This window comes from Rhizomicrobium sp. (assembly GCA_037200385.1).
In the GTDB taxonomy this organism is placed as follows: Bacteria; Pseudomonadota; Alphaproteobacteria; order Micropepsales; family Micropepsaceae; genus Rhizomicrobium.
The window spans coordinates 3115318-3172988 of the sequence record JBBCGL010000001.1 but is presented as its reverse complement, the minus strand read 5'-3'; the positions used below and the strand labels follow the sequence as shown (position 1 = coordinate 3172988).

Annotated in this window: 48 protein-coding genes and 1 tRNA gene (2 of these 49 only partly in view); 16 read left to right on the top strand and 33 right to left on the bottom strand. The window is 66.9% G+C overall.

From position 1 onward, the window contains the following. The 7 genes in view from WDM91_14965 to rpmH are tightly spaced (at most 44 nt apart) and all read right to left on the bottom strand, a layout consistent with a single transcriptional unit that may run on beyond the window. On the bottom strand, positions 1 to 316 hold the beginning of the coding sequence (locus tag WDM91_14965) for a DUF1036 domain-containing protein (protein MEI9995895.1). It extends 707 nt beyond the left edge of the window; 316 of the gene's 1023 nt are visible here — the first part of the coding sequence; its start codon is at positions 314 to 316; its stop codon lies off the left edge, out of view. Beyond that, complete coding sequence (gene argB, locus WDM91_14960; protein ID MEI9995894.1) at positions 313 to 1212, bottom strand: acetylglutamate kinase; 900 nt, start codon at positions 1210 to 1212, stop codon at positions 313 to 315. The genes WDM91_14965 and argB overlap by 4 nt, the downstream gene beginning before the upstream one ends. 41 nt (positions 1213 to 1253) lie before the next feature. Then, positions 1254 to 1898 carry a ribosome biogenesis GTP-binding protein YihA/YsxC gene (yihA, locus tag WDM91_14955; protein ID MEI9995893.1) on the bottom strand — a complete coding sequence of 215 codons (645 nt, stop codon included), beginning with the start codon at positions 1896 to 1898 and terminating at the stop codon, positions 1254 to 1256. Then, entirely contained in the window at positions 1895 to 3739 is a 1845-nt protein-coding gene (gene yidC / locus WDM91_14950; GenBank protein ID MEI9995892.1) for a membrane protein insertase YidC, read from the bottom strand. Before yidC ends, yihA begins: the two co-directional genes overlap by 4 nt. Positions 3740 to 3746: 7 nt before the next feature. Beyond that, complete coding sequence (gene yidD / locus WDM91_14945) at positions 3747 to 4007, bottom strand: membrane protein insertion efficiency factor YidD (protein MEI9995891.1); 261 nt, start codon at positions 4005 to 4007, stop codon at positions 3747 to 3749. Continuing rightward, a complete protein-coding gene (gene rnpA, locus WDM91_14940; protein ID MEI9995890.1) occupies positions 4004 to 4354 on the bottom strand; it encodes a ribonuclease P protein component in 351 nt (116 codons plus the stop codon). The genes yidD and rnpA overlap by 4 nt, the downstream gene beginning before the upstream one ends. A 44-nt stretch (positions 4355 to 4398) precedes the next feature. Further along, a complete protein-coding gene (gene rpmH, locus WDM91_14935) occupies positions 4399 to 4533 on the bottom strand; it encodes a 50S ribosomal protein L34 (protein MEI9995889.1) in 135 nt (44 codons plus the stop codon). 143 nt (positions 4534 to 4676) lie between these two features. Between rpmH and WDM91_14930 the strand changes: the two genes are divergently transcribed. Together WDM91_14930 and tam are read left to right on the top strand one after the other, a co-directional pair. Then, positions 4677 to 6113 carry a HAMP domain-containing sensor histidine kinase gene (locus WDM91_14930; GenBank protein MEI9995888.1) on the top strand — a complete coding sequence of 479 codons (1437 nt, stop codon included), beginning with the start codon at positions 4677 to 4679 and terminating at the stop codon, positions 6111 to 6113. Further along, positions 6114 to 6875: a trans-aconitate 2-methyltransferase gene (gene tam / locus WDM91_14925; GenBank protein ID MEI9995887.1), complete on the top strand. Its 762-nt coding sequence runs from the start codon at positions 6114 to 6116 to the stop codon at positions 6873 to 6875. It begins immediately after the preceding gene. A 31-nt stretch (positions 6876 to 6906) separates the two neighbouring features. Here tam and ggt read toward each other — a convergent pair whose 3' ends face one another. Next, positions 6907 to 8604 carry a gamma-glutamyltransferase gene (gene ggt, locus WDM91_14920; protein MEI9995886.1) on the bottom strand — a complete coding sequence of 566 codons (1698 nt, stop codon included), beginning with the start codon at positions 8602 to 8604 and terminating at the stop codon, positions 6907 to 6909. Positions 8605 to 8659: 55 nt separating this feature from the next. Here ggt and WDM91_14915 point away from each other — a divergent pair, with 55 nt between their 5' ends. Both WDM91_14915 and WDM91_14910 read left to right on the top strand, forming a co-directional pair. Next, positions 8660 to 9667 carry a P1 family peptidase gene (locus WDM91_14915; GenBank protein MEI9995885.1) on the top strand — a complete coding sequence of 336 codons (1008 nt, stop codon included), beginning with the start codon at positions 8660 to 8662 and terminating at the stop codon, positions 9665 to 9667. Between the two features lie 12 nt (positions 9668 to 9679). Next, complete coding sequence (locus tag WDM91_14910; protein MEI9995884.1) at positions 9680 to 10537, top strand: dienelactone hydrolase family protein; 858 nt, start codon at positions 9680 to 9682, stop codon at positions 10535 to 10537. 71 nt (positions 10538 to 10608) lie between these two features. Here WDM91_14910 and WDM91_14905 read toward each other — a convergent pair whose 3' ends face one another. Continuing rightward, positions 10609 to 11823, bottom strand: coding sequence for a hypothetical protein (locus WDM91_14905; GenBank protein ID MEI9995883.1), 1215 nt, complete (start codon positions 11821 to 11823; stop codon positions 10609 to 10611). A gap of 277 nt (positions 11824 to 12100) precedes the next feature. Here WDM91_14905 and WDM91_14900 point away from each other — a divergent pair. Further along, a tRNA-Arg gene (locus tag WDM91_14900) sits at positions 12101 to 12177 on the top strand. 69 nt (positions 12178 to 12246) lie between these two features. On the opposite strand, the gene WDM91_14895 is transcribed toward WDM91_14900, so the two are convergent. Genes WDM91_14895 through WDM91_14880 form a run of 4 tightly spaced genes read right to left on the bottom strand, consistent with a single transcriptional unit; the run spans position 12247 to position 18596 of the window. Then, on the bottom strand, positions 12247 to 13998 hold the full coding sequence (locus WDM91_14895; protein MEI9995882.1) for a glycosyl hydrolase family 28-related protein: 1752 nt from the start codon (positions 13996 to 13998) through the stop codon (positions 12247 to 12249). Positions 13999 to 14002: 4 nt separating this feature from the next. Continuing rightward, positions 14003 to 16339: a glycosyl hydrolase family 65 protein gene (locus WDM91_14890; GenBank protein MEI9995881.1), complete on the bottom strand. Its 2337-nt coding sequence runs from the start codon at positions 16337 to 16339 to the stop codon at positions 14003 to 14005. Further along, positions 16336 to 17829: an MFS transporter gene (locus WDM91_14885; GenBank protein MEI9995880.1), complete on the bottom strand. Its 1494-nt coding sequence runs from the start codon at positions 17827 to 17829 to the stop codon at positions 16336 to 16338. Before WDM91_14885 ends, WDM91_14890 begins: the two co-directional genes overlap by 4 nt. Continuing rightward, complete coding sequence (locus tag WDM91_14880; protein ID MEI9995879.1) at positions 17826 to 18596, bottom strand: beta-phosphoglucomutase family hydrolase; 771 nt, start codon at positions 18594 to 18596, stop codon at positions 17826 to 17828. Before WDM91_14880 ends, WDM91_14885 begins: the two co-directional genes overlap by 4 nt. 420 nt (positions 18597 to 19016) lie before the next feature. Here WDM91_14880 and WDM91_14875 point away from each other — a divergent pair, with 420 nt between their 5' ends. After that, positions 19017 to 22433 carry a TonB-dependent receptor gene (locus WDM91_14875; protein MEI9995878.1) on the top strand — a complete coding sequence of 1139 codons (3417 nt, stop codon included), beginning with the start codon at positions 19017 to 19019 and terminating at the stop codon, positions 22431 to 22433. A 177-nt stretch (positions 22434 to 22610) separates the two neighbouring features. Next, positions 22611 to 23678 (top strand): LacI family DNA-binding transcriptional regulator, encoded by a 1068-nt coding sequence (locus WDM91_14870; protein MEI9995877.1) that lies wholly within the window; start codon positions 22611 to 22613, stop codon positions 23676 to 23678. Positions 23679 to 23976: 298 nt separating this feature from the next. On the opposite strand, the gene cas2 is transcribed toward WDM91_14870, so the two are convergent. The 4 genes from cas2 to ribA all read right to left on the bottom strand — a co-directional run bounded on the left by cas2 (position 23977) and on the right by ribA (position 25729). Further along, positions 23977 to 24303, bottom strand: coding sequence for a CRISPR-associated endonuclease Cas2 (gene cas2 / locus WDM91_14865; protein ID MEI9995876.1), 327 nt, complete (start codon positions 24301 to 24303; stop codon positions 23977 to 23979). Next, entirely contained in the window at positions 24297 to 24839 is a 543-nt protein-coding gene (locus WDM91_14860) for a CRISPR-associated endonuclease Cas1 (GenBank protein ID MEI9995875.1), read from the bottom strand. Before WDM91_14860 ends, cas2 begins: the two co-directional genes overlap by 7 nt. Continuing rightward, positions 24839 to 25036, bottom strand: a complete 198-nt coding sequence (locus WDM91_14855; GenBank protein ID MEI9995874.1) for a hypothetical protein — start codon at positions 25034 to 25036, stop codon at positions 24839 to 24841. Before WDM91_14855 ends, WDM91_14860 begins: the two co-directional genes overlap by 1 nt. Positions 25037 to 25108: 72 nt before the next feature. Further along, on the bottom strand, positions 25109 to 25729 hold the full coding sequence (gene ribA, locus WDM91_14850; protein MEI9995873.1) for a GTP cyclohydrolase II RibA: 621 nt from the start codon (positions 25727 to 25729) through the stop codon (positions 25109 to 25111). Positions 25730 to 25846: 117 nt separating this feature from the next. On the opposite strand from ribA, the gene ribB reads away from it, so the two are divergent. Together ribB and ribC are read left to right on the top strand one after the other, a co-directional pair. Continuing rightward, the gene (ribB, locus tag WDM91_14845) at positions 25847 to 27319 is read left to right on the top strand and encodes a 3,4-dihydroxy-2-butanone-4-phosphate synthase (GenBank protein MEI9995872.1); all 1473 of its coding nucleotides are present in this window, start codon (positions 25847 to 25849) and stop codon (positions 27317 to 27319) included. 14 nt (positions 27320 to 27333) lie between these two features. Continuing rightward, on the top strand, positions 27334 to 27819 hold the full coding sequence (gene ribC / locus WDM91_14840; GenBank protein MEI9995871.1) for a riboflavin synthase: 486 nt from the start codon (positions 27334 to 27336) through the stop codon (positions 27817 to 27819). Between the two features lie 40 nt (positions 27820 to 27859). On the opposite strand, the gene WDM91_14835 is transcribed toward ribC, so the two are convergent. The 3 genes from WDM91_14835 to nhaA form a co-directional block, all read right to left on the bottom strand. Next, positions 27860 to 29218 carry an FAD-dependent monooxygenase gene (locus WDM91_14835; GenBank protein ID MEI9995870.1) on the bottom strand — a complete coding sequence of 453 codons (1359 nt, stop codon included), beginning with the start codon at positions 29216 to 29218 and terminating at the stop codon, positions 27860 to 27862. 68 nt (positions 29219 to 29286) lie between these two features. Next, positions 29287 to 30456, bottom strand: a complete 1170-nt coding sequence (locus tag WDM91_14830; GenBank protein ID MEI9995869.1) for a saccharopine dehydrogenase NADP-binding domain-containing protein — start codon at positions 30454 to 30456, stop codon at positions 29287 to 29289. Between the two features lie 24 nt (positions 30457 to 30480). Further along, positions 30481 to 32343: a Na+/H+ antiporter NhaA gene (gene nhaA, locus WDM91_14825; protein ID MEI9995868.1), complete on the bottom strand. Its 1863-nt coding sequence runs from the start codon at positions 32341 to 32343 to the stop codon at positions 30481 to 30483. A 403-nt stretch (positions 32344 to 32746) separates the two neighbouring features. Between nhaA and WDM91_14820 the strand changes: the two genes are divergently transcribed. After that, positions 32747 to 33079 carry a hypothetical protein gene (locus WDM91_14820; GenBank protein ID MEI9995867.1) on the top strand — a complete coding sequence of 111 codons (333 nt, stop codon included), beginning with the start codon at positions 32747 to 32749 and terminating at the stop codon, positions 33077 to 33079. Here the strand turns inward: WDM91_14820 and WDM91_14815 are convergent. Continuing rightward, entirely contained in the window at positions 33038 to 33976 is a 939-nt protein-coding gene (locus WDM91_14815; protein ID MEI9995866.1) for a LysR family transcriptional regulator, read from the bottom strand. The genes WDM91_14820 and WDM91_14815 overlap by 42 nt on opposite strands. Positions 33977 to 34081: 105 nt before the next feature. Here WDM91_14815 and WDM91_14810 point away from each other — a divergent pair, with 105 nt between their 5' ends. From WDM91_14810 to WDM91_14800, 3 genes are all read left to right on the top strand, one after another. Then, positions 34082 to 34780 (top strand): pirin family protein, encoded by a 699-nt coding sequence (locus WDM91_14810; GenBank protein ID MEI9995865.1) that lies wholly within the window; start codon positions 34082 to 34084, stop codon positions 34778 to 34780. A gap of 32 nt (positions 34781 to 34812) precedes the next feature. Next, on the top strand, positions 34813 to 35412 hold the full coding sequence (gene wrbA / locus WDM91_14805; protein ID MEI9995864.1) for an NAD(P)H:quinone oxidoreductase: 600 nt from the start codon (positions 34813 to 34815) through the stop codon (positions 35410 to 35412). 147 nt (positions 35413 to 35559) lie between these two features. Further along, a complete protein-coding gene (locus WDM91_14800; GenBank protein MEI9995863.1) occupies positions 35560 to 35778 on the top strand; it encodes a hypothetical protein in 219 nt (72 codons plus the stop codon). Positions 35779 to 36358: 580 nt separating this feature from the next. On the opposite strand, the gene WDM91_14795 is transcribed toward WDM91_14800, so the two are convergent. The 4 genes from WDM91_14795 to WDM91_14780 are packed head-to-tail and all read right to left on the bottom strand — an operon-like array spanning position 36359 to position 39814. Beyond that, a complete protein-coding gene (locus WDM91_14795) occupies positions 36359 to 37606 on the bottom strand; it encodes an acetyl-CoA C-acyltransferase (GenBank protein ID MEI9995862.1) in 1248 nt (415 codons plus the stop codon). 3 nt (positions 37607 to 37609) lie between these two features. Beyond that, entirely contained in the window at positions 37610 to 38104 is a 495-nt protein-coding gene (locus WDM91_14790) for a hypothetical protein (protein MEI9995861.1), read from the bottom strand. Between the two features lie 30 nt (positions 38105 to 38134). Then, on the bottom strand, positions 38135 to 39394 hold the full coding sequence (locus WDM91_14785; GenBank protein MEI9995860.1) for a cytochrome P450: 1260 nt from the start codon (positions 39392 to 39394) through the stop codon (positions 38135 to 38137). Between the two features lie 57 nt (positions 39395 to 39451). Continuing rightward, complete coding sequence (locus WDM91_14780; GenBank protein MEI9995859.1) at positions 39452 to 39814, bottom strand: YkgJ family cysteine cluster protein; 363 nt, start codon at positions 39812 to 39814, stop codon at positions 39452 to 39454. An 82-nt stretch (positions 39815 to 39896) separates the two neighbouring features. On the opposite strand from WDM91_14780, the gene WDM91_14775 reads away from it, so the two are divergent. Further along, positions 39897 to 40862 carry an alpha/beta hydrolase gene (locus tag WDM91_14775; protein MEI9995858.1) on the top strand — a complete coding sequence of 322 codons (966 nt, stop codon included), beginning with the start codon at positions 39897 to 39899 and terminating at the stop codon, positions 40860 to 40862. Here the strand turns inward: WDM91_14775 and WDM91_14770 are convergent. Further along, positions 40859 to 41917 (bottom strand): beta-N-acetylglucosaminidase domain-containing protein, encoded by a 1059-nt coding sequence (locus WDM91_14770; GenBank protein ID MEI9995857.1) that lies wholly within the window; start codon positions 41915 to 41917, stop codon positions 40859 to 40861. The genes WDM91_14775 and WDM91_14770 overlap by 4 nt on opposite strands. Beyond that, positions 41914 to 43290, bottom strand: coding sequence for a hypothetical protein (locus WDM91_14765; GenBank protein MEI9995856.1), 1377 nt, complete (start codon positions 43288 to 43290; stop codon positions 41914 to 41916). The genes WDM91_14770 and WDM91_14765 overlap by 4 nt, the downstream gene beginning before the upstream one ends. A gap of 148 nt (positions 43291 to 43438) precedes the next feature. On the opposite strand from WDM91_14765, the gene WDM91_14760 reads away from it, so the two are divergent. Then, positions 43439 to 46855, top strand: a complete 3417-nt coding sequence (locus WDM91_14760; protein MEI9995855.1) for a glycosyltransferase — start codon at positions 43439 to 43441, stop codon at positions 46853 to 46855. Here the strand turns inward: WDM91_14760 and WDM91_14755 are convergent. The 6 genes from WDM91_14755 to WDM91_14730 form a co-directional block, all read right to left on the bottom strand. Then, positions 46852 to 48249: a glycosyltransferase family 39 protein gene (locus tag WDM91_14755; protein ID MEI9995854.1), complete on the bottom strand. Its 1398-nt coding sequence runs from the start codon at positions 48247 to 48249 to the stop codon at positions 46852 to 46854. The two genes, WDM91_14760 and WDM91_14755, sit on opposite strands and share 4 nt — an antisense overlap. Beyond that, positions 48246 to 49787 carry a hypothetical protein gene (locus tag WDM91_14750; GenBank protein ID MEI9995853.1) on the bottom strand — a complete coding sequence of 514 codons (1542 nt, stop codon included), beginning with the start codon at positions 49785 to 49787 and terminating at the stop codon, positions 48246 to 48248. Before WDM91_14750 ends, WDM91_14755 begins: the two co-directional genes overlap by 4 nt. A 56-nt stretch (positions 49788 to 49843) precedes the next feature. Continuing rightward, entirely contained in the window at positions 49844 to 53218 is a 3375-nt protein-coding gene (locus tag WDM91_14745; GenBank protein MEI9995852.1) for an error-prone DNA polymerase, read from the bottom strand. After that, entirely contained in the window at positions 53215 to 54780 is a 1566-nt protein-coding gene (locus WDM91_14740; GenBank protein ID MEI9995851.1) for a hypothetical protein, read from the bottom strand. The genes WDM91_14745 and WDM91_14740 overlap by 4 nt, the downstream gene beginning before the upstream one ends. After that, the gene (locus tag WDM91_14735; protein MEI9995850.1) at positions 54668 to 55444 is read right to left on the bottom strand and encodes a hypothetical protein; all 777 of its coding nucleotides are present in this window, start codon (positions 55442 to 55444) and stop codon (positions 54668 to 54670) included. Before WDM91_14735 ends, WDM91_14740 begins: the two co-directional genes overlap by 113 nt. A gap of 80 nt (positions 55445 to 55524) precedes the next feature. Beyond that, positions 55525 to 56217: a TetR/AcrR family transcriptional regulator gene (locus tag WDM91_14730; protein ID MEI9995849.1), complete on the bottom strand. Its 693-nt coding sequence runs from the start codon at positions 56215 to 56217 to the stop codon at positions 55525 to 55527. A gap of 399 nt (positions 56218 to 56616) precedes the next feature. Here WDM91_14730 and WDM91_14725 point away from each other — a divergent pair, with 399 nt between their 5' ends. Beyond that, positions 56617 to 57671: the start of a TonB-dependent receptor gene (locus WDM91_14725; GenBank protein MEI9995848.1), read on the top strand. Its footprint extends 2227 nt past the window's final position; only the first 1055 of its 3282 coding nucleotides appear in the window; its start codon is at positions 56617 to 56619; the stop codon falls past the right edge of the window.

Below are 57671 nucleotides of genomic sequence, written 5' to 3'. Positions count from 1 at the left end.
AATTCGTATCCTTGACGCAAATCTGCACGTCGCCGCCCCAGGCGCGCGTCGGCCCGGAATGCGCCTGCGAGGAGCGGGCGTAGAGATAATAGGACGCGGCGGCGAGGTCTCCCGCCACCACGACCCGGCAGGCGCCCGGCGCGACCCGCGTCCAGCCCTGCGCGTTGACCCCGCCGCCGGTCGCCGCCCCGGTCGCCGCGTAGAGGACATAGGAGGTGCGATTGCACAGATTCATCGCGGCCTGTGCCGGACTCGCGAGCGTCGCGCAACCGAGCGCCAGCGTCACGACCGCAAGGAGACGCGAGAAAAGCCTCATTCGGCGGTGATCAGCGTGCCGGCGCCATGCTCGGTGAAGAGCTCGAGCAGAAGGACGTGCGGGATGCGGCCGTCCAGGATGACGGCGGCGCTGACGCCGCCTTCCACCGCGTCGATCGCGGTCTCGATCTTGGGGATCATGCCGCCCTTGATGGTGCCCGATTGGATCAGGGCGCGCGCCTCGGCGACGGTGAGACGCGGAATCAGCTTCTTCTCGCCGTCGAGCACGCCCTCGACGTCGGTGAGCAGGATCAGGCGCTCCGCCTTCATCGCGCCGGCGACCGCGCCCGCCACCGTGTCGGCATTGATGTTGTAGGTTTCGCCGTTCGCGCCGGCGCCGATCGGCGCGATCACCGGGATGATCTCCGAGCGCATCACGGTGTGCAGCACGTCGGGATTGACCTTCTCCGGCTCGCCGACGAAGCCGAGATCGACGCCGTTCTTCATCAGCTTGCGCGCCAGCACCAGCGTCGAATCCTTGCCCGACAGCCCGACGGCGCGGCCGCCCGCGGCGTTGATGCTCGAGACGATCTGCTTGTTGATCGAACCGGTCAGCACCATCTCGACGACGTCGATCGCCGCCTGGTCGGTGACCCTGAGGCCGTCGACGAAGGTGGAGGGGATCTGCAGCTTGGCCAGCATGGCGCCGATCTGCGGGCCGCCGCCATGCACCACGACGGGATCGATGCCGGTCTGCTTCATCAGCACGATGTCCTGGGCGAAATCCGCCGCGGTGCCGCCGCCGGCCATCGCATTGCCGCCGAACTTCACCACGATGGTCTTCTGGTCGTATTTCAGGATGTAGGGCAGGGCTTCGACCAGGACCCGCGCGGTCGAGCGCCAGCGCGCCATCACGCGCAGATTGCGGTCCTGCCCGAACTCGTCCGTAAGCGCCATAAACCCTGTCCAGCGAAAGCGAGGGCCTTATAGCCCATGCCTCAAGCCTCGGCCAACGCCGCAAGTTGCAACTTCACCGGATCGAGGCCCAGGCCGCGGAACGCCGACGTCGCATAGACCTCCGGGAACGCGGCGGTGTGCTTGCGCGCCGCGGCATCGGCCGCCCGCGCCGCGTCTTCCGCCTCCTCGGGCTTGAGCTTGTCGATCTTGGTCAGCACCAGCGCATAGGACACCGCCGCCTCGTCCAGCAGCGTCATGACCTGCTCGTCCAGGTCCAGCACGCCGCGCCTGGCGTCGATCAGCAGCGCGACGCGGCGCAGGCTCGCCCGGCCGCGCAGATAGGCGAAGATCAGCTTCTGCCATTCCGCCGTCATCGTCTTGGAGGCCTTGGCGTAACCATAGCCGGGCAGGTCCGCCAGCATCAGCGCGTCGCCGAGCTTGAAGAAATTGATCTCGCGCGTGCGGCCCGGCGTGTGGCTCACCCGCGCCAGCGTCTTGCGGTTGGTGAGCGCGTTGATCAGGCTCGACTTGCCGGCATTGGAGCGTCCGACGAAGGCGATCTCCGGCAGGCCCTGCGGCGGCAGGCTGTTGATGTCGCCGGTTCCCCACACGAAATCGCAGGCGCCGGCGAACAGCTTGCGGGCGGCGGCGAGCCGGGCGGTGGCTTCGGCTTCGTCGGAGGTCACGTTTCCTCGGGCGCCTTGGCGGGCGCCCTCAGATATTTCGTCACGCTCTCCAGCCGCAGGTTCTTGAACAGATGCACCTCGACGCCGTTGCGGCTCATGATGAACCATTGCTGCGCGATGCCCAGGATGTTGTTCCAGGTGTAGTAGATCACCAGCCCGGCGGGGAAGGTCGCGAACATGAAGGTGAACATGATCGGCATCAGCCCGAACATGCGCGCCTGGATCGGATCGGCCGGCGCCGGGTTCAGCTTGGTCTGCACCCATTGCGTCATGCCCATGAAGATCGGCCAGATGCCGATCGACAGGAAGACCGGGATGAACGCCGGCACGTGATAGGGCAGGAGCCCGAACAGATTGAGGATCGAGGTCGGATCGGGCGCCGACAGGTCGTGGATCCAGCCCCAGAACGGCGCCTGGCGCATCTCGATGGTGACGTACATCACCTTGTAGAGCGAGAAGAACACCGGGATGACGAGAAGCTGCGGCAGGCAGCCCGAGATCGGGTTCACCTTCTCGCGCTTGTAGAGCTCCATCACCGCCTGCTGCTGCTTCACCTGGTCGTCGGCGAAACGCTCCTTGATCTTCTCCTGCTCGGGCTGGATCTTCTTCATCTTCGCCATGGTCTTGGCCGAGGCGTTGGCGATCGGGAAGGTCACCAGCTTCACGCAGACCGTGAGCAGCAGGATGGCGAGGCCGAAATTGCCGAACAGCTTGTAGAAATAGTCCAGCACCCAGAACAGCGGCTGGGTGATCGGCCGGAACCAGCCCCAGTCCACCGCCATCACGAAATCGGTGATGCCCATCGTGTGCTCGTAGTGGCGCAGCGTGTCGACCACCTTGGCGCCGGCGAACAGGTGATGCGTGACGCTGGCCGTGCCGCCGCCCGCTGCGATGTTGCGCGCGCCGAGCCGGTAGTCGCCCTGATAGGCCTTGGTGCTGCCGGCGTCGGAAGCGCTGAACTTGCCGTCATAGGCCTCGCCCTGGGGCGGGATGATCGTCGCCATCCAGTATTTGTCCGTGATGCCCAGCCAGCCGCCGGTGGACGAGAAGGCGATCGGCTGCGCCCCCTCGTCCTTGAACTTGCTGTAGGTGGGGTCGACCACCGAATCCGACGCCAAGCCGACGAAGCCTTCGTGCAGCGTCGTCATGTAGCTGGCGCTGAGCGCGCTTTGCGGCGCGCCGATCCGCACCACCAGCGCGAAGGGATAGAGCGTCGCGGCGGCTGCGCCCTTGTTCTGCACGCTGTCGGTGACCGTGAACATGAACTGATCGTCGACCGCGATCTGCCGCGTGAAGATCAGGCCATGCCCATTGTCCCAGCGCAGCGTCACCGGCTTGCCCGGCGACAGCGTCGTGCCGCCGACCTGCGTCCACACCGTGGCGTCGTCCGGCAGCGCTTGGTTCACGCCTGCCGCGTTGCTCCAGCCGAAATCGACGAAATAGGGATAGGCGGCGCCCTTGGGCGCCAGCAGCACGATCTCGGGACTCTTGCGGTCCGAGGTCTCGCGATAGTGCTTCAGCCGCAGGTCGTCGAACCGCGCGCCTTTCAGCAGCAGCGAGCCGTCGACCGACGGCGTGTCGATCCTCACCCGCGCCCCGCCCTCGGCGAGCGCCTGGCTGCGGCTCAGATGCGCTGGCGCCCCGCCGGCGACCGCAGGCACGGTGCCGGGCGCCGCCGGCGCCGCCGCGGGATGCTGCTTCTGCGCTTTCACCAGGGCGGCTTGGTGCGCCTGCTCGGCCTTCATGGCGGGCTCGCCGATGAAAAGATACCAGCCGGCGAAGATCGCGAAGGACAGGATCGTGGCGATCAGGATATTGCGGTTGTTGCCGGTGTTGTTCATCGATGACCTATCGGGGCGGTACGGGATCGAAGCCCGACGAACCGCCGAGCCAGGAAATGGGATGGCAGCGCGCCAACCGGCGGATCGCAAGACCGAGGCCCTTCAGCGGCCCATGCACCTGGATCGCCTCGATGGCGTATTGCGAGCAGGTCGGCTGGAAGCGGCAGGCCGGCGGGAACAGCGGCGAGAGCACGGTGCGATAGACGCGGATCGGCGCGATCAGCGCCGCCGCGGCCCAGCCGCGCAGTGTCCTCGTCGTCCCGTTCAAGGGGCATCTCCCGGCCGGCCCAGCTTCAGATGGGCCGCGCGCAACGCTTCGCCAAGGTCGGCCGTCAGCTTTTCGAAGGGCCGCGTGGCGGTGCCTTGCCGCGCCACCAGTACATAGTCGGTGCCCGGCCGGCCGCAAAGGGGAAGCACCGCCGCGGCGGCGGCCCGCAGGCGGCGCTTGCAGCGGTTGCGCAGCACGGCATTGCCGACCTTGCGGCTGGCGGTGAAGCCGACCCGGACGGCCTGGCCGCCCGGATTGGCACAGATTTCGAGGGTCAGGCCGGGGGTGACCCGGCGGATGCCGCGCTGGGCGCGCAGGAATTCGCTGCGATTCTTGAGGCGGTCCATGGATCGCCCCTCAGGGGGCCGGGACGCTGCGGGCCGGGCGGCGTTCAGGCCGACAGCTTGGCGCGGCCATGGGCCCGGCGGCGGGCCAGGATCTTGCGGCCGCCCTTGGTGGCCATGCGGGCACGGAAGCCATGGCGCCGCTTGCGGACGATCTTGCTCGGCTGATAAGGGCGCTTCATGGGATTTCCCGCAGGCTTCTAAGGCGTCAAAAAGAGCGCGGGTTCTATGGCCTTAGCTAGTGGGCTGTCAACCGCGGCGGGCAGGACGGCCCTGGCGGCGCCCGCACTAGGATTTCCTTCTATCTTGGGGCTTTATGCCGCCCATGCCTGGCCGCCCCCGTGCCCGACTGGCCGCCGCCTATGGGCTTGTCGCCCATAGCCTCTCCGGCCGCCTCCTGCTGCTGACCATCCTCTATGTGATGGTGGCGGAGGTCCTGATCTTCGTGCCGTCGGTGGGCCGCTACCATCGTGAGCTGCTGGACAACCATATCGAATCCGCCGAACTCGCCGTCCTGCCCCTGACCGAGCCGGGCGGGGAACAGATATCGGCCGCGGTGCGGGAGCACCTGCTCAAGCGCGCCGGCGCCATGTCGGTCCTGCTCAAGAGCCCGGACAAGCGCGAATTCTTCCAGGTCGAGGGTGAGGCGTCCTGGATCGACGCCACCATCGACCTGACGAGAGCCGCGGCCGGCGCCGACATGCTGAGCGCGCTGGACTGCCTGTGGAGTGGCGGCGACCGGATCCTGCACGTCATCGCGCCGACCCGGGTCCGGGGCGCCGACAGCATTGGGATCATCCTCAAGGAGACGTCGATCCGCGCCGCCCTGGTCTCCTATGCCGACCGGGTGATGGTGACCGGCTTCATCGTCTCGCTGATCACCGGCCTGCTCGTTTTCGCCAGCCTCTACCTCGTCCTGGTGCGGCCGATGCGGCGGGTGACGGAGGCGATGGTCTCGTTCCACGCGAATCCGGAGGATCCGGCGCGCATCATCCAGGCAAGCGCCCGGCAGGACGAGATCGGCATCGCGGAGCGCGAGCTCGCCGCCATGCAGCGCGACCTCTATGGCTTCCTGCAGCAGAAGAGCCGTCTCGCGGCGCTCGGCCAGGCGGTGGCGCGCATCCAGCACGACCTGCGCAACATCCTCTCCAACGCCCGGCTCGCCTCGGACCGCCTGAGCGACAGCGAGGACCCGATCGTCAAGAAGCTCGCGCCGCGGCTCGTCGCGTCGATCGACCGCGCGGTGTCGCTCGCCACCAACACGTTGCGCTATGGCCGCGCCGACGAGCGGCCGCCGCAACGCAAATTCATCGACCTCGCCCCGCTGGTGGCCGAGGCCGCCGATGCCGCGATCGAAGCGCGCATCGCGCCGATCGAGATACGCCTCGAGAATGAGATAAGCGCGGCGCTGCAGGTCGATGCCGATGCGGAGCAGCTCTATCGCCTGGTTCTCAATCTCATCCGCAACGCGGTCGAGGCGCTGGTGGCGCGCGGTTGCGCCGGCCGCATCTGCCTCGCGGCGGAACGGCGCGGCCAGCGGGTGCGGATCGACATCGCCGATGACGGTCCGGGCATTCCCCAGGCCTTGCAGGTCCGCCTGTTCCAGCCCTTTGCGACGGCCGCGCGCGCCGGCGGCTCCGGCCTGGGGCTCGCCATCGCCCGCGACCTCGCCCGCGCCCATGGCGGCGACATCACGCTGGTCGCGACGGGCGACGGCGGCACGACATTCCGGGTGGAGATTCCGGACAGGGAGCTACTGTGAATGGTCTGGAATCCGAAAACCTATCTTGCCTTCGCCGATGAACGCACGCGCCCCGCGGCGGAGCTGCTCGCGCGCGTCCCGGACGAGAATCCGGCACGCGTCATCGATCTGGGCTGCGGCCCCGGCAATTCGACCGCCCTGCTGCGCGCCCGCTGGCGCGAGGCGGAGATCGAAGGCCTCGACTCCTCGGCCGACATGCTGGCCCAGGCCGCGACGTCCGGCGTCGCGGCGCGCTGGATCGCGGCCGATCTTGCCACGTGGCGGGCGGACGCGCCCTATGACGTGATCTTCTCCAACGCGACGTTCCAATGGCTGGGCGATCATGCCGCTTTGTTGCCGCGCCTGATGTCCGGCGTGAAACCCGGCGGCAGCTTCGCCTTTCAGGTGCCGCACAACATGGATGCGCCGAGCCACGCGCTGATGCGCGAGACGGCGGCGGGTGGCCCCTGGGCCGCCAAGCTCCGCAACGTCCGCGAGGTCGCGGTGCAGATGCCGGCCGATTACTATGCGATCCTCAAGCCCCACGCGGTCTGCGTCGACATCTGGGAGACGGACTATCTCCACGTCCTTCAGGGGGACGATGCGGTCTATCACTGGGTCAGCGGCACCGGCTTGCGGCCCTTCGTGCAGGCGCTCGATGCGGAAGAGCGCGAGGCGTTCATCGCGGCGTACAAGGACCGCCTGCGCAAGGCTTATCCAAAGCGCGAAGACGGCACGACGCTCTTCCCCTTCAAGCGATTGTTCGCGGTGGCGCGGCGCTAGAACAGCGGTGGATGTGCGCGGGAAGGCGCGCCTAATCCCCCAGCGCCACGCCGTCGCGCCGCGGATCGGCGCCGCCGATATAGCCGCCCGGGACCTTCTGGATGATGTGCAGCCCGCTCTCGAGCGGCGCCAGCACGACGGTGTGGCCCATCGCGGTCAGCGGCGCCTGCAGGGCTTCGAGCGCCGTGCCGCGCTCCAGGATGGTGGGTCCGTTCGGATTGAGCGGATGCGGCAGGGCCGCGGCCTCGGCCGGCGACAGATGCCCGTCGAGCATCGCGATCAGCGACTGCGCGACATAGTCGATGATCGCGGGCCCGCCCGGCGAGCCGGTGGCGATGAGGAAATCGCCCTTGGCGTCGAACACGATGGTCGGCGACATCGCGCTCATCGGCCGCTTGCCCGGTCCCGGCGCATTGGCGACCGGCTTGCCGTCGCGTGCCGGCTCGAAGGAGAAATCGGTCAGCTCGTTGTTCAGCACGAAGCCGTTGGCCATGGTCTCGGACCCGAAAGCGAATTCGATGGTCGTCGTCATCGATACGACGACCCCATGGTCGTCGACGACGGAGAGATGCGAGGTGCCGGGCAATTGCTCGCTGCGCTGCGGCGCATAGTCGGCGCGCTTGTCGGGCGGCGTCCCGGCGCTCGCCGTGCCCATGTCCCTGCTCGGATCGATCAGCGCCGAACGCTGCTTGAGATAGCCCGGATCGATGAGACCGCGCACCGGCACGTTGATCGTGTCGGGATCGCCCAGATAGGTCGCGCGGTCGGCGAAGGCGAGACGGCTCGCCTGGGTGAAGAGATGCACTTCGCTCTGCGAATTGGGCTTCAGCTCGCCGGGGCCGAAGCGCTCCAGCATGCCCAGGATCTGCAGCACCGCGACGCCGCCCGAGCTCGGCGGCCCCATCGAGCACAAGCGGTAGGCGCGATAGGCGCCGCACACCGCCGGCCGCTCGATGGCGTGATAGGCCGCGAGGTCCTTCAACGTCATGCCGCCGGGATTGACCGGCGCACGGTTCACGGCGTCGACGATGTGTTGTGCGATCGCGCCCGTGTAGAACGCCTTGGCGCCGCCCTTGGCGATCCGTTTGAGCGTCGCGGCGAGCTCGGGATTCTTCAGGCTCTCGCCCTGCGCCAGCGGCGTGCCGTCGGCATGAAAGAAATAGCGCTTGATGTCGGGCATCTGCGCCATCTGCGGGTAGGCTTTCAACTCCGCGGCGAGTTTTCGGCTGACCGGAAAGCCGTTCGTGGCGAGCTTGATCGCCGGATCGAACAGCTTGGCCCAGGGCAGCCTGCCATAGCGCCGGTGCACCAGATCGAACAGCGCGATCACCCCCGGCACGCCGGTCGAGAGTCCGCCGGGGACCGCGTCGAAATGCTGTCGCGGCTTGCCGCTCGCATCGAGGAACATGCCCGGCGTCGCCGAGGCCGGCGCCGCTTCGCGCCCGTCGAAGCTCAGCGTCCGCCTGGTCTTCGGATCGTAGAGCATCAGGAACGCGCCGCCGCCGATGCCCGACGATTCCGGCTCGACCAGGGTGAGCACGAGCTGTGCCGCGATCACCGCGTCCACGGCCGAACCGCCCTGCCGCAGCATCTGCCGTCCCGCCTCGGATGCCAGCGGATTGGCCGCTGCGATCATGTGATGCTTTGCAAGTGGCGCATCGGTGCCTTGCGCGGGAAGCCCAAGTAGGACCGCGCCGATGACGGTATAAAGGATGCGTCGCAACGCCATGATCCAAACGCCTCGCTTCTTCCCGCTCTCTGTTCGAAACGGTAGCCTCGCACACATGGTAAAGCCTGGCGCGCGAAATCTCATCACCGACGTCGCCGGGCTGCGCGTCGGCAATGCCGAAGACCTTGCGGCCATCACGGGCACCACCGTCCTCACCGCCGACCGCGCCTTCGCTGCGGCCGTCGACATCCGCGGCGGCGCGCCCGGCACGCGCGAGACCGATGCGCTCGAGCCCGGCAGCCTGGTCGGGCACGCCGACGCTATCGTCCTGTCGGGCGGCTCGGTGCATGGCCTCGATGCGGCGTCCGGCGTGACGGCGGCGCTGCGCCGCGCCGGTCGCGGCTTTCGCATGACTCCGGATGCGCCGCCCGCGCCCATCGTGCCGGCCGCGATCCTGTTCGATCTCACCAATGGCGGAAACAAGAGCTGGAACGGCGAGGCGCCGTATCGCGCGCTCGGACAGGCGGCGTTCGAGCGCGCGGGGGAGACCTTTCCGCTCGGCAATGTGGGCGCCGGTCTGGGCGCGCGCGCCGGGGCTTACAAGGGCGGTCTCGGCAGCGCGTCCTCGGTGACCGATGACGGCTTCGCCATCGGCGCGCTGGTCGCGGTGAACGCGCTGGGCTCGCCGCTGATTCCCGGCACCGACGTGTTCTGGGCTTTCCCCTTCGAGCAGGGCAAGGAATTCGGCGGACGCCGCCTGCGCGGCGACGTGACCGGCGGTCTGGATCTGCCGTCCGATCTGAAAGGTCCGATCCGCGCCGGCGCCAATACGACGATCGCCATCATCGCGATCGACGCGGATGTCACGCGCATCGAATTGCACCGCATCGCCATCATGGCGGCGGATGGTTTCGCGCGGGCGCTGCGCCCCTCGCACACGCCCTTCGACGGCGATCTCGTCTTCGCGGTGACCACCGGCGCTCGCGCCGTGACGGAGCCGCGCGCCCGCGCCCTGATGCGGCTGGGCAGCATCGCCGCCGACACGCTGAGCCGCGCCATCGCGCGCGGCGTCTACGAAGCGGCGACGCTGGGACCGATGACGAGCTATCGCGACACCTTCTAACGGAGATCATTCATGGACAAGCCAAGCGAACACAGCTTCGAGATGCCCCGCCGGGCCTTCGTCACCACGCTGGTGGCGGGCTTCACCCTGGCGACCGGTCCGGTCCGCGCCGACGTCATCGTGACCGATGCGAACGGCCTCGATGCCGGCACCGTCGACATCCCGGTGTCCGACGGCCATATCCCCGCCTATCGCGCGCGTCCGGCGGGCCGGCCGCAGGCACCGGTCGTGCTGGTGGCGCAGGAGGTCTTCGGCATCCATGAGCACATCAAGGATCTCTGCCGCCGTCTTGCGCACACCGGCTATTATGCCATCGCGCCGTCGCTCTATGCGCGGCAGGGCGACCCGGGCAAGTACGACCTGGCGCATGTCGGCGACCTGATCAAGGACATCGTCGTCAAGGTCCCCGATGCCGAGGTGATGAGCGATCTCGATGCGACGGTCGCCTTCGCGCAAGGCGAAGGCGCCGACACCGCCAGGCTCGCGATCACCGGCTTCTGCTGGGGCGGCCGCGTGGTCTGGCTCTATGCCGCGCACAATCACGCGGTGAAGGCCGGGGCCGCGTGGTACGGCCCGCTGGCTGGCACCGACAACGAATTGCGGCCGCACACGGCGATCGAGCTGGCGCCGCAGATCAAGGCCCCCGTGCTGGGCCTCTATGCCGGACATGACGAGAACATATCGGCCGCCGATATCGACGCGATGCGCCAGGCGCTGGAGGCGTCGGGCAACAGCGCGTCGCGCATCGACGTCTATGCCGATGCGCAGCACGGCTTCAACGCCGACTATCGCCAGAGCTACAACGCAGCCGATGCGAAAGAAGGCTGGTCGCGCATGCTCGCCTGGTTCAAGGCGAACGGCGTGGGCTAGCGAATGGTGGGTGGCGAATGGCGATTAGGCGAGTATCTACTCGCTACTCGCTACTCGCTACTCGCTACGCGTCAGCGAACGAACACCCGCACTTCGCTGGACGTCGCGCCGGGGTCGGTCGCCGAGGCCACCGCCAGCCGCGAGGCCGGTACGCCCATGTCGGTCATCGAACGCAGCACTTCCTGGGCATGGTTCTTGGCCGAGGTCTGGGCGATCTGCACCGCTGCGGCGGTCCCGCGCGTCGGCGCGACGGCGACCACCGAGAAGCCGGCATTCGGCTTGGCCTGCAGCGCCTGGCTCAGCGCGGCATAGAGGATCTGCTGGTAGTCGACGCCGGGCCGGTCGAAGCGGATCACCACCAGCGGCGTGCCGGCATAGGCCAGCGTCGAGGCGGGAATCGCGCCGCCCGCGGAGGCGATGGACGGCGAGCCGAGATCGGCGCCGTAAAGCTCGCCGTTCTTGATGGCGCCGGCCAGGGTGGTGAGGTTGGCGCGCTCATTGGCGACATAGGCGGTCTGGCGCTGGGTGTCTTCCGATGCCGCCTTCAGCAGCCGGTCGATCAGCACGATGGTCTGGTTGGTCTCGTCCTCGAGCACCGCGAGCTGGCGATGATCCTCATCGACCGCGCCCGAGACGTTGTAGGTCGCCTGGATCTGGTCCAGCGCGTAATGCGCCGACGAGGAATCCGAGGCGATCGCGGCGCTCAGCGAATTCAGGGCGTTGATGTTGCCGGCCAGCGTGTCGAGCGACGCCTGGGCGCTGTTCCACTCGGTCACCAGCTCGGGATTGCCCCGCGTCGTGCCGATCTGCAGCCGCGTCGTGATATGCGCCTTGGATTCGTGATAGGCGAATGCCGCGTCCGCGCCCTGGTTGCGCAGCTCCGCGAGATGCGAGGCGCTGGCGGCGAGATGGTCTTCCAGCTGCTGCACCTGGCCGCGCAGGGTCGCGATGGTGCCGCTGACGGCCGTGCCGGTGTTGGAGCCGGGCTCGATCGAGACCGGCGTGATCGCGACCGTCGGGGCGGAGCCGCCGCTCGCGCCGGCCGGCGCGCCCGGCATCGTCCCGGGCATGGTGCCCGGCGCGCCCGGGGCGGCGGGCGGAAACTGGTCGGCGGTGCTCGCCGGTGCGGCAGGAACCGCGCCGTCGCCGCTGGGCGTGCTGCCCTGGTCGGCGAAAAGCGCGTTGTCGAGATCGGAACAGCCCGCGAGGCCGAGACCCGCCGCAAGCGCCAAGACACTGACAAGGCGCGATTTCCGCCTCGTACCAGCCGCCGGAATTCCCCTCATATGCCGCTCTCCGCGCCACCGGTCGTTCGCCCGTATCGGGGGCGACCGGTCTTCTCCACCAGCCTGGATCGCGCCACATCATGGTTACGCGAGTCCGACGACCACTCTTAACGAGCACCGCAGGGGCAAACAAGGGTGCGCAATGCCGCTTCCCGGGAGATTTCATCGAAGCCGGAAGGACTTGAGCCGATTCGCGCGATCCGGCGCCGGCATGGGCTGGCGGCAGACCGGCGCTTGCCTTTGGCCGCGCCGCTGAATAAGTTCGCCGCCCTTGAACGCACCCGTAGCTCAGCTGGATAGAGCATCAGACTACGAATCTGAGGGTCAGGAGTTCGAATCTCTTCGGGTGCGCCATTTCTTTGGGCGGGCGGGCAAAATAGCCGCCACGCCAGCCCTCCTTTGCCCGCCCGCGCAGTTCGCACTTCATCCCGCCGGGCCGCGAAGCACCACGACCTGAAATCCGGGGGTGTCGTTCTGGATGTCGGCGATGTCCGAGCGGGACACCGTCAAGCTGCCTTGCGCATCGTGTCCGATCGCCAAGCCATGGCTCGGCCGGGTGCCGGCGCCGAAGCCACGGACGGATACTCGCTCGATCCTTGTGTCGGAAAGCGACCGCCGGCCGGGGCGGAAGTCGCTCTGGCGGATGCGAATGGCATCGGAGAGGCTGTCCGTGATGCGCAAGCCGCCGATCCGGACGCCGGCGATGCTCCTGGCATCGACGCATATCTCCAGCGCGCCGCGCCACCCCCAGTCGTGGTCGAAGCCGCCGCAACGCTCGAGCCTGCAATTCTCGACGGCGGTCGTTCCGCTGAAATTGTTGTCGGCCGTCGCGTCCGATGTCGGGAAGGTCGTACTCAGCAGGATTCCGCTGCCGACGGAGATGTCGCGGAACAAGCAATCCTCGATCCGGTTGTCGTGCCCGCCATAGATCGCGCCGCCATTGGCGAGGGACGGCAGCTCGCCCGTGCACCGGCGGACGATGTTGTTCCCCGGGCCGGGCCTCTCCTGCATGAAGCCTTGATCGCTTACCGTCGGCCAGATGGCGAAGCAGTCGTCGCCGGTGTTGCGTGCCGTGCAGTTCTCGATGACCGAGTCGCGCACGTCGACGCAGAGATTGATCCCGTCGGCCAGCGTGTTGCGCAGCCGGCAGCCCCGGATGATCACGCTCTGGCAGACATAAAACCACATGCCGACTTTGGTATGCTCGATCCAGAGACGCGAGATCTCGCAGTCCTTGGCATGCGCGCCGAAGACGCCGTCGTTCCGCTCCTGGTCGTTGCGGCATTTGAGCTTGCCGATCAGCGCGAAGTCGGCGAGGCGGCATCGGCTGCCCATGACCTTGAAGCGCAGGCGCCGGTCGGGATTGCCGTAGAGCGCTTCGTCGCCGACGAAGGTGGTATGCCACATCCCCGCGCCTTGCAGGGCAGTGCCGTCGCGAAGGTCGATGTCGCCGGTCAGCTTGTAGTTGCCTGCAGGCACGAAAGCCGTTTTTCCCTGCGCCGCCGCCGCGGCCACACAGGCGCGCAACGCCTCGGTGTCGTCCGTCTCGCCATCGCCCTTGGCGCCGAAATCCCGGACGCAGAGCGCCTGCGGCGGCTCCGCCAAAGGCGGCGGGACCTGCTCGAGATCGACGAGGTCGACGATGCAATAGGGGGCGGCGTCGTCGGGTTTGCACAAGCGAACGACGTCGCCTTCGGCGAGGACCAGATCCTTGCAGCGGACTTCGTCGTAGAACCGTCGCGGCGCGCCGTCGGATGGCGCGTTGCCGAACGGATATTTGCCGTAGAGCCAGGCGAAGCGCGAGGTGATCGGCAGCCGCGTCACCAGCGCATCGTTCCGGTAGACATCGAGCGTCGAATCGATCCCGGCCCCGTCGGGCGAATCCGGCAGGCAATAGCGCACGATCATCGCATTGGCCGAAGCCTTGACGGTGAATTCGACATAGTCGCCGGCCTTGGCGAGCTTGACGCATCGCTGGCGCGACGATTCCATCTCGACGCGGGCGGGCGCGTAGACCGGGCCGAGAACCTCGCCCGTCATGCGCATGTCCTGCGCCAGATATGTCGTCCAGGGAAGGTCGGCGCCAGGTGCGCGCCGCGGGACGGTGGCGGCCCGGATGGTGCCGGCGCCGAGCAGCGCCGCCGTCGTCGTCGTCAGGAACGTTCTGCGGTTCATGATGCTAAGCGCGAAGGTGTCTGCCGGACGCCGCCACGCCAGACGAAGATCGCGCCTCCCACGAACAGCTTTCGCCGGGCCGGCATTCGATGACGCGGCCCCAGACGGCAAAGCTGCCCGCCTGCCGGTTGGTCGCGGCCGCCGCGACGGTCACGTGCTCCGGCGACACCCACACGGCATAGCGGCCGCCGCGATGCGTGAGCTGGAAGCTCAGGCTGCGCCAGGTCTCGTAAAGGCGCGGCGCGATCGACACCTGCTTTTCGTCCGCGGCGAGGCCGGCAAAGCCGAAAAGGCAGGCCATCCAGGCGCCGCCATTGGCGGCGGGGTGCGAGCCGCTCATGAACACGGTTCCCGCGAACACCTTGTACCGCGCTTCCAGATCGATGGTCGCGGTCTTCATGAAGTAGCGGTAGGCGTTTTCGAGATCGCCGAACTCGGCCGCCACCAGCGCATAGGCCGAGGCACTGAGGCTCGAGCCATGCTCGGTGCGCGGCTCGTAGTATCTCCAGTTCGCGCGCATCACGTCCGGCGAATAGCCGCTCTTGAACAGCGCCAGCAGCATCACGACGTCGGCCTGCTTGATCACCTTGGTCGGGACCGCAAGGCCCTGTCCGGCGCCGAGATATTCGTCGGGGTGGATGCGCCGTGCCTCCAGCTCGGCGATCGCGACGTCCTTCAGGTTGAAGTAGCCCTCGAATTGCTCGATCAGTCCGGATTTGGGATCGGGCTCGGGGACGTAGAGCAGCCGTCCCGCCTCCGCGAGCAGCGCCAGCTCCTGCGCGATGCCGATCTTGCCGACCAGCGCCTCGAGCCGGGCCGGGTGCTGCGCGCGCAGATGGGCGATCGTCGCGCCGGCGATCTCGAACGTCGCCTTGGCGACGCGGTTGGTGAACGCGTTGTTGTTCACCCGCTCGTGGTATTCGTCGGGACCGATGACGTCGAGGATTTCGTAACGGTTCTTGTCTCTCTTGAAGTAGGCATAGGAATAATAGAACCGCGCGCATTCCAGGATGACTTCCGCCCCGCCCTCCAGCAACAGCGTGTCGTCGCCGGTCAGCCGGAAATATTCCCACATCGCGATCGCGACATCGCCGCTGATATGAATCTGCTTGTCGCGGAAATGGGTGCGCAGCTCGCGCTTGGTCAAAGGATCGCCGATGTTGAAATAGCTGCAGGCGTCGTCGCCGGTTTCCTGGCTTTCCCAGGCATAGAACGCGCCCCGGTATCCGGCGCCTTCCGTCCGCGCCTTGCGGCGCGCGCCGTCGAGCGTGCGGATCCGGTAGCGCAGGAGCTCGGCGGCCTTTGCCGGACAGGTGTGCAGGAAGAACGGCAGCATGAAGGTCTCGGTGTCCCAGAACACCGCGCCCTTGTAGGCCTGGCCCGACAGCGCTCGGGCCGGAATGGAATTGCCGCTGCCCTCGACCGGTGCGGCGAGCAGGAGCTGGAAGATGCTGTAGCGCAGGGCGAGCTGCGCCTCGTCGTCGCCCTCGATCGTCACGTCGCTGGCGGCCCATTTGTCCGACCAGCGCGCGCCATGGCGCTCCTGGCACCGCGCGTAGCCCAGGCTGCGCGCATCCTTGACCGCGGCGACGGCCGCCGACTCGATCGGCATCGCGACCCGGTCGTTGCCCGTATAGACCGCGAAATACTTGTCGAAGGTGTAGGTCCTGCCCGCCGCGGCCCGCAGCTCGACGATCCGAAGATTTTTGCCTCGGTCTTGCAGATGCTCCTGGACGCCGAAGTCGAAGTCGCAGAGCTCGGCAACGACGACCTTCCGCGCCGTTTCGCTCGCGAGGCCGCTCATCAGCAGGACGCCGTCCTGGATCTCGGCGCGCAGCTCGGGCAAATGCGGCCCGTTCAAGTCCCATATCCCGCCGTCGATCCCCGTCTCGATCCGGAGGCCGGCCGCGCGGTCGCAGGTGACGCTGTAGCGGACGACGCCCAGATGCGGGTCGTCGGCGCTCAGAAAGCGCACCGAGCGGATCGTGATGAGGGCGCCGGACAGATCGAACACGGTCTCGCGTTCGAAGACGGCCTTGCGCAAGTCGATGCTTTGCCGATGGCTCCGGATCGGCGTCGTGCGTGCGGAAATCCCGGCGCCGTCGACCGCGATCCGCGTGAAGCCGCCGTTCGGCGCGTTGACCGGCTCGCGCCAGGCATCGCCGACCTGGTCGTACAGGCCCGCCAAGGTGACCGCGACCATCTCGTCCGGGCCGAATTCGTCGAGCGTCCCGCGATAGCCCATATAGCCGTTCGCGAGCTGGTAGATGTTTCCGTTCCGCATGATGGACTCGCCATCATTCGCGAACCGGTCGGTCTGGACCTTCCAAGTATCGCTCATGCGGGCTCCCGGGCAGGATCGCGCACGAACGCCATGGCGATCCCGGACAGCACCATCGCCGCGCCGCCCAGCACGATGGCGTAGATCGCCTGGCCGTGGAAAAGCGTGCGGACCAGAAGGCCCAGGATGGCCGAGGCGAGGATCTGCGGGATGACGACGAAGAGATTGAACATGCCCATGTACACGCCCATCTTGTGATGCGGCACCGCGCTGGACAGGATGGCGTAGGGGATGGTGAGCAGGCTCGCCCAGGCGATGCCGATGGCCGTCATCGAGACCAGCAGCAGCTTCGGGTCGGTGAAAAGATACATCGAGATCAGGCCCGCGCCGCCGATGACCAGGCAGGCGACATGGGTGGACACGCGCCCGATGCGGCGCGCGACGACGGGCAGCAGGAACGCCACGACCGCGGCGACGCCGTTATAGACGGCCATCAGCACGCCGACCCAATTGGCGGCGTCGTTGTAGAGCGCCGAGGTCGCGTCGGTGGCGCCGAAGTGAAAGCGCGTCACGGCCGGCGTCGCATAGATGAACATCGCGAACAGCGCGAACCAGGTCAGCACCGTGACGAGCGCGAGCTGCGTCAGCGTCTTGGGCATGTGGCGCAGGTCGGCGACGATCTCGACCAGGCCGCCCGTCCTGCCCGCGGCGTGCCGCCGGGCGGCCTCGATCTGCAGCGCGCCGTAGACCGCAAGGCCGATCGAGAGGATGTACAGGCCGTCATACCAATCCAGGACATGGATGAGCCAGGTCAGGATGAGACCGAAGGCGAGCAGCAGGCCGCCCTGCATATAATAAGAGCGCGCCTCGGGCCGCACCGGCGATGTGGCCGCACGGCTGCTGGCGGCGAAGCCCTCATGTTCCGCGGGCGAGTATTCCCTGACCGTCAGGATCGTCCATAGGACCGTGAACAGGAACGTCGCACCGCCGATATAGAACGACCATTTGACAGACGGTGGAATCTCGCCCGCTGCCGCCGTGTTCGCGACGCCGAGACCGTTGGCCAGAAGATAAGGCATCAGCGACGCGACCACCGAACTGACACCAATGAAGAAGGTCTGGACCGCGAAGCCCTGGGTGTGCTGCGCGTCCGGCAGCATGTCGCCGATGAGGGCGCGGAAGGGCTGCATCGTCACGTTGATGGCGCCGTCCATCAGCCACAGCATGCCCGCCGCCACCCAAAGCGCGGGCGAATTCGGCATTGCGATCAGCGCCAGCGAGGACAGAAGCGCCCCCGCCAGGAAATAAGGCTTGCGCCGGCCGAGCCCGTTCCACGTCTTGTCGCTCAGATGGCCGATGATGGGCTGGATCAGCAGGCCGGATATCGGCGCGGCGATCCACAGGATCGGGATATTGTCGATCTTGGCGCCGAGCGTCTCGAAGATGCGGCTGACATTGGCGTTCTGCAGCGCGAATCCGAATTGGATTCCGACGTAGCCGAAGCTCATGTTCCAGAGCTGCCAGAAAGGAAGCGTGGGTTTGCCCCTCATGCGCGCACCGTACCGCAGGTCCGCGCGCGCTTCATGTCCCGTTCGTGAAACAGCCGATCGATTTGCGCCAGCGAGATCTCGGCGAGGTCGGTCACGACGATATCGGCCCCGGCGCGGTGCAGCGCGGCCTCGTTGTTCTCGCGCGCCACGCCCAGGACAAGCCCGAACCCGCCGCGCACGCCCGCTTCGACGCCCGCCTGGGCATCCTCGACCACCAGGGTGCGCCGCGGCGCGACGCCGATCGCATCGCTCGCCGCGCGGAAAAGGTCGGGCTCGGGCTTGCCCTTCAAGCCGCGAGCCTCGGCGTCCGCGCCGTCCACATGGCCGTCGAAGAGGTCGGTCAGGCCCGCCTTCTTCAGGATGCGCTCGCCGTTCTTGCTCGACGTCGCGACGGCGACCTTGATTCCGCCGCGGCGCAATTCGCCGATCAGGGCCAGGGTCGAGTCGAAGACGACCACACCGTTCTCCTCGACGATCTCGTTGAACAGGACGTTCTTGCGGTTTCCAAGCCCGCAGATCGTGGCGGCGCCGGCCGGATCATTCGGCGCGCCGAACGGCAAGTGCAGGTTTCTCGACTGCAGAAAGGCTTCGACGCCCATGTATCGCGGGCGCCCATCGACATGGGCGAGATAGTCCGCCCGGGTGAACGCGTCGGCGCGATCGCTGGCGAGGAATGCGTCGAACGTTTCCTTCCAGGCGTGAAAATGAACGGATGCCGTGTGGGTGATGACGCCGTCCATGTCGAAAATCGCGCCATCGAAATGCATGACTCGGCGTTCCCCCGGATCGCTTGTTGTTCTTTGTCGTCAAAGTCGCCGCCGCACGACCTCCACACTATCTGTGCTCACCTCCATCGGCCAATCTGCGCGCATACGTATGCGTTGATCGTCGATGCTGCGCGCATCCGGTCCGCTGCAGCTGTGACCGAAAAGCAATACGCGGCGCCCTCGATCCATCAATGTGCACGTATACGTATACGGAGGTGTTGGCATCGAAGCGCGTTCGGTCGAACTATTATGCGACGCAATCACGCCGTGCTTTGCACCGACCGCGATGAGGGATCGCTTCGGCAAGGCGGGTGAGCAGAGGGGGCAAGTCTCAAGTCAGCCGAGCCATGCGCTCACCACGAAGTCAAAGCCGGCTCGACCGGCGACATATAACGATAGAATCCGGGGAGGTCGTTTGAAATGTGCAATGATCGTATGGGGCGTGCGGCGCTGCTGAGAAGCGGCGTATCGCTTGTGGCGCTGGCGCTGTTCGCGGCGGCCGGTGCGGCCCAGGCGCAAACCGCGCCGAACAGCAGCAATGGCAACGGCAATGGCAGCGGGACCGGCCAGGTCGAGACCGTCGTCGTGACCGGCGTTCGCGCCTCGCTCGAGAACGCGATACAGGTCAAGCGGAACGCCGACACGATCGTCGATTCCATCGACGCGCAGGACATCGGCGTGTTCCCGGACAAGTCGGTCTCCGACGCGCTGCAGCGCGTGCCCGGCATCACGGTGTCGCGCCTGCAATCGAGCGACGACACGACCCATCCCTCGGGCGAGCCGACCTCCGTGCTGGTCCGCGGCCTCACCCAGGTCCGCACCGAGCTCAACGGGCGCGACAGCTTCTCGGCCGACGCCGATCGCGGCTTGAACTTCAACGACGTCTCGCCCGAGATGATGCAGGGCATCGACACCTACAAGAACCAGACCGCGGATCTGATCGAGGGCGGCATCGCCGGCTCGGTCAATTTGCGCACGCGCCTGCCGTTCGATTTCGACGACCACACCTTGGCGCTGTCGGTGAAGGGCAACTACAACGACCGCTCCGACGACGGGACGTTCGACTACTCGATCATCGGCGCCAAGAATTTCGACACCACGATCGGCAAGTTCGGCGTCCTGGTCGGCTATTCGAACTCCCATGTCGTGACGCAGACCAACTCGGTCGTGATGATGCGCACCGGCACGTTCTGCTCGGCCGGCGATATGTCGGGCGGCATGGCGATCGTGAATTCGGACGGCTCCATCCCCTGCACGGCTTCGCCCTATGGCGGCTCGGGCTGGCAGTATCTGCCGGACGAGGTGAACTATTCGAGGGTCAACTACAACCGCAAGCGCGAAGGCGAGTCGGTGGCTTTCCAGTACTCCGACCCGTCGGAGGACTTCATCGTCACCGCGCAGTACAACGAATTCGCCTATCGCAATGCCTGGCTGGAGCACAGCGCCAACTTCGATTTCTTCAGCCTGTGGGCCGCGCCGGGCTTCGATCCGCTGAACGCGGCGACGGTCGTGCCTGCCGCGGGGACGCCGAACTTCGCCTTCAATCCCAACGGGACGCTGAAGTCGGGCGTCCTCGCCAACCAGTACTACGGATCGGCATGGGCGGCGTCCTGGGCTGGCAGCACGGCACAGGCGGCCAACGACGCTTCGGCCGTTCCCGGCGTGCCTTATGTGCCCTATTGCGGCGGTGGCGGCTGCGTCACGTCGAGCTTCAACGGCGCGCCGACCGTCGGCCCGCAGCTCGAAGACCAGGCGCGTGTGTTCGACCACTCCGAGGCGACGCGGAACTACTCGCTCAACGCGCAGTGGAATCCGACCGACCAGCTGCGCGTCGCCTTCGACGGCTCCTATGTCGGCGCCAAGACCAGCAACAACGACATGCTGGTGGCCGACGACATCCAGGTGAACGCCCAGTACGAGCGCGACGGTGACGGCCCGCCTTCGATCAAGGTCCTGCCCGGCGACAACATCAACTACGCGCCCGGCTTCCAGGGCAACCTCGCGAACTACTACAGCGACTTCATCCAGGACCACATGGAAGACAACGGCGCCAAGGAGCTGGCGATCCGCGGTGATGTCGACTACCGGCCTGAGAACGGCTGGCTGGAAGCGATCAGGGTCGGCGCGCGCTATGCGGTGCGCGATCAACTGGTGCGTTACTCGGCCTATAACTGGAATGGGGTCGTCGGCACATATATGTGCAACGGTCCGAGCTTCAGCCTCGCCAACACCTCGGCCGCGGCCTATCCGGCGGGCTGCTCCGGCTACAACGGGACGACGCAGTTCCAAGGCTATGGTTCGGGGATCTGGACGACCGACAGCTTCAACGGCTTCTACAACGGCAAGGTCCTCAACACCGGGCCGATGTACTTCCTGAACAACAGCACGCTGGAGGACTGGGGCAAGGTCGCTCAGGCGCTCGGCGGGAAAGCCACCGGCTCATCGCTGGGCTGGACGCCGATCTGCGACCGTCCCCAGGATACCGCCGGCTGCTTTGAGCCGTCAGAGCTGCTCGACGTGAGCGAGAAGACCGCGGCGGCGTACGCCATGGTCGATTTCGGTGGCGAAGATCTGAAGTTCTTCGACATCGCGGTGTCGGGCAATGTCGGCGTGCGCTTCGTCCAGACCGACCTGACCAGCTCGGGCGGCATCTCTTATCCGACGTCGTCCTGGTACAACACGGCGGCGGCGGGCGCGCCCTGCGCAACGCCGGTGGGCGGCACCAACGTCACCAACATCACCTGCTGGCTTTCGCCGTCGCTGCAGAATTTCAGCAACGCGGCATCGGGGCTGTCGTCCTACGGCAAGACCAACTACAATTTGTTGCCGAGCGCCAACCTCAAGTTCGAGCTGAACGACGAGCAGATCCTGCGTTTCGCGGTGTCCGAAGGGATGTCGCGTCCGGACTTCGGCTATCTGCGCAACTTCGTTCAGATCACGCCGCCGGCCATCGACGTCAGCAGCACATCGCAATACGTCATCTACAACTCGCCGACGGCGGCGCACATCCCGGCCAACGTCACGGGCTACAACTTCGTCTTCACCGCAAGCTCGGGCAATCCGACGCTGAAGCCCGAGACCGCGTGGAGTTACGACGCCTCCTATGAATACTACTTCAACAAGTCGAGCCTGTTCTCGACGGACCTGTTCCTCAAGAAGCTGAGCAACACCATCTCCTATGGCGAGGCCGCGCGGAATTTCACCAACAACGGCTCGACCCAGACGGTCTATGTGATGGGCCCGGTCAACAACAAGGATGGCGGCGAGCTCTGGGGTCTCGAAGCGAACTTCCAGACCTTCTTTGACTTCCTGCCGGCGCCGTTCGACGGGCTCGGCACGCAGCTCAACTACACCCACACCCACGAATCCGGCATCCACAACTCCAACCTGGCGGTCGAGCCGGGCTACATCGCTGGTAGTACGATCGGCTTCGGCGGCGGTCTGCAGGTCGACAACGCGGTCATCGACTCGCATCGCCTGGCCGGCATCTCGGACGACTCCTACAACATCGTGGCGCTCTACGAGAAGCAGGATTACAGCATCCGCCTGGCCTACAACTGGCGCTCGACCTTCCTGACCGACAATCTCGATTGCTGCACCGGCGTGCCGATGTACGAGAAGAGCGCCGGTTTCCTCGACGCGTCGTTCCGTTACGATTTGGACGAGCATGTGCAGATGTCGTTCGACGCCTCGAACCTGCTCGATACCCCGATCGTGTTCGAGCAGCAGGTGCTCGGCGATACCTCCCTGTCGCCCGGCGCCAAGCCCAAGCTGCTCGATACGGCGTGGAGCCAGAGCGGTCGTCTGTTCCAGGTCGCGATCCGCGTGAAATACTGATGCCCGAAGCCTTGGAGCTGCTGCGACACTCCCCGCGGCGGCTCCATTTCTTTGCCTGCCGGCGGCACCTCGATCTTCTTGTAGAAGACGGATGCAACCTGCCTGTTCTTGTGGCAAGATCGTAACGGTTTGACGATGGAGCCGCGGGGAACCATGGGGGAAAAGGAGCGCACCGCCTTGTCCAGCGCGGGCGTGCCGCTGCGGCCGACCTCATTCGACATTGCGCGGCGCGCGGGTGTTTCCCAGCCCACGGTCTCACGGGCGCTTCGCGGCGACCCGACGATCAGCGATATCACGCGGCGCCGCATCGCGCTGATCGCCAAGGATCTCGGCTACAAGGTCGACAAGAACGCCTCCAATCTGCGCGGCCAGCACGCTCGGACGATCGCGATCCTGTTTTTCGAGGATCACAGTTCCGCGGTGTCGCTTATCAGCCCCTTCTTCCTGTCGATGCTCGGCTCCATCTCGCAGTCCTGCGCGATGCGGGGATACGATCTCCTGATCTCCCTGCAGCATATGTCGAGCAATTGGCGCACCGACTATGAGGACGCGCGCAAGGCCGATGGCATCATCCTTCTCGGCTATGACGACTTCCTCGCCTATCGCGCGCAGCTGGAGCAGCTGGCCGAGCTCGGCACCAAGTTCGTGCATTACGGCGCAGCGCTCGACGGCCATCCCGGCCCTTCCGTCGGCTGCGACGACTACCAGAGCGGGATCCAGGCGACCCAACATCTGATCTCGCTCGGGCGCCGGCGGATCGCTTTTCTGGGTTACGCGTCCCCGCGCTATCCGGAGTTCTCCGGTCGCCACCGCGGCTATACCGACGCGCTGCGGGCGGCGGGGCTCGATGTCGTGCCACCGCTTCAGGCCGACGCCCTCAGCTCCATTCCCTCCGGCGAGAATGCCGCGCGGGAAATCCTGTCGCGCGGCGAGACCTTCGATGCGATCTTCGCGGCCAGCGACATGATCGCCATCGGCGCGCTCTCGGCTCTGAAGAAGAACGGCATCGACGTGCCGAAGGATGTCTCGGTGGTCGGGTTCGACGACATCTCCGCCGCCAGCATCGTGAGTCCGGCGTTGACGACGATTCGTCAGGACACCCGCCGTGCCGGCGAGATGCTGGTCGATACGCTCATCAAGCTCATGCGGGGCGAGCACGCCGAGGACGCCGTCTTGTCGACGGAGCTCGTCATACGCGAATCCTGCGGCGCGGTGCCGCCGGCGCGGCGAGGCGCGACCTGCTGATATCGAAGGCCTGATGCGCTGCGCAGCCTGCTCTCGCATGCGCTCGATTTTGCCGGAGCATCGAATGGGATTTCGGGGAGCGGCGCGTTCTGCGCTGTGCTCCTCTACCTTTCAGGCGGCGCCGGATATCCGCGAGGCATTGCTGAATGGTATCGAATAGCGCGCGGCACAAGGCCTCCCTTCGCGCTCAATTGGCTGGCGCGCGATTTCCTATCGGCTAACCTCGATCTGCCGGTAAGCTGTTGATTGATAACAGATTACCGGCACATCTTTTCCGGTACGTTCTTTTGCCTTCGCCTCAGAACATCTCATATTGCTGCGGATTTTCGTTCTTGGCCGCCCTGGCGCGGCCGTCGAACGAGACAATCGTCTCGTACTGCTTGTCGGTGAAATTGAGGATCTGCACCAGCCCTGTCTTCGGCAGCGAGCGTTCGAGCCGCTTCGCATAGGCCTCGGCTTGGTCTTTGCCGCCACAGAACCGCATATAGACCGAGAACTGGCTCATCGAGAAACCCTGATCCAGCAGGAAGTTGCGAAACTTCGTGGCGGCGCGACGCTCGCGTTTCGTGCCCACCGGAAGGTCGAAGATCACCATCATCCACATCAGGCGATAACCCGTCAGCACGGCCGGTTACGCATCCGCCGCCGCGCCTTCGCGGCGCGGCTGCGGAATTCGCCGCCCATCAGGAGCGGCCAGTAGCGACGCGCGGCCTGCGCTTCCATGTTCTCCGGATCGCCCGAGCGTACCCTGCGCGCGAGGAGGTCGAACGCGCCGTCCGGCCTGCCCATGCGCGCCAGCACCGCCCCCTGCTGCAGGATCTTCGCGCGGACGAGCGCCTGCCACAGCCGCTTCTTGAGCGGTTCGTCGGCGGCGAGCTGGTGACGCATGCGCAACGCCTGGACGTGATGGCCGTCGAGCGGCCACACCCAGGCGCTTGGCATATGATTGGCGCCGCACAGCACCACCGCTGTGCCGCGCTGCGACAGCTCGAGCAGGAGATTGTTGGAATAGGTGAGCCCGTGCGCGTGGCAGAGCAGCACGCCGATGTCGTCCAACGGCACGCGGCCGACTTCGCTGCCCGCCGTCGAGACCGTCATGAAGCCGCGCGACACCGCGAGGTGGCGGCCGTCGCTGGCGATCTCGATGACGCGCGGCGGCATCAGGGGCCTTTTGCGTCGCGCGCGCCGGGATCGGTCAGCCGGCCGATCTCGTCGACGCCGACCTTGCGCAGCCTGCAGTCCTTCGACGCGCCCGCCGATTTCGAAAAATATTTGAACGGATCGTCCTTGTCGGCATCGCGCGCCTTCAAGGCGCCGGCTTCGTTGTGGTCCGCCAGGACGATCGTCTGTCCGCTCATCTTCACCACGCGCAGGACGCGCCGGCGGCCTTTTCGGGTACTGCCGAACGACCTTACCTCCGATAGCGGAGGTCATGGTTTGGACGTCCAGGCATTTCGCTTCGCCGCGATGTATCCGCCGTTATAGGGCGTGAGGTAAGCGGGTGTCGTCACGCGCTCGCGCACGACAATGCCGCAATCCTCCAATTGCCCGATCTTGTCCGGGTTGTCGGTGATCAGGCGTATTTCCGTCACCCCTGCGGCGCGCAGCATGGCGGCCGCCGCGGAATAGTCTCGCAAGTCCGCCGGGAGGCCGAGTTCTCGGTTCGCCTCGAATGTATCGAAGCCTTCATCCTGCAAGCGGTATGCGGCCAGTTTTTTGTAGAGGCCGATTCCGCGTCCCTCTTGGCGCAAGTAGACGAGGAAGCCGCCCTCGGAAGACATGAGCTCCAAGGCGCCCGTCAGCTGTTGACCGCAATCGCAGCGCAGAGACCCGAACAGATCTCCCGTCAGACATTCGGAATGCACGCGCACCAGGGGCGCCGCCGACCGGTCGGGTTCTCCGACGATGAGCAGCAGGTGCTCTTTCTGTTCGTCCAGCCCTGTGAAGCTGCAAAACCGGACCGTGCTGCCGATGCGCGAGATCGGAATCGCGACGATCTCTGCAATCGTCGGAGGCTGTTCCGCGGGAATATCGATCCTGATGCTTGCCACTGGCCCTCCGGAGTTGCTTGTTTCGGATATTTCGAATATCATGCATACGATACAAACGAAAAATACCGGTTGTAAATGGCCCGATATGGGGAAAGTCCGACCAAGTCCGAGGTCGCGATGGCGCAGGCCGCCAAGCGCGTCCTTGAGCAGGCCCGCGGCGGACCGGCAAAGGTTTCCCTCGCCTCCCACAAGTCCGCGGCTTTGCCCGAAGCGGCTTTCGAGGTCCTGCTTGAGACGCTCAGCCAGATGGCGCGCGGCAACGTCGTCGCCGTTACGCCGCTCGAGGCGAGCCTGACCACGCAGCAGGCCGCAGAGCTCCTGGGCGTCTCACGGCCGCACCTGGTGAAATTGCTCGAATCGGGCGCCATTCCGCATCGCAAGGCGGGAAAGCACCGGCGCGTCAGCTTGAGCGACCTCAATTCCTATCGCTCACCGAAGAACGCAACAGGGGGACTTATGAAGCTCGACAACGTGGACGACGCGATCCGGGCCATCGCGCGTGGCGAGATCGTTGTCGTCGTCGATGACGACGATCGGGAGAACGAAGGCGATCTGGTCGTCGCGGCTTCGAAGGTCACCACGGAACAGGTCGCCTTCATGATCCGCCACACGAGCGGCATCTTGTGCGCGCCGCTCACGCGGGAGCGCGCGCAACACCTTCAACTGGAACCCATGGTGCGCGAAAACAGCGCGCCGCTGCAGACGGCCTTTACGATCTCCGTGGACTACCGGGAAGGGCTGACGACCGGCGTTTCCGCAACGGAGCGGACGAATACCGTCCGTGCCCTGGCAAACGGCAATGTGGTGGCGGGCGATTTCGTGCGCCCCGGCCACGTCTTCCCGCTGATCTCCGAGGACGGTGGCGTGCTCATGCGCTCGGGCCATACGGAAGCGACGACGGACCTCGCGCGTCTTGCGGGCCTGCCGCCGGTCGGTCTTCTGGGCGAGCTCGTGAATGACGACGGCACGCTCAAGCGGCTGCCGCAGCTCGTCGCCTTCGCCAGGGAGCACAAGCTGGCCATTGTATCGATTGCCGACCTGATCGCCTATCGGCGGGCGCGCGAGAAGCTGGTCAGGCGCATTTCGGAATTCGAGATCGCCACGGAAATCGGGACGGCGAAGGCGATCGCCTATGCCACGGCCTTCGACACCGTACAGCATCTCGCTCTGGTGTTCGGCGACATCGAAACCGGCAAGCCCGTCCCGGTGCGCATTCACCGTCAGGAACTGATTTCCGATGTCTTCGGGCAGCGCGGCACGCCCAATCTCATTTCCTCCGCGTTGCAGATCATGAAATCCGAAGGCGGCGGCGTCCTTGTCTATTTGCGCGAAGGCGCGTCGGGCGTCGCTGCACCGGCATGGGCGGATTCGCCCGCGGATGGATCCAAGGGCACGCATCGCAGCGAAGCCAAGCGGGAGAAGCAATGGCGCGAGGTGGGGATTGGGGCGCAGATTTTGAAAGACCTGGGGCTGGGCGCGATCAAGCTCCTCACCACGCACCGGCTCGACTACGCCGGCCTCGCGGGCTTCGACATCCAGATTGCGCAGAGTGAAATCATCGGTTCGCAAGCGCCTGGCGAACGCGGTTGACGATGGAGTGTTCGGTGGCAAGGAAACTGGGAATTGTCGATACGAGCTTTGCGCGGGTCGACATGGGGGGCATGGCCCTCAAATACCTGGACGAGGCCAGGTCGGCCGGGAACGATATCGAGTGCGTCCGTGTGACCGTTCCCGGCTTCAAGGATCTCGCGGTCGAAGCGAAGCGGTTGGTGGACGAGGATCGTTGCGACCTTGTCCTGGCGATGGGCTGGTCCGGCGGTGCCGAGCTCGACGGACGGTCGGCGCAGATCGCTTCGGCGGGGATCATGCTCGCGCAACTCATGACCGGATGTCATATCCTCGAAGTCTTCATCCACGCCGAAGAGGCTCCGGACGATGAAGGGCGGCTTCGGTCGATTGCCGAGAACCGCGTGCTTGGCCATTGCGAGAACGCCGTGCTGATGCTGCGCGACCGGTTCGCGTTGGTCGGCCGCGCCGGGACGGGCCGCAGGCAGGGCGAGCGCGATGCGGGTCCGCTTTCCTCGCCCTGACGTCGCGGCGCCTGCCCGCGGTAAACCGGGAATGACGAGCTTAGCCGGCCGCTTCCGCCGCCAGAAGCGTCATCACGCGACCGACGATGTCGGGCCGCATTGCCGCCTCGACCGGGTGAATGAGGTTGGCGATGCCGATGAACAGCGCGTGCAGTTCGGGGTCGTCGTCGGTCAGTTTCCGCAGCGCGCGGGTGAACGCCATCCGCATGTCGATGTCGGCCGGCCTGTCGCCCTTGGTGCAGGCGTAGCCGTAATCGAGGTTCTCGAGACCTTCCCACACGCCTTTCGTGAAGGCGTGGACGCGCTCGAAATAGGGCCGCGCCAGTCCGTCGAGGACGCCTCCGGTCGCGGCCCGTTGCGCGAGCAGATCCCACAGCGTCAGGACGTGGATCGAGGCCAGCGTCATCCCCTGGCCATAGACCGGATTGACGTGCGCATAGGCGTCGCCGACCGGCAGGATGCGGTCCGGAAACCGCGTCAGCCTTTCGTAGTGCCGCCAGCGCGAGACCGGCGCCTTGTAGACCTTGATCGGTGTGATCCGTTCGCCCTGCGAAATCCAGTTGTAGAGATCCGGCTCGCAAAGATCCTTCGCGAAGGCGAGGAACTTCTCCGGGTCGCCGGGCGGCTGCTGCTCGAAGCGGCCGATCAGGCTGGCGATCCAGTGCTCGTTCTCGATGGAGAAGATGAAGCCGGCGCGCGTGTCGGGGTTCTTGTCGAAGATCACCATGCTGTCGACCGCGCTCTGCCAGCCCGGCGGCTTCCTGAAGATCGCCGAGGCGTAGCCGGTCCCGATCTCGAGCCGCGTTTCCTCCACGGGCGCGAAGCCGCCGGCCTCGAGCCAGGATTGCGGGTTGCCGCTGCGCCCGGTGGCGTCGATCACGAGATCCGCGGCGATGGCCTCGTCCCCGCGCGCGCCGCGCACCGTCACGCCCGACAACCGGTCTCCTTCGAACCTCCAGCCTTCGACCGGCGTGGCGTCGCGGATCGTCACGCGCGGGTTGCGCCGCAGGAAATCGCGCACCGCGCCTTCCAGCAGGGGCCGCGACATCGTCAGCTGCAGCAGGTGCAGGTCGCGGCGCGTCTGCCAGCCGCCCTCGTCGCGGATGCAGAGTTCGGAGCCGGCGCGCGAGCACACGGCGCCCCGGTCAATCAGCTCGGAGGTCAGGCCCGGAAAGATCTTCTCGAGGTTGCGGCGGCCCTGGATCATCAGGGCATGGGCATGCGCGCCCTGCGGCACGTCGCGCCGCGGGTCCGCCGCTGCGGGCAGCACGTCCTTGTCGAGGACGACGATCTCTTCGAAGAAGCGCGAAAGGACTTCGGCGGCCATCATCCCGCCCATGCCCGCGCCCACCACCACGGCGCGCCGGCCCAGCCGCGCTGGACCTTCCTGGTTCGACATCGACAAACTCCCCATGACGCAACGTGGCTGGACGCATCCGCCACGTCATTTTGGTATCAACGCCGCGGTCAGCTCTCGACCGCAAAAGTCAGCCCGGCCTTCTCCGGGAGTCGCTTGAGCAAAGCTTCGGCCATCGCCGCCGCCGGCGACCAGCAACCGCCGGGCGTCGCGCTGCGCGGCACCGTGGCCAGCGCCAGGGCGGCCTCGGCGAGGATCTTCGATGTCGAGCCGTAGCCGGGGTCGCGGTCGCCTTTCACCGCGGCGCGCACCGTGCGGCCATCGGCGGCTTCCGCGATGAACAGGATGTCGTACCAGCCGCTGTCGCGCTCTTCCTTGGTCGGGCCTTCGCCGGGCTTGGGCAGGTCGCCCGCGCCGAAGCTGAAGCCGCCGAACCTGCCCGGCGCCGCCTTGGGCGGACCGTCCAGCATCTGCATCTCGTCGTATTGAAAGCCGTCGCCCCAGCGATGTCCGAGCAGGAAGTTGGTGCGATGCACCGCCTTGGTGTTGATCCCCGCCATCATGAACGGCCCCACCCAGGCGCCGGTGATCTTGTCCTCATAAGGCGTGTCGCCGTCCGGTTGTGCCGGACCGGCGAAGCCGGGCGTCAGCGCAAAGGGATTGGCGAGCGTCGCGCCGATCGAGGGGTCCTTCACCACCGCGGCCATCGTCGCCTGGCCGCTCGCAAGCGTTCCGCCGGACAGGCCGCCCCGCATGCCGCGGATGCGGCCGCGCACCCGGGCGGTGTAGCTGCCGAGCTTTTGCTTCGCCGCCTCCTCGACGAAATAGACGCCGAGGTCGAAGGGAATGGAATCGAAGCCGCAGGAGAAGACCAGCCGCGCGCCGGTCTTCGTCGCCTCGGCCTCGTGCGTCAGCATCTGCGCGATCCAATGCGATTCGCCGGTGAGGTCGACATAATCGGTCCCGGTCTTGGCGCAGGCCGCGACCAGGTTGGAACCGTAGAGCTGATAGGGACCGGCGGTGCTGATGACGACCTTGGCGCGCCTGCACATCGTTTCCAGCGACGCAGGATCGTTCGAATCCGCGACGATCAGGGGCAGGCTGGACGGCGCGTCGATCTGCTTTGCGAGCTCGACGAGCTTGTCCCTGCTGCGGCCGGCCATCGCCCACTTGACCGGGCCGTCCGGACCGTAGGTCTTCAGCAGGTGCTCGGCGACAAGGCGGCCCGTATAGCCGGTCGCGCCGAACACGATGGTGTCGAATTCCCTGCCTTCGCTCATGGCGTGTCCTCGTTCTGTGTTTTTCTATGCGGCTCGTGTCTTTTGCCGTCGCGGCAGGCTGAAGGCGATCACCGCCGCCCCCAGGGCGGCGGCCAGCACCGATCCGATCAAAACACCGATCTTGGCGATGGACGAGTCCCCGCCGGACGGAAAGGCCTGGTCGGCCATCAGCAGCGCGACGGTATCGCCGATGCCGCACAAGCAGGCCGCGCCGATGAAGCCGACCAGCGTGATGTCGCCCGGCAGGCGCGCGATCCCCGCCTTTACCGCGGCCAGCGCGGCGAGGCAGATGCCGATCGGCTTGCCCAGGACGAGGCCCAGCACCACGCCCAGGAGCACCCGCCCCGCATCCGGCGCCGACAGGTCGACGGCGAGGCTGACGCCCGTGGCGGAGAACGCGAACAGCGGCAAGATCACGTAAGCGCTCCATGGCGCGACGGCGCGCTCGATGCGCTCGGCGGGCGCGAGCAGGCGGTCGCTGGCGGCGGAAAGATTCCGGCTGGCCCAGTCCCAGATCGGCTCCTGCTGCAGGTCGCGCCTGCCGCCCGCTGCAATCTGGGCGTGCTCGAGCGCCGCCAATGCGGTCGCGGCTTGTGCCAGCAACGGCGCGGCGGCCGGTGCCGGACGGGTCGGCAGGAAGGCGGCGAGGAAAATGCCGGCCAGCGCGCCATGCACGCCGCTTCCATGCAGCGCCACCCAGAGAAAGATGGCGGCGACCAGATAGGGCCAGGTCGCATAGACGCGGAAACGGTTGAGCGCGAACAGCGCCGCGATGCCGATGACGGCGGCGGCCAGCCAGCCGAGCTCGAACGCCCTGGGATAGAAGATCGCGAGCGTCAGCACCGACAGGATGTCGTCGACCACGGCGAGCGCCGCGACGAAGACGCGAAGTCCGGCCGGCACGCGCGGACCCAGCAGGGCGAGCACGCCGAGCGAGAAGGCGATGTCGGTCGCCGTCGGCACGGCCCAGCCGATCGCCGTCGCGCCGCGGTTGAGCGCAAGGTAGATCGCGGTCGGTGCCAGGACGCCGCCGACCGCGCAAAGCACGGGCAGGGCGGCGGCGCGCAGTTCGGTCAGCGAGCCGGACGTCACCTCGCGGCGGATCTCCAGCCCGACGAGAAGGAAGAAGATCGCGAGCAGGCCTTCGGAGAACCAATCGCCGACCGTCATCGACAGAAGGCTGCCGCTCACGCCGATCCCGAAGGGCGTGGCGATGACCTGGTGGTAGAGCGGCGCCAATGGACTGTTGGCGAAAAGCAGCGCCGCCGCCGCGGCCAGCAGCAGCATGAGGCCGCCCGACGCCGGCAGGGCGGCGAAGACGCGCGCCGAACGCTCCAGCCGCGATGCGATCGGGCGCTGCAACTCCTCCAGCATGGAGTGGAAGTCCCAGGCGCCGTCATAGCGCAGCCCGTCGATGAAGAAGGACGGCGTGCCGGTCACGCCGTTGCGGCGGCCTTCCTCGAGGTCTTCGGCGACGCGGGCCTGGAGAGTCGCGTCGTCGAGATCGCGCTCGAACTGCGCCATGTCGAGGCCGATCTGCTCGGCCAGGGCGCGCGCCAGCTGCGGCGTCAGCGGATCGGCGTCGTAGAGCGCGTCGTGCATCTCCCAGAAGCGGTCCTGGCGGGCGGCCGCCTCCGCGACGCGATGAACGAACTCGGCGCCGGGATGGGCGCCCTCATTGGGGAAATGGCGGAACACATATTCCAGCCGGTCGCCGAGCGCCTTGCGCAGCCGCGCGATGATCAGGCGCAGCCGCCGGCAATAGGGGCAGAGATAGTCGCCATAGACGACAACCTCGACGACATTGCGGGTATTGCCGCCGCGCACGTGATCGCGTTTGGGATCGACCCGATGCAGCAATGTCGTTGGATCGCCTTCACCGGCCATATGTTACGCGCGTCCTGGAAATCGCGCCCTAATCTACGGAAAGCGGCGTTGTGCGCCAGCCCGTCGGGCGCGGAGGGATCACTTTTCGAAACCCAGCGTTTCCACCGCGCCCCTTCTGCGGCGCACGCAGCCGATTATCTCTCTTGCGTGATAAGGACGGCAGCCTAGCGGTAAGTCGTCCAAATGTTGGGCCGGAGCATCGCGGTTTCCCCCTCCCCGCATCTCCGGCCCAACGCTTTTTCGGGTTTCGTGGCGAAAACGGGGCGTACGCCACAATCCTTCCCGACAATGCCCAAAAGCAGGTCCGGCCCGCTGTATCCGCAACACAGTGCGGCCCGGTTCGCTCTTGAAGATGCGTCCGTCGCGCACGATCTGTGCCAGACGGTCGGAGAGAACAGTGGATGTGGAGACGATTTTTTCGCACGGCGCCTGGGTGCTGTCGGCGGTGTTCGCGGCAGGTGCCGCGGTGCATCTGTTCGGCCTGCGCATCGTGCGCGAGGCCTATACGCGCTGGCGCTATCCCAGCGGCTATCGCGAAGTGACCGGCACGCTGCTCGCCTTGGCCTCGGCCCTGCTCGCCTTTGCGCCCACGCGCTTGATCGGTGTCGCGATCGCGGCCTTTGTGATGTTCCTTTCGGCGACCACGCTGCTCCACCATCGGCAATACGGCTATGCCCTGCCGGTCATCGCGCTGCTATTTGCGCTCGTCCCGGTTTCCCTTTCGGGCTCGGTGTGACGCGGCGAGTTTCTGCGCCAGGAACTCGCCCAGCACCTCGACCCGTGCCGGCCGCGGTCCGCCCGGCGGCGTCACCCAGTGCAGCGCGCTCTGTCCCAGCGACCAGTCGGGCAAGACCCGCTCCAGGCGCCCTTCGGCCAGCGCCTCGCGCAGGATGAAATCCGGCAGCACGCCCAGTCCCAGCCCTGCGATCAGGCCCGGCAGCATGGCGTCGCCATTGTTGACCCGGAGCGGCCCCCCCGACGGATGCACCGTCGCCGTCTCGCCGGTCTTGTGCGTGAAGCGCCAGGTATCGGGCGTCAGCAGATAGGCGTAGCCGAGGCAGGCATGCTCGGTCAGCGCGAGCGGATGCTTCGGCCGGCCCCGCTCCTTCAGGTAGGACGGCGCCGCGACGAGGTAGCGTTCCACGCTGCACAGCCGCCGCGCGATCAGCGACGAATCCGGCAGCGTGGCGATGCGCAGGACGGCGTCGAACCCCTCGCCGATCACGTCGACCATCTGGTCGCTCAGGTGCAGGTCGACCTGCACGTCGGGATAGGCCTTCAGGAAGTCCGGCATCAGCGGTGCGATCGCCAGCAGCCCGAACGACATCGGCGCCGCCAGCCGCACCAGGCCGCGCGGCGTCACGGACTGGGATTGGGTGTCGCTCTCGGCCGCTTCCGCCTCGCGCAGGATGTTGGCGGCGCGGTCCGCCAGGCGCTTGCCGGCGTCGGTCAGGGCCAGCCGCCGCGAGGTGCGGTTGAAGAGCCGTGTTCCCAGCCTGGCCTCCAGCCGGCTCACCGCCTTGGAGACCGTGGCCTTGGAAAGGCTCAATTCCTTGGCCGCGCCCGCGAAGGAGCGCGCCTCCACCACCTTGGCGAACACTGCGAGGCCCTCGAAGTCGGGTAGTTTGGCCATGACGATTCCGGAAACGATCGGTTTCAAGAGTTTCTATTTTTAATCCAATGCCGACGGGATATCTACCTCCCAAGCAAGGCGGCACCTGCCGCAGGAGGACATCTCATGATTGAAGTCAGACCTTTCGCCCGGCTGGGCGGCGCCGACCATGGTTGGTTGAAAGCCAAGCATCATTTCTCGTTCGGCGAGTACTACGATCCCAAGAACATGGGCTGGGGCGCGATCCGCGTCTGGAACGACGACGAGATCGCACCCAACACCGGTTTCCCGCCGCATCCCCATTCCAACATGGAGATCGTCACCTATGTCCGCAAAGGTGCGGTGACGCATCAGGACAGCCTGGGCAACAAGGGCCGCACCGAGGCGGGCGACGTGCAGGTGATGAGTGCCGGCGCCGGCATCCGCCACGCCGAATACAATCTCGAGCCCGGCACGACGACGCTGTTCCAGATCTGGATCGAGCCGCGCAGCTCCGGCGGCCAGCCGGGCTGGGGCGCCAAGCCCTTTCCCAAGGACGACCGCTCGGGGAAGTTCGTGACGCTCGCCAGCGGCTTCGAGAACGACAATGACGCGCTGCCGATCCGCGCCGACGCCCGCGTGGTGGGTGCGACGCTGAAGGCCGGCGACACCGTCGAATACCCGCTCGGCGCTGCCCGGCACGGCTATCTGGTGCCGGCGCTCGGCGCGGTGGAGGTCAACGGCACCAGGCTCAACGCCCGCGACGGCGCCGCGATCAAGGATGTCGAGATCCTCACCGTCAAAGCCCTCGAAGATTCGGAAATCGTTCTGGTCGACGCGGCGTAAGCGCTGCGCCGCCAATCCCAAAGGAGTGGATCATGCCCAAGGTTCTCGTTCTCTATTATTCCGCCTATGGCCATATCGAAACGATGGCCGAAGCCGTCGCCCAGGGGGCGCGCGAGGCGGGCGCCACGGTCGACATCAAGCGCGTGCCCGAGCTCGTGCCCGAGGAGATCGCGAAGGCGTCGCATTTCAAGCTCGACCAGAAAGCGCCGGTGGCGAAGGTCGAAGACCTCGCGAACTACGACGCGATCGTCGTCGGCACCGGCACGCGCTTCGGCCGGATGTCGTCGCAGATGGCCAACTTCCTGGACCAGGCCGGCGGGCTTTGGGCCAGGGGCGCCCTGCACGGCAAGGTCGGCGGCGCCTTCACCTCCACGGCGAGCCAGCATGGCGGACAGGAGACGACGCTGTTCAGCATCATCACCAACCTGCTGCATTTCGGCATGGTGGTGGTCGGCCTCGACTACGGCCATGCCGGCCAGATGACGCTGGACGAGATCACCGGCGGCTCGCCGTACGGCGCCACCACGATCGCCGGCGGCACCGGGGCGCGCCAGCCGAGCGAGAACGAGCTCACCGGCGCCCGCTATCAGGGCCGCAAGATCGCCGAGGTCGCGAAGAAGCTGCACGGCTAAAAGCTCCTCCACCGCGCGAAGCGTGGGGGGACCGCCGAAGGCGGGAGGGGGCGGCCACAAGCGCGCCCTCTCCGCTCTCCCTTCGATTTCCGTTGCCATTTCGTTCTGTTCTTGCTATGTTCCGAATCTCTTTGAGGGAGGGCACGGATGAAGGATTGGGACACCGAATGGCCGGCACTCTGCGCCGCCGAACAGCAGGCCTTTGAAGTCCACATGGCTGCGCAGGAGAGGCTGACCCGCCAGCGCCTCCACGGCCCCGAATCCGACCTCGCCCTGTCGCGCGAAGCCGCCGAAGCCGAACGCGCCTGGAAAACCGCCGAAGCCGCCTGTGACCACTTCCTGACCGCCTGGCGCCGCGCGGCGTAGTACGGCTTCGATGTCGACCCCACCGCAAAAATACCGTCATCGCCGGGCTCGTCCGGGCGACCCATGAACACCCATCTGGCAGGGAGTTCATGGGTGCCCGGCACAGCTTGTAGCGGCAGCGTACAAGCGGGCATGACGATGTGTTTTGAGCCGCCGCGATCAAATCGCCAGAAATCCCAGCGTCGAAACGTTCGGATGTGCGCCGATTCAACCATATCAAGGGCCCGCTTGTCTTTATCGATCACCCAAACCGATAGGAACGCGCATCCATCGCACACAACGCGCCGATCCAGGCGCCCGCAAATTTATTTTCATCGACTTGTCCTCGTCGCCGCAGGCGCGCCGCCGCCCGATCCGCGCCCTTCGCGCCGCCGGTGCGAGGATAAGTTTTGCCACCCCAAAACCGCCCCCTTGAACCCGCGCCGGCGCTCCGCCACGTCACCCAAATGGAGTCCGCGCGCGCCCGCACAACCACCGACACCTCAAGCTCCACGCCTTGCTGAAAGACGATCCCACGCTCTGGCCGATGGCCCAGGCCAACGCTGCCGCCGCGCAGGAGGCCTATGAGCGCCTGCGCACGCTATACGCGCTCCAGCAGCGCCACGGTGCCGTGCCCGCCATCGGCGCAGACCGAGACCACGGCGCGCGACCCGACCGGCATCGCGCCGAGTTCTTTCGCCGCCTGGCTCAGGATGCGCGCGCCGGTCGCGGCGAAGGGATGGCCGATGGCGAGCGAGCCGCCATGCGGATTGACCCGCTCCCAGGGAAATTCGCCGAGGTCGAAATCCACGCCCGCCTTCTCGCGGCGATAGACCGGATCCGATGCCGCCTTGACGTTGGCGAGAACCTGCGCGGCGAAGGCCTCGTGGATGTCCCACAGCGCGATGTCCGAAAATTTAAGCCGGTTGCGCGCCAGCAGCCGCGGGATGGCCCGCGCCGGCGCCATCAGGATGCCTTCCTCGTGATAATCCATCGCCGTGACCTCCCAATCGGCGAAGCGCACGGCCGCCGGATGGCCCAGCCGCTTCAGCCCTTCGGCGTCGGCGACGAAGATCGCAGCGGCACCGTCCGTGTTGGGTGAGGAATTGCCGGCCGTCAGCGTGCCGTGCTCGCGGTCGAAGGCCGGCTTCAGGGCCGAGAGCTTCTCGAGCGAGGTATCGCGCCTGGGGATCGCGTCATGCTCGACGCCGCCGAAGGGCAGCACCAGATCTTTGAAGAAGCCCTCGTCCTGTCCCTTGATCGCGCCTTGATGGCTGAGCAGGGCGCGGCGGTCCTGGTCCTCGCGCGGGATGTGGAAATGCTTGGCGGTGTCCTCGGTGTGTTCGCCCATCGAACGGCCGCTCTGCCGGTTCGCCCAGCCATGGATCGGCAGGTCGAAATCGGCCGGCGTCACCTTCTGCAAGGTTTCGAGCGCGCCGGCCGGGTTCTTCGCGAACTGGCCGAACACGCCGTCGGCGAATTGCGGTTTCAGCGCCAGCGGGACATGGCTCATGGTCTCGACGCCGCCGACCAGGGCGAGGTGCAGGCCGCCATGCCCCACCATCCCCGCCGCCTGGATGGTGCCGATGAAGCTCGTCGAGCAGGCCATCACGGTCGAGAAGGCCGGGATGTCGGGCGACATCTTGGCCTCGAAGATCAGTTCGCGCGCGATGTTCGAGACCGTCGCGTCCGGGATGACCTGGCCCCAGATCACGACGTCTGGCTTGGCCCGCGCGTTCATGGCTTGCGCGACCGGCACGGACAGCGCCAGCGCGTTGAACCCCGCGAAGGCGCCGCTCGCCTTGACGAAAGGCGTGCGCAGGCCGGGAACGAGGAAGGCGTCGCCCATCGCTCAGCCCCGGGGACGGAAGCGGCGCACCGCCAGATAGCCCGCGACGACGAAGGCGATCAGCACGATGCCTTGCGTCGCGCCGAAGACCGGCCCGCCCGGCGGGTTGCCCGGCGCCAACGCGTGCAACGCGGGGAATTTCACGAAGGACTGCACCACCAGCACGAAGCAGTTGAGATACAGCGCCGCCACCGCGGTCACGATGTAGACCGGCCGCCACGCCCCGCGCATCGCGAACAGATATCGCCCCGCCAGCGCGGGGATCAGCAAGACGCTCAGCACGATCCCGACGGCGACCGCCGGCGTGATGCCCTTGTACGGCAGCAGGAAGCCGGTCACGGCCGTCAGGACGCTGAACAGCAGGAAGACATGATGGACGCCGTCCTGCCGCCTGTTCCCCAGCAGGCCCGCCAGCATGACGAGACCGGAGACGATCGCGACCAGCGTGATCAGCGTGTGATAAAAGGCGAAAGATCCGAATGCGGTACCGAACAACATGACTGCCCCCTTTTCGATCCGTTGAAAATATCAGCTGGCGATGCGCACCGGCATCGCCTCATAGCCTTTGACGAAATTCGAGTTCATCCGCTTCGGCTCGCCGACGACGTCGATTCGCGGAAAACGTCTCAAGATCTCTTCCCACATGATGCGCAACTGCATCTCCGCCAGCCGCATCCCGACGCAGCGATGGATGCCGAAGCCGAAGGAGACGTGCTGGCGCGGCCGCTCGCGGTCGATCAGGAAGTCGTCCGGCCGCTCGATGGCATCCTCGTCGCGGTTGCCCGAGACATACCACATGACGACCTTGTCGCCGCGCCGGATCCGCTTGCCGCCCAGTTCTATGTCTTCCAGCGCGGTGCGCCGCATATGCGCCACCGGGCTCTGCCAGCGGATGATCTCGGGCACCATGGTCTCGATCAGCGCCGGATCGGCCCGCAGCTTGTCGTATTCGGCCGGATTCTCGTTCAGCGCCAGCAGGCCGCCGGTGATCGAATGGCGCGTCGTGTCGCTGCCGGCGACGATCAGCAGGATGATGTTGCCGAGATAATTCTCCGGCGCGTCCTTCCGCGTCGCCGCGTCGTGGCACAGCATCGAGATCAGGTTGTGGGCGGGCGGCAGCGCCAACCGCTCGTTCCACAGCGCGACGAATTTGCCCAAGGTGTTGAACAGTTCGAGCTGGCGCTGCTCCTCGGTCTGGACGATGCCGTCGGGTCCGATCGGCGACAGGATCAGGTCCGAGGCGCGGGGCAGGAGGCGCCGCTCCGCGAAGGGGAAGTCGAACAGCGTCGCCAGCATCTGGCTGGTCAGTTCGACGGCGACCTTGTCGACGAAATCGAAGGTCTCGCCGCGCGGCAGTTCGTCCAAGATCTTCGCGGCGCGCTCGCGGATCAGGGGCTCGAGGATCACCAGGCTGGGCGGCGCGAACATCGGCGCGATGACCTTGCGCTGCCGGTCGTGGTCGGGCGGATCGAGGGCGATGAAGCTCGACTGTTCGCGCGGCTGGCGGCCCTCATGGATCGTGATGCCGCCGATCTCGGAATCCGACGAGAAGACGCGGTGATTGCTGTCGACCGCGATGATGTCGCGGTGCCTGGTCACCGACCAATAAGGCCCGAACTCGCTCTCGGCGGTGTGGTGGACCGGATCTTCCTGGCGCAGGCGCTCGAACCACGGCCACAACGTGTCGGTCCGGAAGAGCTCGGGGTCGCCGACATGGAAGCGGTCGAGCGGCGTGGCATAGGCTCTGGCGCGGGCTTCGTCGGCGCGGCGCTTGAGAACGTCCTGCATGCGGCACCCCTGCGGCTGCGGCATGAGACCAAGCCGCGCGCCGGGGCGCAAGGGGCGTCAGGCGTTCCAGGTCGAGGCGACGTGGGTGTCGTCTTCCTGCGCGGTGCGCTCGTGCTGCAGGAATTTGTAGTAGCCGCAATGGTTGTCGCCCGGATAGGCGCGGCAGATCTCCGGCCGCGCCATATAGATGGTGCAGCGCCGCTTGTCGGTGTCGAAGAACTGGCAAATCTTGCCGTAATGCTCGTCCTTCTTGCGCCGCATGGCGAATTTCGCTTCCGGATCGGGCTTGGTGAATTTGGCGGCGGCGGCTTCGAAGGTGAGATTGAAATGCCTGGCCAGCCGCTTCACGTCGCGCGAATTGAGCGGGATGAGCGGATAGGAACAGCAATAGCCGGGGCACTTCGCGCAATCGTAAGCCATGGATCACCACCCGATCTGTGAACCTTCGATAACGGATTCGCGCTGCGGGACAAAGCCTTTCATCCGCGCTAGGGTTCCTGCCATGTCGAACTTCGCCGTCATAGACCTGCCGGATATCCGCCTGCGCGCCGCGATCGAAGGCGAGGGTCCGCTGGTCGTCATGGTCCACGGCTTCCCGGAATCGTGGTTCTCCTGGCGGCATCAGATCGCGCCCATCGTGGCGGCGGGCTTCACGGCCTGCGCCATCGATGTGCGCGGCTATGGCGGCTCCGGCCGTCCCGAGGCGGTCGCCGACTACGACATGGAGCACATGGTTGCCGATGTGGCGGGCGTCATCGGGACGCTCAGCCCGACCACCCCGGCCGTCGTGCTGGGCCATGACTGGGGTGCGCCGATCGTCTGGAATACCGCGCTGATCCGGCCCGACCGCGTGCGCGCGGTGGGCGCGCTGTCGGTGCCCTATCTGGGACCGCCGACGCGTCCGTTCAGCGAGATCTTCGACGCGATCTTCACCAAGCGCGGCAAGTTCTTCTACCAGGCCTGGTTCCAGAAGGCCGAGCTGCCCGAGGCGGAGGCGGAGGCCGACCCGCGCGACTTCCTGCGCAAGTTTTATTACACGCTTTCGGGCGATGCGCCGGACGGCGCCTGGCCCGACAACAAGACGGCAGACATGACATTGCTCGACGGGCTCAAGGATCCGGGGGTCTTCCCGGCATGGCTGACGCCGGCCGAGCTGGACTACTATGTCGGCGAGTTCGAAGCTTCCGGCTTCTTCGGTCCGATCAGCCGCTATCGCAACCATGAGCGCGATTTCGCCTATCTGTCGCGCTTTGCGGATCGGAAGATCGCGCAGCCGGCGCTGTTCGTCAGCGGCAGCCGCGATCTCGCCTTCAACATGTTCGGTCGCGGCGATCCCATCGCGACGATGCGCCAGCATGTCCTGGACCTGCGGGTCGCCGACGTGCTCGAAGGCTGCGGCCACTGGACCCAGCAGGAACGCCCTGCCGAGGTGAACGCCCGCCTGATCCCCTGGCTGAAAAGCCTTTAGGCGATCTCGTCCTGGAAGCGATAGGCGCCGTCCAGCCAGGCGACGATCTCGCGCGCCGCATCGTGTTCGATCGCACCATAGCGTGCCCGCAACCGTTCTTTCGTTTTCTCCGCCAGCCGCTCCAGTCCCACGTCGTGGAAGAACAGCAGGTCGTTGCGGATCGCGGTTGCCAGCTCGGTGCCCACCAGCGCGCGCGCGGCATTCTCGAGCGCGCGGCCATATTCGTAAGCCTCGCCGAGGCGATAGCTCTCGGCCAGCGTGACGGCGGGAATGCAGGACAGCATCGGCTGCAGCGCCGGATTGATGCTGTGCGCGGCCAGATGCGGCGCCAGGCTCGCCGGGCGTCCGGTGAAGGCGCGCACATGCAGGTATTGCGACATGCGCTGGCCGTCGTTGACGGGGTAGTTGTCCCACAGGAACGGCTTGCGGCCCAGTTGCTGCGTCACCCGCGCGAGATGCCCCGGCGAATATTCCCGGCTGCAGACCTCCTCGCCCGTCCAGAACACGGCGATGGCGGGATCGAGCAGACGGCCCAGGTCTTCGAGATAATCGTCCGGCCGCTTGCCGAAGAAGCGGTCGAGCACCGGATCGTCGGTGTAGTAGCTCGGGCAGACGATCAGGCGCGACGCCCTGCTGCGCGCCCGGACCCAATGGAGGATGTCGGCCTGCGTCTTCGCGAGATCGGGCAGATCGCCGCGCATGTCGTCGAACAGGACGGCCAGGTCGTCGATGCCCCAGGCATCGAATTCCGCGAGCTTGCGCGCGAGGTCGGCTTTCGCCTCGGCGTTGAAGTCGCGATAGAGCTCGAACGGGCTCAGTCCGATGCCGAAGCGCACGCCCATGCCGCGGCATTGCGCCGACAGGGTCCGCAGCGCCGAGGCGTCCGCCGCCGGATGGGGCTCGCGCCAGCGCTTGCGCAGGAACGCATCGGCTTTCGGCGCATAGATGTAATGGGCATAGCCGTGCGGCTTCAGCGTGGCGACGACGCGCGCGCGGGCCGGCCAGCTCCAAGGCGTGCCGTAATAGCCTTCGATCAGGCCGAGCTCGGGGCTCATGCGCGTCTCCAATCCAACGCAAGATAGAACAGCGCCACCATGGCCGAAAGATCGAGCACGTAAAGGTACCGGTAGTCGCAGGAAATGGAGATCGCGAAGAAGCTCGCCGCGAACGCGAACGCGCTGGCCAGCATGGCGGCCAGCGCGACGTCGGCCGTCCTTCGCCGGCGCAGCAGCACCCAGAGGCTCGCTCCCGCCGCCAAGACGAAGAACGCGTGGCTGAAGACGGGCGTCCCGAAAAAGGCCTTGCCGTAACGGTCGAGCGCGACGTCCCGCGCGTCGCGGCGCGGCGCGATTCCGAGCCGGTGCAATTCCGGCGCCGGACCCTCGACGCCGACGAAGACCGGGCGGCTGGCCGCGACGTCCGGTGTGAGCAAGATCCAATAGAAGTCCGCCGCGCGCACCTCGAGATAGGTCCACGGATGACGGACGACGAGCGATCGCCACTCCGCGCCCAGCGCATCGGTATCGGCATCCCTCAGCGCAGCTTGCATGGTTGGCGACGAGGCGATGGGATCGTTGCGCATCGGTGTATAAAGTCGCGCGCCATCGCCGCGGATCGCGCGCTCCAGCTCGGGATCGTCGTCGGCGAGGATGTCGAGCCGGATGGCGGGATCGCGCGCCACCGCCCCGGAAAGATCGTAGATCTGCAGCAGGTGAAGCTGCTCTGCGGGACCGGAGTCGCCGTTGCTGCGCAGATCGAGGAGCGCGTTCGCAGCCAGCGCTAGGCCCAGTGTCGCGACCAGGAAGCCGCCGCCCAGCAGGGCGGCCCGGCGCCACGTCCCATGTCCGGCCGCGGCGGTCCAGCCGACGGCCGTGGCGGCGAAGGGCAGCAGGATCATCCCGTTCTGGCGCGTCGTCGCGGCGAGCGACAGAAGCAGGACGCTGGCCGCAAGCCATATGCCGGACCGTCGGCGACGGTCCCAGTGCAGGAAGGCATGGGCCAGGCAGACGAACCCGGCGACGCCGGCATCGGCGAACAGGACGTCCTTCCAGACCAGCCCCTGGTACAGGAGCAGTTGCGGCGACAGCACGAAGATCGCGGCCAGGGCCGGCAGCCTCCATCTGGCGCGGTCCGGCGCCAGCAGCAGGACCCCGAAGAAGGCGCCGAAGCCCAGCGCGACGTCGAAGACCACGAACAGGCCCGCGCCCGGGACCACGGCGTCGAACAGCCCCAACAGCCACGCCATGACCGGCGGATGCCAGGTATTGTAAAGACCGGTGCGGCCCTGCAGCAGCTGCAAGATCGAGTCGTAGGAGAGATGGCCTGGCCAGTTGACGGCGATGGCCGCCACGGACCCCGCCAGGATGAACCCGGCAGCGGCGATGGCGGCACCGGTCCAAGGGGCTTGGGCGATACGTCCTTGCAGCATGCCGATCTTTTGGCACGGCGGCGGAATTTCCGCTAAATTGGCCCATGCGCGGCCTGCGTCGGACGCGGCGCCGCCTGGAGCAAGAAGAATGACAAGCAGGACGCAAACGGCCCGCGCCGTCCCTTCGGCGCGCGGGAATCCCTAGGCGATGGCGAACAAGCCGATTTTCTTCGACGCCACCGGCCGGCGCGCGGCGCGCGCCTCGCTGATCGGTTGGATCGTGGCGCTGATCAGCCTGCCCCTGGGGGCCGTGTTCGCCTTTACGCTGTTCAGCCTGGTGAACGTCACGACGACCGTCCGCCTGCCCGGCAAGCTGACCGCGATCAACACCCGGGATCTGGAAAAAAAGGCCAAGGCGCCCGGTCTGGTACGCGCCGCCGCCCGGCTCGGCGCGGAGGCCGAGGTCCGGCGCGAGGACATCGCCCGCCAGCGCCGCATCCGCAACGAGCGCGGCCTGACCATCCGTCCGCTCGCCTCGATCCTGCGGCCGCAAGGCGATCGCCCGCTTTCGATCGCCTTCTATCCAAGCTGGCAGCCCGGCACCGCCTATCCCGCGCTGATGAGCGCGCTGCCCAGGCTGGACTGGGTGATGCCCACCTGGCTGGCGCTGCAAGGGCCGGACCTGGCATTGAAGAGCACGCTCGATCCGCGGCTCCTCGCCGAGCTGCGGAGCAAGAAGTCGAACCTCGCCATCCTGCCGGTCATCCAGAACGCCGAGAAAGGCAAATGGAATGGTCCCGGCCTGGTGGCGCTCCTGGGAGACGACGCGCGCAGCAATGCCTTGCTCAATTCCATCATGGGTTTCGTCGGCGGCAACAAGCTGCAGGGCGTGACGATCGATTTCGAGGAAATCCCCGCCGGACAGCATGCCTCCGTCGAAGCCTTCCTCAAGAAGCTGTCGGCCGCCTTCGCGCCGCATGGCTGGATCGTGGTGATGGCGGCGCCGTTCGACGACGCCGACTGGCCTTATGCGGCCTATGCCGGTCTGATCGATTACACCTTGCTGATGGCCTACGACCAGCATGACGACACCGGCGGATCCGGCAGCATCGCGGCGCAGGACTGGTTCGAGAACACGCTGGACGCGCGCATGCGCACCCTGGCGCCCAGCCGGACGATCGTCGCGATCGGCTCCTATGCCTATGACTGGAACGGCGGCGGCGCCGAGGACCTGTCCTATGTCGACGCCGTCGTCGCGGCGCACGATTCCGAGGCGACGATCGATTTCGACGACGCCACCAACAATCCGCATTTCTCCTATATCGAGGACGATCACGTGCGGCACGACGTGTGGATGCTGGACGGCGTGACGGCGTTCAACCAGATCCATGCCTCGGACATCTATCGCCCCGCCGGCTACGCGTTGTGGCGCCTGGGCAGCGAAGATCCGTCCCTGTGGTCGGTCATGGGCCGCCCCTATGGCGCCGCCGTGCCGGACGGCTTGCGCACGATCACGCTCGACGGCGACATCGACACCGAAGGCCAGGGCGAGTTCATCCGCGTCGGCGCCGAGCCGTCTCCCGGCGCGCGCAAGCTCGAGATCGATCCGCAGACCGGCGACATCGACGACGAGGTCTATACGAGCCTGCCGACCAACTACGTCATCCGCCAGTTCGGCTATGTGCCGGGAAAGATCGCGCTGACCTTCGACGACGGCCCGGACCCGGAATGGACGCCGCAGATCCTCGACATCCTCAAGGCCAAGCACGTCCGCGCCACGTTCTTCATCATCGGCGCCAACGCCGAAGCCAATCCCGACCTCGTCCAGCGCATCTTCGACGAGGGGCACGAGCTCGGCAACCACACCTACACGCACCCCAACCTGGCCGATACGCCGTACCAGGCCGTGACGCTCGAGCTGAACGCGACGCAGCGCCTCTTCCAGGCGCTGACGGGCCACTCGCTGCTGCTGTTTCGCCCCCCCTATCTGGGCGACGCGGAGCCGGACGACACCAGCGAGATCATCCCGATGCAGATCGCGCAGAGCCTCGGCTACATCACCGTCGGCGAGCATGTCGACCCGGTGGACTGGTCGCTGCCCGGCGCCGACAAGATCGTGGAGCGCTCGCTCTATCAGCTCGATCACGCGGCGCCGGACGCGAAAGGCAATACGATCCTGCTGCACGACGCGGGCGGCGACCGGTCGCAGACCGTGGCCGCGCTGCCCGTCCTGATCGACAAGCTGCGGGCCCGCGGCTATCAGTTCGTGCCGGCATCGCAGCTGATCGGCCTGACCCGCGATCAGGCGATGCCGCCTCTGGCGCCGACCGTCGCGCTGCTGACCGACCGCTTCGTGTTCCTGGGAATGAGCTGGATCGGGCGCCTCCTCTATTATGCGTTCATCGCCGCGATCTGGCTGGGCATATCCCGGTTGTTTTTCCTTGCCGGCCTCAGCTGGTGGAATCGGCGGCGCGAGGTCGCCGAGGCCAAGACCCCGCCGGCGGAGACGCTGCATGTCAGCGTGCTCGTACCGGCCTACAACGAAGAGAAGGTGATCGCGAAGACCGTCGAGCGCATCCTCGCCAGCGATCACAAGGATCTCGAGGTCATCGTGGTCGACGATGGGTCGCAGGACGGCACGTCGGACGTGCTGCAGGCGGCGTTCGGCGGCAATGACCGCGTCACGCTGCTCCGCGTGCCCAATGGCGGCAAGGCGGCGGCGTTGAATGTCGGCCTCGGGCAGGCGAGGGGCGATATCCTCGTCGCGCTGGATGCCGACACGCAGTTCCAGCACGACACGATCCCGCGGCTGGTGCGCTGGTTCTCCGATCCGGAGATCGGCGCCGTCGCCGGCAACGCCAAGGTCGGCAACCGCACCAACATGATCACGCGCTGGCAGGCGCTCGAATATATCGTGGCGCAGAACCTCGAACGTCGGGCGCTCGCCGCGCTCGGCACGCTCACGGTGATCCCCGGCGCCGTCGGCGCCTGGCGCAAATCGGTGCTGCTGGGCATGGGCGGCTTCCATTCGGACACGCTGGCGGAAGACCAGGATCTCACCATCGGCCTGCAGGTGAAGGGCTTCCGCGTGCGCTTCGACAGTTCGGCGGTGGCCTGGACCGAGGCGCCGGCGACCTTCGGCGGTCTCGCGCGCCAGCGCTTCCGCTGGGCGTTCGGCACGCTGCAATGCTTGTGGAAGTATCGCGGCCTGACCTTCAATCCGCGCTATGGCGCGCTCGGCCTGTTCGCGCTGCCGCAGGTCTGGCTGTTCCAGATCGCGCTCACCGCGCTGGCGCCGCTCGCGGACCTGCTGTTGATCTGGCAGCTGGTCAGCCAGTGGATCGCCTATTCCCAGCACGGCTCGGAGTTCAGCAATGCCGATCTGGTGACCGTGGGCATCTATTACGTCGTCTTCGTCGTGGTCGATCTGCTGGCCGCGTCGTTCGGCTTCCTCATGGAGCGTGGCGAGGATTGGCGCCTGCTGTGGTGGCTGCCCTTGCAGCGCTTCGGCTATCGCCAGCTGATGTACTATGTCGTCGTGCGCTCGATCTCGGCGGCGCTGCGCGGCGCGGTGGTCGGATGGGGCAAGCTCGAGCGCACCGGAACGGTCAAGGCCCGCAGCTAGAGCGGCACGAAGAAGACCCGCTCGTCGTCGCGGCGCGCGATGCGGTACTGCGCGAACAGGGCATCGCGCACGTCGGCGGGCAGGGGAAACGGCGACAGCGCTTCGAGCTGCACGACGGTATAGCGCCGCGCCGCAAGCGCGGCCGCCAGCGGCGTGTCGCTGCGCGCCCCCGTCAGGTAAGCCTGCTGGACATTGAACACGTCGACCTCCGCCGGCTTGTCCGCCCAGTAGCAGAGCGAGAGCATCTCGCACAGCGCGGGTCCCTTGGCCGCGCGCAGCAGGGCGATCTCGCCGGCTGCCGCGGCCCGCTCTTGCGCCATCGGATGCAGCCAGAACGCCGTCTCGCGCCAGCCGGGATCGAGCATCCACAGCGCGACCGCCGGCGGCACGGCATAGGCGATCGCCGCGAGGCCGGTCCAGGCGGAGGCGGGCAGACGATTGACGAGAACGCCGGCGCCGAGCGCAAGCGCGATGTCGGCATCGAACAGGGCGTTGGCGTCGACGCCCGCGCCGCCCAGGAAATAAAGCCCGGTCGCCGTCGCCAGCGCGGCGTAGATCACACAGAAGACCGCGTAGCGATCATGCTTGGCTGAAAGGGCCAGCGCGACGACGCCCGCCAGCGGGATCGCGCTCCACGGCAGCCATTGCTGCAGCCCCACCCGGATGTTTTCGAATGCATAGCTCCGCGCCGACACGATCCGGCTGAACAGGCCGAAGCCGTAAGTTTGCCGGAACAGGCCGAGTCCCATCAGGAAAAAGATCGCGCCGGCGACCGCGAAGGTCCGCGCGGCGCGCCTGTCCGCCAAGGCGAGCCAGCAGGCCAGCGCTGCCGGAAGCACCACCAGATTGTGCTTGATGAAGAAAGCGAGGGTGAACAGCAGCGCCGCGCCGACCATGGCGCGGGGCGTGCGCGGCTCGCGCAGGGCGATCGCCAGGCCGCCGATGGCGATCGCGTGGCCCAGCATTTGGGGGTCGTCCATCCCGGCATAGTCGGTCGTCGCCATGATGCCCGCGGCGAAGAGGAGCGCCGCGAAACCCGCCTCGAGCCGGCTGCAGCCCATCTGCCGCGCCACCGTCCCGATGCCGAGCCCCACCACGCACAGCGCGGCCAGCGCCACGAGGCGGCCCGCGACGATGGCATCCCCGGTGAGTTTGGCGACCGCTCCGACCAGATAGAAGGAGAGCGGCGGGTAGTTGTCGATCATCAGGCTCTGCGGCGGCGGATAGGGAGAGCCTGCGGCCATCGCGGCCTGGGTGAAATAGGCGTTCCAGCCCTCGTTCGGATCGAACGGGATCTGCAGACCCAGGACGCATGCGACATGCGCCAGCCCCAGCGCGCAGCCGAACGCGAGCGCGGCGGTCAAAGCCATCAGCGGCAGGCGGGCAGGCATCATCGATCGCTACAGTGCGTGTCCGGAACGATGTCGTACAGCGTGTAGAAGCTCCCTTCGTGCCGCAGACGCAGCATGGCGGGCACGCGGGCGTGCGGCCCGCCGCCGTGGATCACGACGGCCTGGTCGAAATGGCATTGCAGCCCGCGCAGATAGGGAAAGACGTTCTGGTAGTCCTCGTCGGCGTCCATGCGGCCGGCGGCGAGGTCCTCCAGCTCGTCTATGTCGGGCGGAGAGCCTTGCTGGGCGGTCGCCGCGGCGAAGCGATCGAGGGGCGGCCGGATGGCGATGATGTGCTGCCCGGCCGTGGTGAACATCAGCGGCGTGAACGCGTCGCGGTCCACGACGGCGAATTCGGCCATGTGCCAATAGGGCTGATCCGAGGTCCAGCCGAGCGAGTCGCCGTCGAGCACGGTCAGCAGGCGGCTCCCCGGCCTGATCGCGTCGGCATGGGCGCGGAATTCGCGATACTGCGCATCGTAACCGCGCCAATCGCCGGCCAATATGGCAGCGCTGGCCGCCAGAACCACCAGCGCGCCGGCTGCGCTCATGGCGAGTGCGCGCGGCGGCAATCTCCATTCGACGGATGCAAAGGCGAGCGCTCCCAGGACGGCGGGCAGGCGCATATGGACGCCCCAGCCGCCGAGCGCCCATTCCGGCGCGAACAGCGCGCCAAGGGTGAACAGTGCCAGGACGATGGGCATGCGCGGATGGACGACGGCGCGGCGCGAAGCGACGCCCGCCACGAACACGACGATCAGGATGGCGGTGAGGATCGAGGCCGGCCGGTCGAAGCCGATCTGGATCGCGGCCTCGAAGCGGTCTTGCAGCGTATCGATAAGGTTGAAGCCGAAGGGGCCGCCGGCCGCCGCGGGCTTGAGGACCAGGAAGGCATAGGCGGCAGGGAGGCAGGCCAGCGCCGGCGCCAGGACGCGGCGCCCGATGGCGCGGGGCGAGAAGCGCTCCGCGAACAGCCCGGGCAGTTCATAGCCGCCGATGGCGAGCAGCAGGACGGCGAATGCGAAGAGATGGCTGAAATAGACGAGCGTGAAGGCGGCCGCGAAGCCGGCGAGATGGAGCGCGCCCCGTCGCCCCTCGCTCGCGATCCAGGCCGCGAAGACGACGAAGGCGAGGCCGGTCGCGAAACTGTAGTTGAAGAAACCCCAGATGAAGTTCGCGTTGTAGGTGAAGATGGACGCCAGCAGGATGCCCGGCCCGATCCGCCCGAACAGGGCGCGCTGGATCAAGGCCGGACCCAGGACCCAGAGCGCGACGGTGGCGGTCAGGAACAGGCGCGCCGCCATCTCCAGCGGCATCGCGCGCGACAGCCAGGGAACGATCGCCTCGGAGGCGAGATTCGGCAGGGCCTGCCAGGCGACGGTGTAGTGGCGCGAGGCCTGTCCGGCGATCAGCGCGAAGCTCGCCAGATGGGCGGGATAGTCGGGCATGCCGGGCATGGCGACCAGCCATAGCGGCGCCGCCAGCAGCAACGCGGCCAGGACCGCACTGAGAGGCCACACGAACTCCCGGACACGCAACATGTGCAACTTTGACTTTGATGGCACTGACCCCGGACCGCTATAGCGCCACCGGCCGCCTAATGGAAATCCCGGGATTTTGGCAGCACGCGGACATTGCGCGGATGGCGCGGGGTGCGCGAGTCCGGGTGCTGATAGGCGAGGTCCTCCAGCCGTCCCTGGAAGGGGGGCGGGGAATCTTCCGACAGCCGGTTCAGCTCCGCGCTGCGGTCGAAGATCCGCTCCGCCACCAGGTGCACGACATTGTCGGCGCTCTGCACCTTGCCTTCGATCAGCAGCAGCCGCGCCCCCATGATCTCGCGCCGGAAGGTCTCGAAGACCCGCGGCCATACGACGACATTGGTGATCCCGGTCTCGTCGCTCAGGGTGATGAACACCACCCCGGCATCGCCCGGCATCTGCCGCACCAGCACCACGCCGGCGCATCGCGCAGGCTTGCCGTCCCCGGCCGCTGCGACCGCAGCGCAGCTCTTCACGCCTTCGGCGTCGAACTGTGCGCGGAGGAACTGCATCGGGTAGCCTTTGAGCGACAGGCGCAGCGTCTGGTAGTCGGCCAGGACATGCTCGCTGAGCGGCATGGCGGGCAGGGGGGCGATGTCCTCCTCCGGCAATTCCTTCATGCGCTGCGCCGCGAACAGCGGCAGGGTGTGATGATCGGCGAGGCGGCGCACCGCCCACAGGCCTTCACGCCGGTCCATCCCGAAGGTGCCCAGCCCGTCCGCTTCCGCCAGCACCATCAGCGCCTTCTTGGGCAGTTCGCTGCGCCGCACGAATTCGGCGAAGCCGGGATAGCCATAGCCGCGGCCCTCCACGATCCCGCGCGCCCACGCCTCCCGGAAGCCGTCGATCTGGCGATAGCCCAGGCGCAGCGCCAGCACGCCGCAGGAATTGCGCTCCAGCGTGTTGTCCCAGTCGCTGAAATTGGCATCGGGCGGCAGGACCTCGACGCCATGCTCGCGCGCATCGCGCACGATCTCGGCCGGCGCATAGAAGCCCATCGGCTGGGCGTTCAAAAGGGCGCAGGCGAACACCGCCGGATGGTGGCACTTGATCCAGGACGACACATAGACGAGATGCGCGAAGCTCGCGGCGTGGCTTTCGGGAAAGCCATAGGAGCCGAAACCCTCGATCTGCGCGAAGCAGCGCTCGGCGAAGTCCCGGGTGTAGCCGCGATGCGTCATCCCGCCGATGAATTTGTGCTTGAACGTGTCGATGGTGCCGAGATTGCGGAACGTCGCCATGGCGCGGCGCAGGCCGTTGGATTCGTCCGGCGTGAACTTCGCCGCGACGATGGCGAGCCGCATCGCCTGTTCCTGGAACAGGGGCACGCCCATCGTCTCCTTCAACACCTGGTAGAGTTCGTCGGGCGGGCCGTGATCGGGATGCGGCGCGGGATACTCCACATCCTCGATGCCTTTGCGGCGCTTCAGATAGGGATGCACCATGCCGCCCTGGATCGGCCCCGGCCGCACGATCGCGACCTCCACGACGAGGTCGTAGAATTTGCGCGGGCGCAGGCGCGGCAGCATGTTCATCTGCGCCCGGCTCTCGACCTGGAACACGCCGATGGCGTCCGCCTTGCACAGCATGTCGTAGACTTCGGGCTGTTCGCGCGGCACATTGGCGAGGGTGAAGCGGCCCTTCTGTTTCTCATGGAGGTCGAACAGGTCGAAGGCCTTGCGGATGCAGGTCAGCATGCCGAGCGCCAGCACGTCGACCTTCATCAGGCGCAGCGTGTCGAGGTCGTCCTTGTCCCATTCGATGAAGTAGCGGTCGTCCATCGCCGCCGGGCCGATCGGCACCAGCGTGTTCAGCGCGTCGTCGGTCAGCACGAAGCCCCCGACATGCTGCGACAGATGACGGGGAAATCCCATGATCTGGTTGGCGAATTTGACGGCCTGGAAGATCGCCGCGTTCTGCGGATCGAGCTTGCCCTGGCGCACCTGGCTTTCCTTCAGCGCCTCGCCCCAGCTGCCCCACACGCTGCCGGCCATCGCGCCGGTGATGTCCTCGCTGAGGCCGAACACCTTGCCGACCTCGCGGATGGCGCTGCGCGGGCGGTAATGGATGACGGTGGCGGTCAGTGCCGCACGGTGATGGCCATAGCGTTTGTAGACGTGCTGGATCACCTCTTCGCGCCGCTCATGCTCGAAATCGACGTCGATGTCGGGCGGCTCGTCGCGCTCGACGGAGATGAAGCGCTCGAACAGCAGATCGATCTGGGTGGGATCGACCGCGGTGATGCCGATGGCATAGCACACCGCCGAATTGGCGGCCGAGCCGCGCCCCTGGCAGAGGATATGCTTCTCGTTGGCATAGGCGACGAGGTCGCGCACGGTGAGGAAGTAATGGGCGTATTTCCGCTCCGCGATGACCGCCAGCTCCTTCTCCAGCGTCGCGCACACCTTCTCCGGCACGCCGTCCGGATAGCGCCGGGCCGCGCCTTCCCATGTCAGGTCGCGCAGATGGCCGATGGCGGTCTTGCCCGGCGGCACCGGCTCGTGCGGATAGTTGTATTGGAGGTCGCTCAGCCGGAACGCGATGCGCCCGGCGAACCGCACGGTCTCTGCGATCGCCTCGGGGCAGTCGCGGAACAGCCGCGTCATCTCGAGCGGGGTCTTCATGTGGCGCTCGGCATTGGCTTCCAGGCGCTTGCCTGCCTTGTCGATGGTGACACGTTCGCGGATGCAGGAGACGACGTCCTGCAATTCGCGCCGCTCCGCCGCGTGGTAGAGCACGTCGTTCACCGCCAGCAGCGGCACGCGGGTCTCGCCCGCAAGAAGGCCGAGGCGGCGCAGGCGCCGCCGGTCGTCGCCGCGATGGAGCATCGAGGCCGCCAGCCAGACCCGGCCGGGCGCGAGACGGCGCAGGGTTTCGAGCGCCGCCTCCACCTTGGCGAGCGTACCGCGCGCCGGCGGCATCACGGCGAACAGCAGGCCTTCATGTCTTGCGTGCCGATCCTCCGGCTCGTGCCGCTCGGCCAGGTCGGACAGGAAGAGCGTGCATTCGCCCTTGGTGGCGCGCTTCGCGCCCTGCGGCACGCGCAGCTTGCCGGCAGACAGGAGCTGGCAGAGCCGGCCATAGGCGGCGCGGTCGGTGGGATAGGCCAGCACATCCGGCGTGCCGTCGGCAAAGACCAGCCGCGCCCCGATCAACAGCCGGGGTTTCCTGCCCTCGAGGCGCGGATCGCCGAACGCCGCATAGGCGCGCACCACGCCGGCCAGCGTGTTGCGGTCCGCGATGCCGACGGCTTCGTAAGCATAGCCATAGGCGGTGAGCGCCAGCTCCTCGGGCCGCGAGGCGCCCCGCAGGAAGGAGAAGTTCGAGGTCACCGCGATCTCGGCGTAAGGCGGCTGATCCTTCAGCACGTCGAGCGGCGTCTCCGGCGCCGGCTTGGGCGCGCGCTTGTCGCGCACGGGCTTGTCCGCTGTCATGCGAAGAGCCCGTGGACATACCAGCGCGGCTGGAACGGCTCCCGGCCGTAGAGGCCGTCGCGATAAAGCCAGAAGCGGCGCCCGGCATCGTCCTCGACGCGGAAATAGTCGCGGGTCGGCCGCGGCGACGGGTTGCGCCACCATTCCATCGCGATGCGCTCGGGCCCTTCGGCATGCGCCACCGCGTGCAGCATGCGGCGCCAGCGGAAGCGCAGGGGCGGCCCATCGGGCACCTGCGCCATCACGTCGATGGGTTCGGGCTTCTCGAACAGGCGCAAGGGGCGGCCCGGCGCATCGCCCTCCAGCCGCGGCTCGAAGGCGAGCGCGGTGTCGGGTGCGTGCTGCGCCGGCACGGCGACGCCCTCGGCTTCCGGGATATGCGTAGCCTGCGGCTGGAAGACCAGCACACGGTGCGCGCCGAAGCGCGCCGCCAGCCGGTCGATCAGGAACGCGACCTCCTTGTCGTCGTCGGGGCGGGCCTCGAGACCGACGCTTTCGGGCATGAGGCGCTCGGCATGCGGCACGGCAAGCCGCACGAGATCGAAGCCGAAGCCGGGATCGAGCGGGTCGTAGAGCGCGTCCAGGCGCGTGCGGAACAGGTTCGCGATGGTCTTCGCATCGCGCAGCGGCCGGGCGGTCTCGAGCGGGACGCGCCGCACGATGCCGTCGCTCCGGAAGAAGCTGGCCTCGAGCCGGCGCGCGCCCTGGCCGCGCTCCGCCAGCACGGCGCAAAGAGAATGCGCCAGGCCGAGGATCGTCTCCGCGATGAAATCCTGCGCCGTCACCGGATCGGCGAAGCGGCGTTCCGCCATGTAGTCGGGCAGGATGCGGCGCGGCGAGATCGGCTGTTCGCCGAGGCCGAGCGCGCGGTCGAGCTTGGCCACCATCTCCTTGCCGAAGCGCGCGGTGAGCTCGGCGCGGGAGCGGCCTGCGACCTGCGCGATGGTCTTGAGGCCGGCGCGCCGCAGGGCATGGCCGTCGCGCGCGTCGAGATCGAGCGCCGCCACGGGCAACAGGGCGGTGGCCTTCGCCTCCTCGCCGGACGCCGCGATGGCGCCGTCGGCATAACGGGCCAGGGCGCGCGCCGCCGCCGCCGTGCCGGCCAGGGCGGCATGCACGCAAAAGCCCTGGCGGCTCAATCTGCCGCGAACCTCGCGCAGCATGGTCTCTTCGCCCGCGAAGAGATGCGTCGCGCCCGTGACGTCCAGCAGCAGGCCGCTGTGTCCGTCGATGGAAATGAAAGGCGTGAAGCGGTCGCACCAATCGGCGATCCGGGAAAGGAGTTTGCCGTCCCCGGGAAGATCCGCCTCGACGACGGTGAGCGCGCGCACCATGGCGCGGGCGCTCGCGAGCGCCATGCCGGGATGCAATCCCAGCGAGGCGGCGGCGGCATCCACCGCATACAGGAGGCGCGTATTGGCGCTCCGGATCGAAACGACGAGCGGCGTTTCATCCGGTGTGGCGGAGCCTTCGGAGCGGCGGCGCAGCCGGTCGGTCGGAAGCCGCGGAAACCACAGCGCCAGGATGCGCCGCTTGCTGCTCGAGGTCCCGGAAAGCGCCATCGTCACAACACCACTCCATCGTCCAGCGGCCGGTCTCGCCCTGCCGGTTGCGCATCAGTTCGGCATCGAAGCACGGCATGCCCCAGTCATCGCCCGCGGCCGAGCACGCCGCGCGCACGCGCCAGCGGGTCTGCGCGGCGCTGGGTTCGATCTCGGCCGCGCCGCGCAGCAGGATCGCGGTCACGCCCCTGGCCTGGGCGCCCAGCACGAGCCGCCGCGAGGCGACGAGGTCGAGGATCTTCGGATTGCCCGGAATCTCCACGATCACCGCACCCAGCGCCGCACAGGTAAGGGCATCGGCTCCGGCCCGCAGCGCATCGGTCGCGTCGGCGGCGCGCAGCAGCAGCACGGATGGCGGATCGATCCCGAAGGCCTTCAGCCCCGTGGCCGAAACCTGGCCATGCTCCAGCGCGGAATAATCCTGCACCACCCAGAGCAGCCGCTTGGGTCCCGCCGCGCGCTGCGCAAGGGCTGCGGCAAAGCCGAATCCCGCACCGTCGTTGGCGGCAAAGACCTCATGCAGCGCGCCGCGCAGCAATCCGCCCTGGAGCGCGCGGTCCGCGGCCGCATGGCCAAGCGGCACCAGGTTCCGCGCCCGGCTTTCGCCCGGGATCGGAGCCAGAAGATGCCGGGGTCCGGCCAGCCGCGAGGTTATGCCATCCATGATGTTCGCTCTTTGTTCTAGTATTGAAAAATACCGGATGCCGAGTCAAGGGCCGGCATCTGCCCGTTGTTATAGCTGGATTATTCCGCGGGCTGCGCGGCTTTGCGGAACGCGGTCCTGGCGAGGCAGACGGCGCGGAAGCCTTCGGCGCTGTATCTCACCAGGCGCGGCTCGATGGCCTCGAAATCCCCCGGCTGGCACAAGCCGTCCGACAAGCTGTCGATCGAAGCATTGGCCGCGTTCACGATCATCAGCGAACCGGAGAACAGGTGGTAGCTCCAGAACAGGTCCGCTTCGTCGGCCTCGGGGAGCGCGCGTTTCAGCAGGACGATGAACCGCTTCAGCACGGGATTGTATTTCTGGGCGAAGATCTCGGCCAGCTCGGTGCTGTCGAGATGGGTCACGAAGGCGCAGAAATTCCGCCAGCCTTGTCCGCCCTGCCGGTTCAGGCTGAACATCGGGCGCAGATAGGCGCCGATGATGCCCTCCACCGTCATATGTCCACCGACCTCGGCTTCATAGCGGTCCATCTCCCGCATGCGCTCGGAGTTCAGCACGTCGCAGCGCCGGGCGAAGACCGCGTCGAAAATCCCGCGCTTGCATTCGAAATAGTAGTGCAGCAGGGCGGTATCGACATTGGCCAGTTCGGCGATCTCGCGCATCGTCACGCCATAGATGCCGTGCCGGGCAAAGAGCTCTTCGGCCGCGTCGAGGATGCGCTCGCTCGTGGCAAGACTCCGCTGTGTGCGTTTCGAGGTTTTGTCCTCGGACACACGGCGGAACGGGCGGCGGCCTTTACGCGCCACGCGGTCTTGAACTCTACGCCCCGGAACGGGGGCGGTTACTCCCTGCATAATCGTTTCCCCCCAAAGGAACGATTACCTTGTTGTGATTTTCACAAAGCTTACATCAAACGCCTTTTCGCCAAAGCGTTTGTGGTGTTCAACGGTTCTTAATTTCTGACAAAAAGTCGGGTGCAGTGCAGCGAGAACTGCGCGCAAATCTTTGACGCAGTGCAACATCGCGGCTGCTTCGTGACTCCACGGCCACACCGCTCCGACAATATTCAACGCCCGATGAATTCTCTTTGACAACAAAATTCCCCCCGGTCATCACTCACCGATCAATGAATAAGCGTCGCGATTTATGCGATCCGCAGGGGAGTCCGATTCGTGTCCATCAAGACCAGCTCAATGAAGCTCGCCACCGCTTTGCTCGTCACCACCGCGTTCACCGCGCCGGCTCTGGCGCAGATCGAAACCGTGGTCGTGACCACCGAGCGCAAGGCTGAAGACATCCAGACCGTGCCGGTCGCCGTCACCGCGCTGAGCGGCGCCGACCTCAAATCCAAGCAGGTCAACAGCTTCCGCGATCTGCAATTCCACGTGCCGAGCGTGACCTATACGAAGTCGAACTTCGGCGGCGCGCAGTTCCAGATCCGCGGCATCACCACCCAGTTCGGTCTCGGCGCCGCCATCGCGCAGAACGAGAACGACATCTACCTCGAAGCCCCGTCGCTCGTGACCGGCCAGTATTTCGACGTCGATCGCGTCGAAGTCGCGCGCGGCCCGCAGTCCACGGCTTACGGCCGCGCGGCGACCGGCGGCGCGGTGAACATCATCACCTCCAAGCCGAACCTCGACGAGTTCCAGGCCCGCGCCTCCTTCGACTACGGCACCTACAACACGATGAAGCCGGAGCTGATGGTCAACGTCCCGCTCATCGACGGCGAGCTCGGCGTCCGCTTCGCCGCGCTCGGCGTCTTCCATGACGGTTATGAGAAGAACGACTACAGCGGCCCGGCGCTGATCCAGGGCGGCCCGGCCGACAAGAGCGTCAACGGCCAGGGCACGGCTTCGGGCCGCGCCTCGGTCCGCTGGGAGCCCAGCTCCGACACGACGGTCGATTTCGTCGCCGAGCTCGGCTACGAGAACGACAACCGCGTCCGCGGCGACAAGCAGGAATGCCATCGCGATCCCTCGGGCGTGCTGGGCTGCTTGCCCGATCAGCTCGGCACCGATCCGCTCAACGTGCTCTCGACCCTCGGCGCGACGCTCGGCTCCAAGCAGGGCATCACGGCGCTGCTGAACCTCTCCGCGGGCGTCACGAATTTCCAGCAAGCCCAGGCGCTCGGCAATTCGCTGGGCCTGTTCCAGCTCGCCGGCAATGGCGGTCCGGGCGATCCGGCCGGCCCGGCCGGCCGCGTCTTCCTCGGCACCGCCGTGTT

Excerpts from the sequence above, each read along its gene's own strand:
- argB (MEI9995894.1), bottom strand. The coding sequence starts at position 1,212 with ATGGCGCTTACGGACGAGTTCGGGCAGGACCGCAATCTGCGCGTGATG.
- yidC (MEI9995892.1), bottom strand. The coding sequence starts at position 3,739 with ATGAACAACACCGGCAACAACCGCAATATCCTGATCGCCACGATCCTG.
- rnpA (MEI9995890.1), bottom strand. The coding sequence starts at position 4,354 with ATGGACCGCCTCAAGAATCGCAGCGAATTCCTGCGCGCCCAGCGCGGC.
- rpmH (MEI9995889.1), bottom strand. The coding sequence starts at position 4,533 with ATGAAGCGCCCTTATCAGCCGAGCAAGATCGTCCGCAAGCGGCGCCAT.
- WDM91_14930 (MEI9995888.1), top strand. The coding sequence starts at position 4,677 with ATGCCTGGCCGCCCCCGTGCCCGACTGGCCGCCGCCTATGGGCTTGTC.
- tam (MEI9995887.1), top strand. The coding sequence starts at position 6,114 with ATGGTCTGGAATCCGAAAACCTATCTTGCCTTCGCCGATGAACGCACG.
- ggt (MEI9995886.1), bottom strand. The coding sequence starts at position 8,604 with ATGGCGTTGCGACGCATCCTTTATACCGTCATCGGCGCGGTCCTACTT.
- WDM91_14915 (MEI9995885.1), top strand. The coding sequence starts at position 8,660 with ATGGTAAAGCCTGGCGCGCGAAATCTCATCACCGACGTCGCCGGGCTG.
- WDM91_14910 (MEI9995884.1), top strand. The coding sequence starts at position 9,680 with ATGGACAAGCCAAGCGAACACAGCTTCGAGATGCCCCGCCGGGCCTTC.
- WDM91_14905 (MEI9995883.1), bottom strand. The coding sequence starts at position 11,823 with ATGAGGGGAATTCCGGCGGCTGGTACGAGGCGGAAATCGCGCCTTGTC.
- WDM91_14895 (MEI9995882.1), bottom strand. The coding sequence starts at position 13,998 with ATGAACCGCAGAACGTTCCTGACGACGACGACGGCGGCGCTGCTCGGC.
- WDM91_14890 (MEI9995881.1), bottom strand. The coding sequence starts at position 16,339 with ATGAGCGATACTTGGAAGGTCCAGACCGACCGGTTCGCGAATGATGGC.
- WDM91_14885 (MEI9995880.1), bottom strand. The coding sequence starts at position 17,829 with ATGAGGGGCAAACCCACGCTTCCTTTCTGGCAGCTCTGGAACATGAGC.
- WDM91_14880 (MEI9995879.1), bottom strand. The coding sequence starts at position 18,596 with ATGCATTTCGATGGCGCGATTTTCGACATGGACGGCGTCATCACCCAC.
- WDM91_14875 (MEI9995878.1), top strand. The coding sequence starts at position 19,017 with ATGTGCAATGATCGTATGGGGCGTGCGGCGCTGCTGAGAAGCGGCGTA.
- WDM91_14860 (MEI9995875.1), bottom strand. The coding sequence starts at position 24,839 with ATGCCGCCGCGCGTCATCGAGATCGCCAGCGACGGCCGCCACCTCGCG.
- WDM91_14855 (MEI9995874.1), bottom strand. The coding sequence starts at position 25,036 with ATGAGCGGACAGACGATCGTCCTGGCGGACCACAACGAAGCCGGCGCC.
- ribB (MEI9995872.1), top strand. The coding sequence starts at position 25,847 with ATGGCGCAGGCCGCCAAGCGCGTCCTTGAGCAGGCCCGCGGCGGACCG.
- WDM91_14835 (MEI9995870.1), bottom strand. The coding sequence starts at position 29,218 with ATGTCGAACCAGGAAGGTCCAGCGCGGCTGGGCCGGCGCGCCGTGGTG.
- WDM91_14830 (MEI9995869.1), bottom strand. The coding sequence starts at position 30,456 with ATGAGCGAAGGCAGGGAATTCGACACCATCGTGTTCGGCGCGACCGGC.
- nhaA (MEI9995868.1), bottom strand. The coding sequence starts at position 32,343 with ATGGCCGGTGAAGGCGATCCAACGACATTGCTGCATCGGGTCGATCCC.
- WDM91_14815 (MEI9995866.1), bottom strand. The coding sequence starts at position 33,976 with ATGGCCAAACTACCCGACTTCGAGGGCCTCGCAGTGTTCGCCAAGGTG.
- WDM91_14810 (MEI9995865.1), top strand. The coding sequence starts at position 34,082 with ATGATTGAAGTCAGACCTTTCGCCCGGCTGGGCGGCGCCGACCATGGT.
- wrbA (MEI9995864.1), top strand. The coding sequence starts at position 34,813 with ATGCCCAAGGTTCTCGTTCTCTATTATTCCGCCTATGGCCATATCGAA.
- WDM91_14800 (MEI9995863.1), top strand. The coding sequence starts at position 35,560 with ATGAAGGATTGGGACACCGAATGGCCGGCACTCTGCGCCGCCGAACAG.
- WDM91_14795 (MEI9995862.1), bottom strand. The coding sequence starts at position 37,606 with ATGGGCGACGCCTTCCTCGTTCCCGGCCTGCGCACGCCTTTCGTCAAG.
- WDM91_14790 (MEI9995861.1), bottom strand. The coding sequence starts at position 38,104 with ATGTTGTTCGGTACCGCATTCGGATCTTTCGCCTTTTATCACACGCTG.
- WDM91_14785 (MEI9995860.1), bottom strand. The coding sequence starts at position 39,394 with ATGCAGGACGTTCTCAAGCGCCGCGCCGACGAAGCCCGCGCCAGAGCC.
- WDM91_14780 (MEI9995859.1), bottom strand. The coding sequence starts at position 39,814 with ATGGCTTACGATTGCGCGAAGTGCCCCGGCTATTGCTGTTCCTATCCG.
- WDM91_14775 (MEI9995858.1), top strand. The coding sequence starts at position 39,897 with ATGTCGAACTTCGCCGTCATAGACCTGCCGGATATCCGCCTGCGCGCC.
- WDM91_14770 (MEI9995857.1), bottom strand. The coding sequence starts at position 41,917 with ATGAGCCCCGAGCTCGGCCTGATCGAAGGCTATTACGGCACGCCTTGG.
- WDM91_14765 (MEI9995856.1), bottom strand. The coding sequence starts at position 43,290 with ATGCTGCAAGGACGTATCGCCCAAGCCCCTTGGACCGGTGCCGCCATC.
- WDM91_14760 (MEI9995855.1), top strand. The coding sequence starts at position 43,439 with ATGGCGAACAAGCCGATTTTCTTCGACGCCACCGGCCGGCGCGCGGCG.
- WDM91_14755 (MEI9995854.1), bottom strand. The coding sequence starts at position 48,249 with ATGATGCCTGCCCGCCTGCCGCTGATGGCTTTGACCGCCGCGCTCGCG.
- WDM91_14750 (MEI9995853.1), bottom strand. The coding sequence starts at position 49,787 with ATGTTGCGTGTCCGGGAGTTCGTGTGGCCTCTCAGTGCGGTCCTGGCC.
- WDM91_14745 (MEI9995852.1), bottom strand. The coding sequence starts at position 53,218 with ATGACAGCGGACAAGCCCGTGCGCGACAAGCGCGCGCCCAAGCCGGCG.
- WDM91_14740 (MEI9995851.1), bottom strand. The coding sequence starts at position 54,780 with ATGGCGCTTTCCGGGACCTCGAGCAGCAAGCGGCGCATCCTGGCGCTG.
- WDM91_14735 (MEI9995850.1), bottom strand. The coding sequence starts at position 55,444 with ATGGATGGCATAACCTCGCGGCTGGCCGGACCCCGGCATCTTCTGGCT.